The sequence below is a fragment of the Streptomyces niveus genome, assembly GCF_001723055.1.
In the GTDB taxonomy this organism is placed as follows: Bacteria; Actinomycetota; Actinomycetes; order Streptomycetales; family Streptomycetaceae; genus Streptomyces; species Streptomyces niveus.
Genome location: NZ_MDCR01000111.1, coordinates 1 through 47,388, shown reverse-complemented (window position 1 = coordinate 47,388; position 47,388 = coordinate 1). Strand labels below are relative to the sequence as shown.

General features: G+C 70.3%; 42 protein-coding genes and 1 tRNA gene. 15 read left to right on the top strand and 28 right to left on the bottom strand.

Annotation, left to right across the window (positions count from 1 at the left end):
• From BHU15_RS14825 to BHU15_RS14815, 3 genes are all read left to right on the top strand, one after another.
• On the top strand, nucleotides 1-1,118 hold a 1,118-nt coding region (locus tag BHU15_RS14825), incomplete at its 5' end, for a sensor histidine kinase (RefSeq protein WP_069627619.1).
• Nucleotides 1,115-1,765: a response regulator gene (locus tag BHU15_RS14820; protein ID WP_069627618.1), complete on the top strand. Its 651-nt coding sequence runs from the start codon at nucleotides 1,115-1,117 to the stop codon at nucleotides 1,763-1,765. The genes BHU15_RS14825 and BHU15_RS14820, both read left to right, overlap by 4 nt.
• 160 nt (nucleotides 1,766-1,925) lie before the next feature.
• Complete coding sequence (locus tag BHU15_RS14815; RefSeq protein ID WP_171908370.1) at nucleotides 1,926-3,788, top strand: glycosyl hydrolase family 18 protein; 1,863 nt, start codon at nucleotides 1,926-1,928, stop codon at nucleotides 3,786-3,788.
• 73 nt (nucleotides 3,789-3,861) lie between these two features.
• Here BHU15_RS14815 and BHU15_RS14810 read toward each other — a convergent pair whose 3' ends face one another.
• From BHU15_RS14810 to BHU15_RS14690, 25 genes are all read right to left on the bottom strand, one after another.
• Nucleotides 3,862-4,308, bottom strand: coding sequence for a DUF2550 domain-containing protein (locus BHU15_RS14810; RefSeq protein WP_023538634.1), 447 nt, complete (start codon nucleotides 4,306-4,308; stop codon nucleotides 3,862-3,864).
• Between the two features lie 134 nt (nucleotides 4,309-4,442).
• Nucleotides 4,443-4,817: a F0F1 ATP synthase subunit epsilon gene (locus BHU15_RS14805; protein WP_023538635.1), complete on the bottom strand. Its 375-nt coding sequence runs from the start codon at nucleotides 4,815-4,817 to the stop codon at nucleotides 4,443-4,445.
• Between the two features lie 141 nt (nucleotides 4,818-4,958).
• Entirely contained in the window at nucleotides 4,959-6,398 is a 1,440-nt protein-coding gene (gene atpD / locus BHU15_RS14800) for a F0F1 ATP synthase subunit beta (RefSeq protein WP_023538636.1), read from the bottom strand.
• Nucleotides 6,398-7,324 (bottom strand): F0F1 ATP synthase subunit gamma, encoded by a 927-nt coding sequence (locus BHU15_RS14795; protein ID WP_069627616.1) that lies wholly within the window; start codon nucleotides 7,322-7,324, stop codon nucleotides 6,398-6,400. The genes atpD and BHU15_RS14795 overlap by 1 nt, the downstream gene beginning before the upstream one ends.
• 20 nt (nucleotides 7,325-7,344) lie before the next feature.
• The gene (atpA, locus tag BHU15_RS14790) at nucleotides 7,345-8,943 is read right to left on the bottom strand and encodes a F0F1 ATP synthase subunit alpha (RefSeq protein ID WP_023538638.1); all 1,599 of its coding nucleotides are present in this window, start codon (nucleotides 8,941-8,943) and stop codon (nucleotides 7,345-7,347) included.
• 151 nt (nucleotides 8,944-9,094) lie between these two features.
• Nucleotides 9,095-9,910, bottom strand: a complete 816-nt coding sequence (locus tag BHU15_RS14785; RefSeq protein ID WP_023538639.1) for a F0F1 ATP synthase subunit delta — start codon at nucleotides 9,908-9,910, stop codon at nucleotides 9,095-9,097.
• On the bottom strand, nucleotides 9,907-10,461 hold the full coding sequence (locus BHU15_RS14780) for a F0F1 ATP synthase subunit B (RefSeq protein WP_023538640.1): 555 nt from the start codon (nucleotides 10,459-10,461) through the stop codon (nucleotides 9,907-9,909). The genes BHU15_RS14785 and BHU15_RS14780 overlap by 4 nt, the downstream gene beginning before the upstream one ends.
• A 41-nt stretch (nucleotides 10,462-10,502) precedes the next feature.
• A complete protein-coding gene (atpE, locus tag BHU15_RS14775) occupies nucleotides 10,503-10,757 on the bottom strand; it encodes an ATP synthase F0 subunit C (protein WP_031229516.1) in 255 nt (84 codons plus the stop codon).
• A gap of 91 nt (nucleotides 10,758-10,848) precedes the next feature.
• Nucleotides 10,849-11,661 (bottom strand): F0F1 ATP synthase subunit A, encoded by an 813-nt coding sequence (atpB, locus tag BHU15_RS14770; protein WP_031229518.1) that lies wholly within the window; start codon nucleotides 11,659-11,661, stop codon nucleotides 10,849-10,851.
• A 225-nt stretch (nucleotides 11,662-11,886) separates the two neighbouring features.
• Complete coding sequence (locus BHU15_RS14765; protein ID WP_069627615.1) at nucleotides 11,887-12,324, bottom strand: Cg1360 family ATP-synthase-associated protein; 438 nt, start codon at nucleotides 12,322-12,324, stop codon at nucleotides 11,887-11,889.
• Between the two features lie 265 nt (nucleotides 12,325-12,589).
• Nucleotides 12,590-14,005 (bottom strand): MraY family glycosyltransferase, encoded by a 1,416-nt coding sequence (locus tag BHU15_RS14760; protein WP_171908369.1) that lies wholly within the window; start codon nucleotides 14,003-14,005, stop codon nucleotides 12,590-12,592.
• A gap of 187 nt (nucleotides 14,006-14,192) precedes the next feature.
• Nucleotides 14,193-14,834, bottom strand: a complete 642-nt coding sequence (locus tag BHU15_RS14755) for an arsenate reductase/protein-tyrosine-phosphatase family protein (RefSeq protein WP_023538645.1) — start codon at nucleotides 14,832-14,834, stop codon at nucleotides 14,193-14,195.
• Complete coding sequence (locus tag BHU15_RS14750; RefSeq protein ID WP_023538646.1) at nucleotides 14,831-15,478, bottom strand: L-threonylcarbamoyladenylate synthase; 648 nt, start codon at nucleotides 15,476-15,478, stop codon at nucleotides 14,831-14,833. Before BHU15_RS14750 ends, BHU15_RS14755 begins: the two co-directional genes overlap by 4 nt.
• A gap of 55 nt (nucleotides 15,479-15,533) precedes the next feature.
• Complete coding sequence (prmC, locus tag BHU15_RS14745; RefSeq protein ID WP_031229521.1) at nucleotides 15,534-16,373, bottom strand: peptide chain release factor N(5)-glutamine methyltransferase; 840 nt, start codon at nucleotides 16,371-16,373, stop codon at nucleotides 15,534-15,536.
• A 132-nt stretch (nucleotides 16,374-16,505) separates the two neighbouring features.
• Nucleotides 16,506-17,597 (bottom strand): peptide chain release factor 1, encoded by a 1,092-nt coding sequence (gene prfA / locus BHU15_RS14740; RefSeq protein ID WP_069627613.1) that lies wholly within the window; start codon nucleotides 17,595-17,597, stop codon nucleotides 16,506-16,508.
• 125 nt (nucleotides 17,598-17,722) lie between these two features.
• The gene (gene rpmE / locus BHU15_RS14735; RefSeq protein ID WP_023538649.1) at nucleotides 17,723-17,950 is read right to left on the bottom strand and encodes a 50S ribosomal protein L31; all 228 of its coding nucleotides are present in this window, start codon (nucleotides 17,948-17,950) and stop codon (nucleotides 17,723-17,725) included.
• Nucleotides 17,951-18,138: 188 nt separating this feature from the next.
• Nucleotides 18,139-19,239, bottom strand: a complete 1,101-nt coding sequence (locus tag BHU15_RS14730) for an LCP family protein (RefSeq protein WP_069627612.1) — start codon at nucleotides 19,237-19,239, stop codon at nucleotides 18,139-18,141.
• Between the two features lie 180 nt (nucleotides 19,240-19,419).
• The gene (locus BHU15_RS14725) at nucleotides 19,420-21,105 is read right to left on the bottom strand and encodes a trypsin-like serine protease (protein WP_069627611.1); all 1,686 of its coding nucleotides are present in this window, start codon (nucleotides 21,103-21,105) and stop codon (nucleotides 19,420-19,422) included.
• Nucleotides 21,106-21,291: 186 nt separating this feature from the next.
• Nucleotides 21,292-23,352 carry a transcription termination factor Rho gene (gene rho, locus BHU15_RS14720; protein ID WP_069627610.1) on the bottom strand — a complete coding sequence of 687 codons (2,061 nt, stop codon included), beginning with the start codon at nucleotides 23,350-23,352 and terminating at the stop codon, nucleotides 21,292-21,294.
• 392 nt (nucleotides 23,353-23,744) lie between these two features.
• Nucleotides 23,745-24,665 (bottom strand): homoserine kinase, encoded by a 921-nt coding sequence (thrB, locus tag BHU15_RS14715; RefSeq protein ID WP_023538653.1) that lies wholly within the window; start codon nucleotides 24,663-24,665, stop codon nucleotides 23,745-23,747.
• 331 nt (nucleotides 24,666-24,996) lie between these two features.
• Complete coding sequence (gene thrC, locus BHU15_RS14710) at nucleotides 24,997-26,067, bottom strand: threonine synthase (protein ID WP_069627609.1); 1,071 nt, start codon at nucleotides 26,065-26,067, stop codon at nucleotides 24,997-24,999.
• A 7-nt stretch (nucleotides 26,068-26,074) separates the two neighbouring features.
• Nucleotides 26,075-27,385 carry a homoserine dehydrogenase gene (locus BHU15_RS14705; protein ID WP_171908368.1) on the bottom strand — a complete coding sequence of 437 codons (1,311 nt, stop codon included), beginning with the start codon at nucleotides 27,383-27,385 and terminating at the stop codon, nucleotides 26,075-26,077.
• 134 nt (nucleotides 27,386-27,519) lie between these two features.
• Nucleotides 27,520-28,911: a diaminopimelate decarboxylase gene (gene lysA / locus BHU15_RS14700; protein ID WP_069627608.1), complete on the bottom strand. Its 1,392-nt coding sequence runs from the start codon at nucleotides 28,909-28,911 to the stop codon at nucleotides 27,520-27,522.
• A 16-nt stretch (nucleotides 28,912-28,927) separates the two neighbouring features.
• Nucleotides 28,928-29,926: an ArgS-related anticodon-binding protein NrtL gene (gene nrtL, locus BHU15_RS14695; protein ID WP_069627607.1), complete on the bottom strand. Its 999-nt coding sequence runs from the start codon at nucleotides 29,924-29,926 to the stop codon at nucleotides 28,928-28,930.
• A 73-nt stretch (nucleotides 29,927-29,999) separates the two neighbouring features.
• The gene (locus BHU15_RS14690; protein WP_079128144.1) at nucleotides 30,000-30,494 is read right to left on the bottom strand and encodes a response regulator; all 495 of its coding nucleotides are present in this window, start codon (nucleotides 30,492-30,494) and stop codon (nucleotides 30,000-30,002) included.
• A gap of 125 nt (nucleotides 30,495-30,619) precedes the next feature.
• Between BHU15_RS14690 and BHU15_RS14685 the strand changes: the two genes are divergently transcribed.
• The 7 genes from BHU15_RS14685 to BHU15_RS14655 all read left to right on the top strand — a co-directional run bounded on the left by BHU15_RS14685 (nucleotide 30,620) and on the right by BHU15_RS14655 (nucleotide 39,133).
• A tRNA-Arg gene (locus tag BHU15_RS14685) sits at nucleotides 30,620-30,691 on the top strand.
• 631 nt (nucleotides 30,692-31,322) lie between these two features.
• Nucleotides 31,323-33,809 carry a sensor histidine kinase gene (locus BHU15_RS14680; protein WP_079128143.1) on the top strand — a complete coding sequence of 829 codons (2,487 nt, stop codon included), beginning with the start codon at nucleotides 31,323-31,325 and terminating at the stop codon, nucleotides 33,807-33,809.
• Nucleotides 33,806-34,210, top strand: a complete 405-nt coding sequence (locus tag BHU15_RS14675) for a roadblock/LC7 domain-containing protein (RefSeq protein ID WP_023538660.1) — start codon at nucleotides 33,806-33,808, stop codon at nucleotides 34,208-34,210. The genes BHU15_RS14680 and BHU15_RS14675 overlap by 4 nt, the downstream gene beginning before the upstream one ends.
• Nucleotides 34,211-34,322: 112 nt before the next feature.
• Nucleotides 34,323-35,528 (top strand): ABC transporter substrate-binding protein, encoded by a 1,206-nt coding sequence (locus tag BHU15_RS14670; protein ID WP_069627605.1) that lies wholly within the window; start codon nucleotides 34,323-34,325, stop codon nucleotides 35,526-35,528.
• A gap of 2 nt (nucleotides 35,529-35,530) precedes the next feature.
• The gene (locus tag BHU15_RS14665) at nucleotides 35,531-37,585 is read left to right on the top strand and encodes a branched-chain amino acid ABC transporter permease (protein WP_069627604.1); all 2,055 of its coding nucleotides are present in this window, start codon (nucleotides 35,531-35,533) and stop codon (nucleotides 37,583-37,585) included.
• Nucleotides 37,582-38,385, top strand: a complete 804-nt coding sequence (locus BHU15_RS14660; RefSeq protein ID WP_069627603.1) for an ABC transporter ATP-binding protein — start codon at nucleotides 37,582-37,584, stop codon at nucleotides 38,383-38,385. The genes BHU15_RS14665 and BHU15_RS14660 overlap by 4 nt, the downstream gene beginning before the upstream one ends.
• Nucleotides 38,386-38,395: 10 nt before the next feature.
• Nucleotides 38,396-39,133 carry an ABC transporter ATP-binding protein gene (locus tag BHU15_RS14655; RefSeq protein WP_069627602.1) on the top strand — a complete coding sequence of 246 codons (738 nt, stop codon included), beginning with the start codon at nucleotides 38,396-38,398 and terminating at the stop codon, nucleotides 39,131-39,133.
• 43 nt (nucleotides 39,134-39,176) lie between these two features.
• Here BHU15_RS14655 and BHU15_RS14650 read toward each other — a convergent pair whose 3' ends face one another.
• Nucleotides 39,177-40,394 (bottom strand): FAD-dependent monooxygenase, encoded by a 1,218-nt coding sequence (locus BHU15_RS14650; protein WP_069627601.1) that lies wholly within the window; start codon nucleotides 40,392-40,394, stop codon nucleotides 39,177-39,179.
• A 123-nt stretch (nucleotides 40,395-40,517) separates the two neighbouring features.
• Between BHU15_RS14650 and BHU15_RS14645 the strand changes: the two genes are divergently transcribed.
• On the top strand, nucleotides 40,518-40,769 hold the full coding sequence (locus BHU15_RS14645; RefSeq protein WP_069627600.1) for a hypothetical protein: 252 nt from the start codon (nucleotides 40,518-40,520) through the stop codon (nucleotides 40,767-40,769).
• 64 nt (nucleotides 40,770-40,833) lie between these two features.
• On the opposite strand, the gene BHU15_RS14640 is transcribed toward BHU15_RS14645, so the two are convergent.
• Nucleotides 40,834-43,509 carry an NPCBM/NEW2 domain-containing protein gene (locus BHU15_RS14640; protein ID WP_069627599.1) on the bottom strand — a complete coding sequence of 892 codons (2,676 nt, stop codon included), beginning with the start codon at nucleotides 43,507-43,509 and terminating at the stop codon, nucleotides 40,834-40,836.
• Nucleotides 43,510-43,798: 289 nt separating this feature from the next.
• Here BHU15_RS14640 and BHU15_RS14635 point away from each other — a divergent pair, with 289 nt between their 5' ends.
• Complete coding sequence (locus BHU15_RS14635) at nucleotides 43,799-44,233, top strand: VOC family protein (RefSeq protein WP_069627598.1); 435 nt, start codon at nucleotides 43,799-43,801, stop codon at nucleotides 44,231-44,233.
• A 42-nt stretch (nucleotides 44,234-44,275) separates the two neighbouring features.
• Here BHU15_RS14635 and ku read toward each other — a convergent pair whose 3' ends face one another.
• Nucleotides 44,276-45,292, bottom strand: a complete 1,017-nt coding sequence (ku, locus tag BHU15_RS14630; RefSeq protein ID WP_069627597.1) for a non-homologous end joining protein Ku — start codon at nucleotides 45,290-45,292, stop codon at nucleotides 44,276-44,278.
• Between the two features lie 40 nt (nucleotides 45,293-45,332).
• On the opposite strand from ku, the gene ligD reads away from it, so the two are divergent.
• The 3 genes from ligD (at nucleotide 45,333) to BHU15_RS14615 (ending at nucleotide 47,351) form a co-directional block, all read left to right on the top strand.
• Entirely contained in the window at nucleotides 45,333-46,217 is an 885-nt protein-coding gene (gene ligD / locus BHU15_RS14625) for a non-homologous end-joining DNA ligase (protein WP_069627596.1), read from the top strand.
• A gap of 92 nt (nucleotides 46,218-46,309) precedes the next feature.
• A complete protein-coding gene (locus BHU15_RS14620; RefSeq protein WP_069627595.1) occupies nucleotides 46,310-46,693 on the top strand; it encodes a zinc-ribbon domain-containing protein in 384 nt (127 codons plus the stop codon).
• 133 nt (nucleotides 46,694-46,826) lie between these two features.
• Nucleotides 46,827-47,351, top strand: coding sequence for an SH3 domain-containing protein (locus BHU15_RS14615; protein WP_069627594.1), 525 nt, complete (start codon nucleotides 46,827-46,829; stop codon nucleotides 47,349-47,351).
• The last annotated feature ends 37 nt before the right edge of the window (nucleotides 47,352-47,388 follow it).

Sequence of the window (47,388 nt, the reverse complement as noted above, 5' to 3'; positions counted from 1 at the left end):
TGCTCGGGCTGCACACCCAGGGCGGGCGGGGGCTGCCCGGCGCCTGGGTGCTCGTGGCGCTCGTCGCCGTCTCCCTCGCGGAGTTGATCCGCCGGAGCGCGCCCCGCACGGCCCTCCTTGTCGGCACACTGGCGCTGGTCGCCGATCAGTTCACCGTGGGCAGTGTGGCGACGATCGCCATGTTCACGGACATCGTGTACGCGGCGGTGCTGTACGGGAGCCCGTCCGCCGCCCGCCGCATCCCCTGGGGCACGGCGGTGGTCACGGTCACCGTCACCGTCGCCGCCCTGAGCTGGCTCCGCTCGCCCGAGGCGCTGCTGCTCGGGGTGGTCGCCGGCGCGATCAGCATCGCCCCGGCCACCACCGGCGTACTGGTGCGCAACCATCGCGACGCCGCCGAGGCCGCCCGGCTGCGGGCCGAACAGACCGCGCTGCTGGCCGAGATCGACCGTACGCAGGCCGTGATGGCCGAACGCGCGCGGATGGCACGGGAGTTGCACGACATGGTCGCCAACCATCTGTCCGCCATCGCGATCCACTCCACCGCCGCGCTCTCCCTCGACGACGCGCGTACCACGAAGGACGCGCTGGCGGTGATCCGTGAGAACAGCGTCGCCGGGCTGACCGAGATGCGGCGGCTGATCGGGCTGCTCCGGGACGCCGGGGCCGACCAGGAACCGGCCCCGGCGCCGACGCTGCGGGCGCTCGACTCGCTGGTGGAGCGGGCCCGTACCAACGGCGCGTCCAGCGGGCTCACATTCACGCTGGCGGACCGGCGGGACGAGGGGGCGGCGCTGCCCGCGCCGGTGGAGATGGCGGCGTACCGCATCGTCCAGGAGTCGCTGACCAACGCGCTCAAGCACGCGCCACGGGGGCCGGTGACCGTGTCCCTGGACCGCTCACGGCGGGCGCTGTGCGTCGAGGTCGTCAGCCCGTACGGGGAGCGGTCAGGACCCCGGGTGCCGGGGTCCGGCGCCGGGCTGGTCGGAATGCGCGAGCGGGTGGCCCTGCTGGAGGGCGAGTTCGAGGCGGGGCCGGTGACGGACGACGTCGACGGCGGCAGGATCTGGCGGGTACGGGCGGAGCTGCCCGTCGACGAGGGGAACGGCGCGTCATGACGATCCGGGTTCTGGTGGCCGAGGACCAGTCGGCGGTGCGCGCGGGGCTGGTGCTGATCCTGCGCAGCTCGCCGGAGATCGAGGTGGTGGGCGAGGCGGGGGACGGCGAGGAGGCCGTGCGGCTGGCCCGTGAACTGCGCCCGGACCAGGTGCTGATGGACATCCAGATGCCCCGGCTCGACGGGGTGTCGGCGACCCGGCAGGTGGTCGCCGAGAACCTGGCCGACGTCCTCGTACTGACGACGTTCGATCTCGACGAGTACGTCTTCGGGGCGCTGCGCGCCGGCGCGTCCGGGTTCCTGCTGAAGAACACCGAGGCGCGCGACCTGATCGAGGCGGTCCGGACCGTGGCGCGCGGCGAGGGCCTGATCGCGCCGGCCGTGACGCGCCGGCTGATCGCGGAGTTCGCCTCTCCGGCGGCCGGGCGCTCCGCCGGCGCGCCGGACCTCACGGTGCTCGACTCGCTCACGCGGCGCGAGCGCGAGGTGCTGTCGTGTCTGGGCGGCGGGCTGTCGAACGCCGAGATCGCGGTACGGCTGGACATGGCCGAGGCGACGGTCAAAACGCATATGAGCAGGCTGCTGGGCAAGCTGGAGCTGCGCAGCCGGGTGCAAGCGGCGGTCCTGGCGCAGGAGTTGGGGATCTGAACCACCTGGTGCGCCTTTGGTCTGGACCTATTGACGATTGGTCCAGACCTCCTTACTCTCACGCCACTGACTCGTACGCGAGCTGTCGCGGGAGTCGGCTCTCACGGACCACCCCGGACCATCCCCGAACTGCTCCGCACCCACTCCGAGGAGTACCGCCTTGAGCACAGAGACGTCCGTCCGAAGAAGCAGATTCAGATCCAGATCCGTCGCGGCGCTGACCGCACTGCTCCTCCCCCTCGCCGCCATGGTCGGCCTCGCCTCCCCCGCCGAGGCAGCCACATCGGCGACCGCCACGTACACCAAGAAGTCCGACTGGGGCACCGGCTTCGAAGGCTCGTGGACGGTGAAGAACACCGGCACCACGACCCTCAGCTCCTGGACCGTCGAGTGGGACTTCCCCGTCGGCACCGGCGTCGGCTCCGCCTGGGACGCCACCGTCACCAAGAGCGGCACCAACCACTTCACCGCCAAGAACGTCGGCTGGAACGGCACCCTGAACCCGGGCGCCTCCGTCACCTTCGGTTTCAACGGCACCGGTCCCGGCGGCGGCTCCGCCACCGGCTGCAAGCTCAACGGCGCCTCCTGCGACGGCGGCAGCGTCCCCGGCGACACGGCCCCCAGTGCCCCGGGCACCCCCACCGCCAGCGAGATCACCAACACGTCGGCGAAGCTCAGCTGGAGCGCGGCCACCGACGACAAGGGCATCAAGAACTACGACGTCCTGCGGGACGGCGCGAAGATCGCCACGGTCACCGGTACGACGTACACCAACACCGGCCTGACCGCGGGCACCAGCTACTCCTACAGCGTCCAGGCCCGTGACACGGCCGACCAGACCGGCCCGGTCAGCGGCTCGGTCGCCGTCAAGACCACCGGCGGCGGCACGGACCCGGGCACCCCGCCCGGTGACCAGGTCAAGCTCGGCTACTTCACCGAGTGGGGCGTCTACGACCGCAACTACCACGTCAAGAACCTGGTGACGTCCGGCAGCGCGTCCAAGATCACCCACATCAACTACTCGTTCGGCAACGTCCAGGGCGGCAAGTGCACCATCGGTGACGCCTACGCCGCGACGGACAAGGCGTACACCGCCGACCAGGCCGTCGACGGGGTCGCCGACACCTGGGACCAGCCGCTGCGCGGCAACTTCAACCAGCTGCGCAAGCTCAAGGCCGCCAACCCGCACATCAAGGTCCTCTGGTCCTTCGGCGGCTGGACCTGGTCCGGCGGCTTCGGCGACGCGGTGAAGAACCCGGCCGCGTTCGCGCAGTCCTGCTACGACCTGGTCGAGGACCCGCGCTGGGCCGATGTCTTCGACGGCATCGACCTGGACTGGGAGTACCCGAACGCCTGCGGTCTGAGCTGTGACACCAGCGGCCCGGCCGCCATGAAGAACATGATGCAGGCCATGCGCGCCAAGTTCGGTGCCAACTACCTGGTCACCGCGGCCGTCACCGCCGACGCGTCCAGCGGCGGCAAGATCGACGCCACCGACTACGCCGGCGCCTCGCAGTACATGAACTGGCTCAACGTCATGACGTACGACTTCTTCGGCGCCTTCGCCGCGCAGGGCCCCACGGCCCCGCACTCCCCGCTCACCTCGTACCCGGGCATCCCGCAGGCCGGCTTCAACTCCGCCGACGCGATCGCCAAGTACAAGGCGCAGGGCGTCCCGGCGAAGAAGCTGCTGCTCGGCATCGGCTTCTACGGGCGCGGCTGGACCGGCGTCACGCAGGCCACGCCGGGCGGTACGGCGACGGGCGCGGCGCCCGGCACGTATGAGGCGGGCATCGAGGACTACAAGGTCCTGAAGAACACCTGCCCGCCCACCGGCACCGTCGGCGGCACCTCGTACGCCAAGTGCGGCAGCAACTGGTGGAGTTACGACACCCCGGCGACGATCACGTCGAAGATGACCTGGGCCAAGGGCCAGGGTCTGGGCGGCGCGTTCTTCTGGGACTTCACCGGTGACACCGCGAACGGCGAACTCGTCACCGCGATCAGCAACGGTCTGAAGTAACACGATCTGAGCAGCGCACGGCGAGGGGGACGGCGCCCACGGGCACCGTCCCCCTCGTCATGTCATCGGTCACTCAGGCGACGTTCACCCGCTGGCCGGGCGGCGCCGCCTCCAGCCAGGCGAGGAAGCCGGTCAGCGCGTCCTCGCTCATCGCCAGCTCCAGCCGCGTCCCCTTGTGGTCGCAGCCGAGCACGACGGAGTCGGACAGCAGCGCCAGCTCCTCCTCGCCCTCGGGCGCGCGCCGGGCGCGTACCTCGATGGCGGAGCGCTCAAGGCTGCGGCGGGGCCGCGGCGAGTACGAGAACACCCGGAACCAGTTGATCCGGTCGCCGCTGTAGCGGGCCACGCCGTACACCCAGCCCTTGCCGGACGTGTCGGGCTCCTCGGGCACGTTCCACCGCAGCGAACAGTCGAAGGTCCCTCCGGACCGCTGGATCAGCCGTCGGCGCAGCCCGAAGACGAAGAGCCCCACCGCAACCAGTACGACGACCAGTCCGCAGACAAGCAGAGCGAGGACCATCAATACCGACCTCCTCGCCTCATCGAGTAACCCGTACGTACGAACTAAAACAGCTGCCGCATCGCCTCAGCCGCGACACGGTCTGGATGACTCCAGAACGGGCCGCGGCTGAGGGTAATTCCAGGAGCGGTGCGTCAACGCACCGCCACAGCGCGCAGTCGGACATCGGCGCGACGCTCGGCGGCGTCGTCCTCACCCGACTTCGCACGCTCCAGCGCGCGCTCGGCGCGCTGGGCATCGATCTCGTCCGCCAGCTCGGCGATCTCCGCGAGCAGCGAAAGCTTGTTGTCCGCGAACGAGAGGAAACCGCCGTGCACAGCGGCGACGACCGTGCCGCCCTCGCTCGTACGGATGGTCACGGGGCCCGACTCCAGCACACCGAGCAGCGGCTGGTGACCGGGCATGACGCCGATGTCGCCGGACGTGGTGCGCGCGACGACCAGGGTGGCCTCGCCGGACCAGACACTGCGGTCCGCGGCGACCAGCTCGACGTGCAGCTCAGCAGCCAAGGGTGGCTCCTCGGGTCACCACCCGGCTCTGTCGCCGGGTGTTGGTCTTGATTCTATGGGGTTCACGATCGGCGCTTCGGCAGGGGGCGGTACGTGCCCGCCCCCCACCGAACGAACCGGGGACTCAGCGGAGTCGACGGCTCAGGAGACGCCGAGCTCCTTGGCGTTGGCCTTCAGGTCCTCGATACCACCGCACATGAAGAACGCCTGCTCGGGGAAGTGGTCGTAGTCCCCGTCGCAGATCGCGTTGAACGCGGAGATCGACTCGTCGAGCGGCACGTCGGAGCCGTCCAGGCCGGTGAACTGCTTGGCGGCGTGGGTGTTCTGCGACAGGAAGCGCTCGACGCGACGGGCACGGTGGACAACGAGCTTGTCCTCCTCGCCCAGCTCGTCGATACCGAGGATCGCGATGATGTCCTGGAGGTCCTTGTTCTTCTGCAGGATTCCCTTGACGCGGCTGGCCGCGTCGTAGTGCGCCTGCGAGATGTAACGCGGGTCCAGGATGCGGGACGTCGAGTCCAGCGGGTCGACCGCCGGGTAGATGCCCTTCTCCGAGATCGGACGCGACAGCACGGTCGTCGCGTCGAGGTGCGCGAAGGTCGTGGCCGGGGCCGGGTCGGTCAGGTCGTCCGCCGGCACGTAGATCGCCTGCATCGAGGTGATCGAGTGGCCACGGGTCGAGGTGATGCGCTCCTGGAGCACACCCATCTCGTCCGCCAGGGTCGGCTGGTAACCCACCGCGGACGGCATACGGCCGAGCAGCGTGGAGACCTCGGAACCGGCCTGGGTGAAGCGGAAGATGTTGTCGATGAAGAGCAGCACGTCCTGCTTCTGCACATCGCGGAAGTACTCCGCCATGGTCAGGGCGGACAGGGCGACCCGCAGACGGGTGCCCGGCGGCTCGTCCATCTGGCCGAAGACCAGCGCGGTCTTGTCCAGAACGCCCGACTCGGTCATCTCGTCGATGAGGTCGTTGCCCTCACGGGTGCGCTCACCGACACCGGCGAACACGGAAACACCGTCGTGCAGCTTCGCCACACGCATGATCATTTCCTGGATGAGGACCGTCTTGCCGACGCCCGCACCACCGAACAGACCGATCTTGCCGCCCTTGACGTACGGGGTCAGCAGGTCGACGACCTTCAGTCCGGTCTCGAACATCTCGGTCTTCGACTCGAGCTGGTCGAAGGCCGGGGCCTTGCGGTGGATCGGCCAGCGCTCGGTGATCTGAGCGTTGCCCTCCGGGTCGTTCAGGATCTCGCCGAGGGTGTTGAACACCTTGCCCTTGGTGACATCGCCGACGGGCACCGAGATGCCCGAGCCGGTGTCGGTCACCACGGCCTGACGGATCAGACCGTCGGTCGGCTGCATCGAGACGGCGCGGACGACTCCGTCACCCAGGTGCTGGGCGACTTCGAGCGTCAGCGTCTTCTTCTTGCCGTCCTCGGCGGGGTCAGCCACCTCGACGTGCAGTGCGTTGTAGATCTCCGGCATCGCGTCGACGGGGAACTCCACGTCGACGACCGGGCCGATGACCCGGGACACGCGGCCCGTGGCCGTGGCCTCAACAGTGGTCGTCATTACTTTTCACTCCCCGCGGTCGCGTCGGCCAGGGCGCTGGCGCCACCGACGATCTCGCTGATTTCCTGGGTGATTTCGGCCTGGCGGGCCGCGTTGGCAAGCCGGGAGAGGCTCTTGATGAGATCCCCGGCGTTGTCGGTCGCCGACTTCATCGCGCGCCGGGTCGCCGCGTGCTTGGAAGCGGCGGCCTGGAGCAGCGCGTTGTAGATACGGCTCTCGACGTAGCGCGGCAGCAGGGCGTCGAGGACGTCCTCCGCCGACGGCTCGAAGTCGAACAGCGGAAGGATCTCGTGCTTTGCCGCCGAGTCCTCCTCCTCCGCCGCCGAAGCGTCGAGGGAGAGAGGCAGCAGCCGGTTCTGCACCGGCGTCTGCGTCAGCATCGAGACGAACTCGGTGAAGACGATGTGGAGTTCGTCCACGCCGCCCTCGGCCGTCTCCCGCTGGACCGACTCGATCAGCGGTCCGGCGACCTTCTTGGCGTCCGCGTAGGTCGGACTGTCGGTGAAGCCGGTCCACGACTCCGCGACCTCGCGCTCACGGAAACCGTAGTAGGCGACACCCTTGCGGCCGACGATGTACGTGTCGACCTCCTTGCCCTCACTCCTGAGCCGCTCGGTGAGCCGCTCCGCCGCCTTGATGGCGTTGGAGGAGTAGCCGCCGGCCAGTCCGCGGTCGCTCGTGATGAGCAGGACCGCGGCCCGGACCGGAGACTCGACCTCCGTGGTCAGGGGGTGCTTGGTGTTGGATCCGGTCGCCACCGCCGTGACCGCGCGGGTGAGCTCGGTCGCGTACGGCGTGGACGCCGTCACCTGGCGCTGCGCCTTGACGATGCGCGAGGCGGCGATCATCTCCATCGCCTTGGTGATCTTCTTGGTCGCGGTGACGGATTTGATGCGACGCTTGTAGACCCGGAGCTGAGCTCCCATGAGTCAGGTCCCTTCCGTCGTCACTTGGAGACGTTGACGCCGGCCGGGGCGTCGTCGCCCAGAAGCTTGCCGTCCGAGGTCTCGAACTGCTTCTTGAAGGCGGCGATGGCGTCGCTGATGGACTCAAGAGTGTCGTCCGACATCTTCGCGCCCTCGGCGATGCTGGTCAGCAGCTCCTTGCGCTCGCGGCGCAGGTGCTCCAGCAGTTCGCTCTCGAAGCGGCTGATGTCCTCGACCGGGACGTCGTCCATCTTGCCGGTGGTGCCGGCGTAGATGGAGACGACCTGCTCCTCGACCGGGTACGGCGCGTACTGCGGCTGCTTCAGCAGCTCGACCATGCGCTGACCACGCTGGAGCGAGGCCTTCGACGCGGCGTCCAGGTCGGAACCGAAGGCGGCGAACGCCTCCAGCTCGCGGTACTGGGCGAGGTCCACGCGGAGGCGACCCGACACCTGGCGCATGGCCTTGTGCTGGGCGGAGCCGCCGACTCGGGAGACCGAGATACCGACGTTCAGCGCGGGCCGCTGGCCGGCGTTGAACAGGTCGGACTCCAGGAAGCACTGGCCGTCGGTGATGGAGATGACGTTGGTCGGAATGAACGCCGACACGTCGTTCGCCTTGGTCTCGACGATGGGCAGGCCCGTCATCGAACCGGCGCCCATGTCGTCGGAGAGCTTGGCGCAGCGCTCCAGCAGACGCGAGTGCAGGTAGAAGACGTCGCCCGGGTAGGCCTCGCGGCCCGGCGGACGGCGCAGCAGCAGCGACACGGCGCGGTAGGCGTCGGCCTGCTTCGACAGGTCGTCGAAGATGATCAGGACGTGCTTGCCCTGGTACATCCAGTGCTGACCGATGGCCGAACCGGTGTACGGGGCCAGGTACTTGAAGCCCGCCGGGTCGGACGCCGGGGCGGCGACGATCGTCGTGTACTCGAGAGCGCCGGCCTCCTCCAGGGCACCGCGTACGGACGCGATGGTGGAGCCCTTCTGGCCGATGGCGACGTAGATGCAGCGAACCTGCTTGTTCACGTCGCCCGAGCGCCAGTTGTCGCGCTGGTTGATGATGGTGTCGACGGCCAGGGCGGTCTTGCCGGTCTGGCGGTCGCCGATGATCAGCTGACGCTGGCCACGGCCGATCGGCACCATCGAGTCGACGGCCTTGTAGCCGGTCTGCATCGGCTCGTGCACCGACTTACGGACCATGACACCCGGAGCCTGGAGCTCCAGGGCGCGGCGGCCGTCGGTCGCGATCTCGCCGAGACCGTCGATCGGGGTGCCGAGCGGGTCGACGACACGGCCGAGGTAACCCTCGCCGACGCCGACGGAGAGGACCTCGCCGGTACGGGTGACCGACTGTCCCTCCTCGATACCGCTGAACTCACCGAGGACGACCGCGCCGATCTCGCGCTCCTCCAGGTTCAGGGCGAGACCGAGGGTCCCGTCCTCGAACTTCAGCAGTTCGTTCGCCATGGCCGAGGGCAGACCCTCGACCTTCGCGATGCCGTCACCGGCAACGCTGACCGTCCCGACCTCCTCGCGCGAGGCCGCGTCCGGCTTGTACGACTGGACAAAGTTCTCCAGCGCATCCCGGATCTCCTCCGGCCGGATCGTGAGCTCCGCCATCTGGATTCCCTGCTCTCCTTGTTGGGCCCGAAGTTCTATGGGGGTCTGGGGGCGACCCCCAGGAATCTTCTGCAATTTCTGCACGGCCCAACCGGGCCGCAGTTCTGATCTCTGTATGTGTGTCTGTAATCGGGCTATCACGTACCGGCCGTCAGCCGGCCAGCCGCCGTGCCGCCTCGTCGAGACGCTCCGCGACCGTGCCGTCGACAACCTCGTCCCCGACGCGTACCGAGACTCCGCCGAGGACCTCGGGGTCCACGTCGAGGTTCAGATGCATCGGGTGGCCGTACAGCCTGGCCAGGGCCGCGCCGAGGCGCTGCTTCTGGCCGTCGGTGAGGGGGACCGCCGTCGTGACGACCGCCACCATCCGCTCCCGGCGCGCCGCCGCGAGCCGGGACAGGGTCTGGAGACCCGCTTCCAGGCTACGTCCACGGGGCTGGGTGACGAGGCGGACGACCAGACGCTCGGTGCTCGGGTTGGCCCGGCCGCCCAGCAGGCTGGTCAGCAGCGCCGTCTTCGACTGCGCCGACGCCGCCTGGTCGGTCAGCGCGGCCCGCAGGCCGGTGCTGGACTCGACGATCCGGCCGAACCGGAACAGCTCGTCCTCGACGTCGTCGAGGCCACCGGCCCGCTGCGCGGCGGTGAGCTCGGCGAGAGCCGCCAGCTCCTCCACCGCGTCGACCAGGTCACGCGGCTGCGACCAGCGGGACCGGACCATGCCGGTGATCAGGTCGGCACTCTCGCCGCCGACCTGCCCGCCGAGCAGTCCGCCGACCAGGTCGGCCTTGGACTCGCCCGACCGCGCCGGGTCGGTCAGGACCCGGCGCAGCGACACCTCGCGGTGGAGCAGCGCGGTGACGGCGGTCAGCTCATCGGCGAGCTTCGAAGCGTCGACCGAGGTGTTGTCGGTCAGCGCGTCGAGACGCTCGCGTGCGGCGGCCAGCGCCGCGCGGCTCGCGCCATTCATCGGGCCGCCTCGGCCTTCGACGCGCCGTCTTCGAGCTCGTCGAGGAAGCGGTCGATGGTGCGGCTCTGCCGGGCGGTGTCCTCAAGGGACTCACCCACGAGCTTGCCGGCGAGGTCGGTGGCGAGCTTGCCCACGTCCTGGCGCAGCGCCGAGGCCGCGGCCTTGCGGTCGGCCTCGATCTGGGCGTGACCGGCGGCGACGATCTCCTCGCGCTGCCGCTGCCCCTCCGCCTTCATCTCCTGGATGATGGCGGCGCCCTGCTCGGTCGCCTCCTGGCGGAGACGAGCCGCCTCGTGACGCGCTTCGGCGAGCTGTGCCTTGTACTGCTCCAGGACGCTCTGCGCCTCGGTCTTGGCCTCCTCCGCCTTCTCGATGCCGCCTTCGATGGCCTCACGGCGCTGCTCCAGAACCTTGTTGATGTTCGGGAGGAGCTTCTTGGCGAGGAAGCCGAAGACGATGGCGAAGGCGATCAGGCCGATGACGAGCTCGTCAAGGTGCGGGATCAGCGGATTCTGAGGCTCCGCCGCTGCCGCAACATAGAGAGCGTTCACATCAATGCCTTCCGTGAAAGGGGTAGGGCTGTCGGTCCGGCTTACTGGTAGACGAAGCCCATGACGATGCCGATGAGGGCGAGCGCCTCACAGAAGGCGAAACCCATGATCTGGTTGGTGCGGATCAGGCCGGCCGCTTCGGGCTGACGGGCGAGGGCCTGGGTGCCGTTACCGAAGATGATGCCGACGCCGACGCCGGGGCCGATCGCGGCGAGACCGTAGCCGATGGACGCGACGTTGCCGACGACGGTCGTCTTGGCGGAGGCGAGGTTGACCATTTCGAGAGCAGCGGACATGCCGTTACTTCCTTCTCTTTCACGGACCGGGTGGGGGTTGGCCACCGGACGTCTGTTGGTTCTTGTGTTGGCTCTGGATTACGGGCCGGGCTCAGTGGCTCTTGGCGAGCGCGCCCTGGATGTAGCTACAGGCCAGGAGCACGAAGACGTACGCCTGGACGGCCTGGATGAAGAGTTCGAAGATGGTCATGATGAGCACCATCGCGAACGAGGCACCGGCGTAGACGAAGCCCAGTCCGTTCAGCAGGTAGTACGTGGCCAGCGTGAACATCACGATGAGCAGGTGACCCGCGAACATGTTGGCGAACAGTCGGACCGCGTGGGTGAAGGGCCGGATCAGCAGGTTCGAGAAGAACTCGATCACCACGACGAGCGGCAGGACCCAGCCGAGCGACTTGTCGTAGCCGGTGATGTTCTTCCAGCCACCGCCCCATCCGTGCGTCTTGAAGGTCAGGCCGACCCAGAGGATGTAGACGATGATCGCCAGGGCCGCGGGGTACGCGATCAGCGAGGTGACCGGGAACTGGGCGATCGGGATGATCGACCAGAGGTTCATCAGCCAGACGAAGAAGAAGATCGACACCATCAAGGGGACGTACTTCTCACCGTCCTTCTTGCCGATGATCTCGTAGACGATCCCGCGGCGGACGAAGTCGTAACCGGCCTCGCCGATCATCTGGACCTTGCCCGGCACCAGCTTCGGCTTGTTGAAGGCCATCCAGAAGAATCCGACAACCAGGATGGTGCTCAGCAGTGCGAGCAGCATCGGCTTGTTGAATTCGAACCCGCCCACCTCGAAAATGGGCTTGTACATGAACGTATGGAGGCCCGGAGCCGGGAACCCGCAGCCGGAAAAGATATGGCAGCTCGCATCGAAGGCGAGGGTCTGGGGATCAGCACTCACCGCGGGCTCCTTCAGCGTGGCGCATAGGTACGGCAACCTCGTTGTGTCGGCGCGGCACGAAGCCGCGGTTCGGCACTGGACTGGTGTGACAGATGTGGGGGCGGCTCTCAGGCATGGAGCCTCGCGATGGAACAGGCGTCAGCTCGGATGCCCGCGCCCGCAATGCCGCAGTTGGAACCGGACGATAGCAGGATCCCGAACGGGCACTTATCCCGGCCCTACCCTTCACGCCGAGGACCCCGTCTTCTCCGCTTTCCCGGCCGTCGAGGACTCCGGTTCCACGTAGAGGATCTTGGCCTTCATGTACGCGCGGGCCTGCGCGGCGATCCAGACGAGGGTGGCCGCGAGGAGCGTGAAGCCGAAGGCCTTGGGGTTGAACAGCGTGGTGTCCTTGAAGACCGCGAGGAAGACCAGCAGCAACAGCAACTGGGCGGTGTAGAGCATCAGCCCCATCGCCTGGAAGAGATGCGGGAGCGACCTCGCGGTGCGCTGGAGGACGGTGAGCCCGACACCCATGAAGAGAATGACCACCAGCACACCGACAGCGGCTCCCAGAGCGCCCTTGCCACCACTGACCACACCGCTGATCACCGCGGCGATGACGCCGGCGGCGGCGGTGGGTACGGCGGAATTGAGCAGGATCCGGACGTCGTTGGTCGGCATGGCGGCAGCTCCGCTTGCTGGGTGGGGCAGATGGTGTCGTCATGGACGAGCGTAGGCCCGGTCCGAGAGTTGGATTCTCGGGCCAACGGACCGTCGCACTACGGTCCTTCGGCTCTGGCGCCGGGTCTCGTGAACGGTATCACAAACTATTTGATGAGGTCTTTACCATGAACGTGTGCTTACCGTCACACATGAGGCGTAATTCGCGCGCCTGAGCCGGACATCGGGCCGTCTTGTCTGGTAATGGGGGCCGTTGAGGCAATTCTCAGTGCGACGAATCCGCCTTGCGTCGGTCGGGGAAATGAGATCGGCGTCCGATCGCCGTCGCTCCGTTGACGCCCGCCGGGACCGGGGCCGGTCCGTCCGCCGGTACGGCGTCGGCCGTGAGTGAATCGTGAGGCACCTGTGATCCGGCGCCCCGGGGGCTCTCCCGCGGCTCGGGCGCCTCGTGGGCCACGTCCGCCAACTCCCCCTGGCCGCGCCGCCGGCGGCGCCGGTAGCGGGGCGGTACGACGGCCTCGGCCCAGCGCGGGGCGCGCGGTGTGAAGCGGGGCAGCAGCAGGAGCAGCAGGCCCAGGGCGCTCAGTACGACGACCGCGAAGACGATCCACATCGTGGACATGGTGGACGAGGAGTGGACCGAGTACAGCACCACACCGAAGGCGATCAGCGCCGACCAGAAGTACATGATCAGCACGGCCCTGCTGTGCGAGTGCCCGATCTCCAGCAGCCGGTGGTGGAGATGGCCGCGGTCGGCGGCGAACGGCGACTGGCCGTTCCAGGTACGGCGCACGATCGCCAGGACCAGGTCGGCGACCGGGATCGCGATGATCGTCAACGGCAGCAGCAGCGGGATGAAGACCGGCAGCGCGGCGTGCGTCGCCTCACGCGTCGAGCCGTCCGCGTAGATCTTCAGGGCGTCCGGATCGACCTGCCCCGTCACGGAGATGGCGCCCGTCGCGAGGACCAGACCGATCAGCATCGAGCCCGAGTCGCCCATGAAGATCCGCGCCGGATGCATGTTGTGCGGCAGGAAGCCGATGCCCATGCCCATCAGGATCGCGGCGAACAGGGTCGCGGGGGCGGCGGCCTCGATGCCGTAGCCGTACCAGATGCGGTACGCGTAGAGGAAGAACGCCGCCGCGGCGATGCAGACCATGCCGGAGGCCAGGCCGTCGAGCCCGTCGACGAAGTTGACCGCGTTGATGGTGATCACGACGAGCGCGACGGTCAGCAGCGTGCCCTGCCAGGAGGTCAGCGCGACGGTGCCGACGCCGGGCACCGGGATCCACAGGATCGTCAGACCCTGCATCACCATCACGCCGGCGGCGATCATCTGGCCGCCGAGCTTGATCAGGGCGTCGATCTCGAACTTGTCGTCCAGGACACCGATCAGCCAGATCAGGGCGGCCCCGGAGAGCAGCGCGCGGGGCTCGTTGGACTGCTCGAAGACCCCGCTGAGGTTCTGCAGGTTGCTCGCGACCAGCAGTCCGGCGCACAGGCCGAAGAACATCGCGATACCGCCGAGACGCGGTGTCGGTTCGCGGTGGACGTCGCGGGCGCGGATCGCGGGCATCGCGCCGATCGCGATGGCGAACTTCCGCACCGGACCGGTCAGCAAATAAGTCACCGCGGCCGTCACGCAGAGCGTCAGCAGGTAATCACGCACAGGCTGCCCCACAGGAATCGCCGACCATCTGAGCCACACACACTAACGCGGGGAAGGACGGCTGTTGGAATGCGCGTTGCCACATGAGGTAAGGACATACACGGCGGCGCGATGGTTGCACAAACTCGTCACACCCTATGCCCCGCCGCGTTTCTCACCGTACGTCGCCGCAGGTCGACGGTGTGCGAGCGGCCCGCTGTCAGTGCCGGGTCGGTACGCCCGTGAGCGCCGTCACCACCGGGTCCAGCGCCTGGTGGATCTCGTCGCCGATGGACCGGAAGAAAGTGATCGGGGCGCCGTACGGGTCGTAGACCTCGTCCGCCTCCGCGTTCGGGGCGAGCAGCCATCCGCGCAGCGCGGCGGCGGCACGCACCAGCGCACGGGCCCGCTCGACCACACCCTCGTCGAGGGGGTCGGGCAGCGTCGCGGGGTCTATGGCCCGTACGAGACGCGTGAACTCCTTCAGCGTGAAGGTCCGCAGCCCCGCCGAGTGCCCCATCGAGATGACCTGCGCCCGGTGGTCACGCGTCGCGGTGAGCACCAGATCGGCGCGGATGACGTGCTCGTCCAGCAGTTCCCGCCCGACGAAGCCGGACGGGTCCGCGCCGAAATCCGCCAGGACGGCCTCCGCGTTGGCCTCCATCGAAGCCCCCTCGTGCCCCCAGGTGCCCGCGCTCTCCACGATGAGCCCGCCCGTCAGGCGCTCGCCGAGGCGGTCGCTGAGGGCATGGCGGTTCAGCCGCTCGGTGATGGGCGAGCGGCACACGTTGCCGGTACTGACGTGGAGGATGCGGAAGGTGTCGGGGAGTCCCGCTATGCCACGCCCCTCAGGGGCGGTCAATTGGCCACCTCGAGGTCGGGTACGACCTTGCGCAGCTCGTCGGCGTCGACGGCGCCCGCGCGCAGCAGCAGCGGGACCTTGCCGGTCACGTCCACGATCGACGACGGGACGATGCCGGGGGTCTTCCCGCCGTCGAGGTAGACCGAGACGGCGTCCGCCAGCATCTCCTGCGCCGCGTCACAGTCCTCCGGCGCGGGGTGTCCGGTCAGGTTGGCGGAGGAGACGGCCATCGGGCCGACCTCGGTCAGCAGCTCGATCGCGACGGGGTGCAGCGGCATCCGGATCGCGACGGTGCCGCGAGTGTCACCGAGGTCCCACTGGAGCGAGGGCTGGTGCTTGGCGACGAGCGTGAGGGCGCCGGGCCAGAAGGCGTCGACGAGCTCCCAGGCCTGCTCCGAGAAGTCCGTGACCAGGCCGTGCAGGGTGTTCGGGGAGCCGATGAGCACGGGCGTGGGCATGTTACGGCCCCGGCCCTTGGCGTCGAGGAGGTCGGCGACGGCCTCGGAGCTGAACGCGTCGGCGCCGAGCCCGTAGACGGTGTCGGTGGGCAGGACGACGAGCTCGCCGCGACGGACGGCGGACGCGGCTTCACGCAGACCGGTCGTACGGTCGGTCGCGTCGTTGCAGTCGTATCGCCGTGCCATATCTAACGATCCCCTCTGGATGTGTTGCGGTGTACGGGACTACTCGTGGTGGCCCTCACGGCAGTGCCTTGCGGGCCGTCGCGAAGCGGGGGCGTTTGTTCAGGTCCGGGTGGTCCGCCGCGTCCGCCCAGCCGGCCTCCTCGCTGAAGATCCACGGGACCTGGCCGCCCTGGGTGTCCGCGTGCTCGACGACGACGAGGCCGCCGGGCCGCAGCAGCCGGTGCGCGGTGCGTTCGATGCCGCGGATCGTGTCGAGGCCGTCCTCGCCCGAGAAGAGCGCCATCTGCGGGTCGTGGTCACGGGCCTCGGGCGCCACGTACTCCCACTCGGTGAGCGGGATGTACGGCGGGTTGGAGATCACCAGGTCGACCTGGCCGTCGAAGTCCGGGAGGGCCGTCAGAGCGTCTCCGCGGTGCACGGTGACCCTGGACCCCTCGGCGTTCCTCCGCGTCCAGGTGAGGGCGTCCTCGGACAGCTCCACGGCGTGCACACGCGAGCGCGGCACCTCCTGGGCCATGGCGAGCGCGATGGCGCCCGATCCCGAGCAGAGATCGACGATCAGCGGCTCCACGACATCCATCGCGCGGACCGCGTCTATGGCCCAGCCGACGACGGACTCGGTCTCCGGCCTGGGCACGAACACCCCTGGCCCGACCTGGAGTTCCAGATAGCGGAAGAACACGCGCCCGGTGATGTGCTGGAGCGGCTCGCGGGCCTCGCGGCGCGCGACGGTCTCCCAGTAGCGGGCGTCGAACTCCTCGTCCACGACGCTGTGCAGCTCTCCGCGCTTGACGCCGTGCACGAACGCGGCGAGTTCCTCCGCGTCGAACCGCGGCGACGGCACGCCCGCGTCGGCCAGCCGCTGGGTGGCCTGGGCCACCTCGGCAAGCAGCAGACTGCGGGGGGCGGGCCCGCGGCGGAGCCGCTGGGGGTCGCTGGGCCCCCCAGAAGGTGGCTGCACGCTGGTTCCTCCTGAGACGTAGACGGGGAGGGGGACGTGATCGGGTACGGGCGGGGCGGAGGCGCGTCAGGCGGCTGCGAGCTTCGCCGCCGAGTCGGCGTCGACGCAGGCCTGGATCACTGCCGCCAGCTCACCGTCGAGCACCTGGTCCAAGTTGTACGCCTTGAAGCCGACGCGGTGGTCCGAGATCCGGTTTTCCGGGAAGTTGTACGTACGGATCTTCTCGGACCGGTCGACGGTACGCACCTGGCTGCGCCGGACGTCCGCCGCGTTCTTCTCCGCCTCCTCCTGTGCCGCGGCGAGCAGCCGCGAGCGCAGGATACGCATGGCCTGCTCCTTGTTCTGGAGCTGGCTCTTCTCGTTCTGGCAGGAGGCGACGACGCCGGTGGGCAGATGCGTGATCCGGACGGCGGAGTCGGTCGTGTTGACGGACTGGCCGCCGGGGCCCGACGAGCGGTAGACGTCGATCCGCAGGTCGTTGGCGAGGATCTCCACCTCGACCTCCTCCGCCTCCGGCGTCACGAGGACACCGGCCGCCGAGGTGTGGATCCGGCCCTGCGACTCGGTGGAGGGCACGCGCTGCACGCGGTGCACCCCGCCCTCGTACTTCAGCCGCGCCCAGACGCCCTGTCCGGGCTCGGTGGCCCCGTTGCCGCCCTTGGTCTTCACGGCGACCTGGACGTCCTTGTAGCCGCCCAGCTCGGACTCGGTGGCGTCGATGATCTCGGTCTTCCAGCCGACGCGCTCCGCGTAGCGCAGATACATCCGCAGGAGGTCGCCGGCGAAGAGCGCCGACTCGTCGCCGCCCGCGCCCGCCTTGATCTCCAGGATGACGTCCTTGTCGTCGCTGGGGTCGCGCGGGACGAGCAGCAGACGCAGCTTCTCGGTCAGTTCCTCGCGCTGCTTCTCCAGCAGCTTGACCTCGGCGGCGAACTCGCCCGCCGACGGGTCGGTGGGGTCCGCCGCGAACTCACGGGCCGTCTCGATGTCGTCGCCGGTCTGCTTCCAGGCGCGGAACGTCCCGATGATCGGGGTGAGTTCGGCGTACCGCTTGTTCAGCTTGCGGGCGTGCGCCTGGTCCGAGTGGACCGACGGGTCGGCGAGCTTCTTCTCCAGGTCGGCGTGCTCGCCGACCAGTTCCTCGACCGCCTCGAACATTCGGGGGCTCCTGGGTTGCGTACGGAAGTGCTGCGCGAAGGTGCTTGGGAAGGTGCTGCGGGACGGCAAAGCGCCGGTCCCGACGCCCCAGGGCTGGGGCGCCGAGAACCGGCGCAGTTGGCTCGCTACTTGTTGGCGGAGCCGGCGGCAGCCTTGCCGAAGCGGGCCTCGAAGCGGGCCACACGGCCACCGGTGTCGAGGATCTTCTGCTTGCCCGTGTAGAACGGGTGGCACTCGGAGCAGATTTCGGCACGGACGGAGCCCGATTCGATCGTGCTGCGAGTGGTGAACGACGCACCACAGGTACAGCTGACCTGGGTCTCGACGTACGTGGGGTGGATGTCGCGCTTCAAGGTGTCTCCTAGGGAACATCCTCGCCAGGCGAGGAAGGCGCCGGGTCGCACGCGCGGATGCTCGTACGTGAACCGGGGCCGACGATCCAGTCTGCCAGGACCGGCCGTATCTCCAAAACCGGGGTGGCCGCGGATCTATTCCGCCGCCACGGGGCGCGTCCGCCCGGCCACGGACTGCTCGTCCGCGCTCATCCGCCGGTGACCACGTCGGCCGCGCCGCCCTTGTCACCGGCGGAGTCCTCGGTCGCCGACGCCGGGATCGGCTTGTCCGCCCGCAGCGCGTCCCACACCTGCTGGGACGCCTTCTCCAGCGGTACGACGCGGTTCGGGTCCGCCGGGTCGTACTGGACGGGGAGCGTGATCATGTTGACGTCCGAGGCCCCGAGGCTCTTGAGGCCGCCGGCGAAGCTGACGAGTTCCCTGACCGAGTCGAGCTCGGAGTCGGGGGTGATCGCGCGGGTCGCGGTGTCGCCGATCGCGTACAGCTTCTTGGGGCTGCTGAGCAGGCCGATCTCCTTGACCTGGTTGATCAGGGCCTTGATGAAGGCCTGCTGGAGCTGGATCCGGCCGAGGTCGCTGCCGTCGCCGACGCTGTGGCGGGTGCGGACGAGGCCGAGCGCCTGCTCGCCGTTCAGCGTGTGGGGGCCGGGTTCGAGCTTCAGATGGCTGTCGGGGTCGTCGATCGCCTCCTTGGTGGTGATCCTCACCCCGCCGAGATCGTCGATGAGCTGCTTGAACCCGGTGAAGTCGACCTCGATGTAGTGGTCCATGCGGATGCCGGACATCTTCTCGACGGTCTTCACCGCGCAGGCCGGGCCGCCGACCTCGTACGCCGTGTTGAACATGGCCCGCCGGGCGCCCGCGGCGGTGCCGTTGTCGGTCTCGCAGTCGGGGCGCTCGACGAGCGTGTCCCTCGGTACGGAGACGACGCTGGCGCTCTTGTGGCCCTCGTCGACGTGCACGATCATCGCGGTGTCGGAGCGGGCTCCGCCCTGGTCGGCGCCGTACTCGGAGTTGGCGCCGGAGCGCGAGTCGGAGCCGAGTACGAGGATGTCCATCGAGCCGTTGTCGACGTCCACGGGGCGGTCGGTGCCGAGTCTGGCGTTGATGTCGACGCCCTGGATGTTGCCGTTGAGCTTGAAGTACACGTAGCCGAGACCGGATCCGCCGACCAGGACCAGTGCGGCGGCCGACCAGGCCGCCAGGGTCGTGGCGCGTCGGCGCGTGCTGGGCTTCTTGCGGCGCGATCCGGTCGCCCGTATTCGGCCGCCCCTGCTCTGCTCGCTCATGTGCTCCTCGGCTCTCGTCGGCCTCGTCGGCTCCCGCGGCGCTTACGTGGCACGGTTCGTCCGTCGTTCAGACGCACGGGGAAGCTGGCAGGGTTGCACAACAAGCTGTGGCCCCCGCCGGGGCGGGGGCCACAGAGACATACCGGTCGGTGACCGGTCAGCCGGTTCTCACCTGCGGTTTCACGCGATGGTGTGGTAGCCGGTCCAGCCGGATCCGATCTTCACACCTGTGGCGAAGATCTCGGAGGTGGCCTTGCCGGTGCCCTTGAGCAGGTACAGGCTGCCGGCCGCGTTACGGACCACGACGTCGGGCTTGGCGTCGCCGGTCACGTCGCCCGGGGTGGCGATGGTGGTGTACGCGGACCAGTTGGTGCGGACCACGACGGGCGTCTCGAACGGGGCGGCGGCGTTGCCGGTGCCCTTGGCGAGAAGCAGGTCACCGGTGCTGCCCCGGCGGACCAGCAGGTCGGGCTTGCCGTCGTTGGTGAAGTCACCGTGACCGCGCACCTGGTTGTAGAGCTGGTAGCCGGTGCCGACCGCGGTGGAGGCGCTGAACTTGCCGTTGCCCAGGCCCGGGTAGAGCCGGAGCTGGCCGGTGGAGGCGACCGCGAGCAGGTCGGGGTGGCCGTCGCCGGTGACGTCACCGGGGGTGACGATCGCGCGGAAGGTGTTCCAGGCGCTGAAGATCTTGGTCTTCGTGTACGTGGAACTGGTCGCGGAGCGGTGCAGCCAGTACACGTCGCCCGAGTTGCCGCGCGCGACGAGGTCCTCGTAACCGTCCCGGTTCAGGTCGGTCTGGACGACCAGGTTGTACGCGCTGAAGGAGCCCGTGAACGCCTTGCGGGAGGCGAACGTGGAGCCGGTGGAGGTGAAGGTGTAGGCCTTCCCGTCCGAGCTCGTACGGGCCCACAGGTCGGCCTTGGTGTCCCGGCTGAAGTTGGTGTCCTCGATGCGCGGCTGGAGGGCCGGCATGTAGGTCGACACCTTGGTGTACACGTCGTACGTGCCACCGAAGTTGCACAGCTCGGACTGTGTGGCGACACCCCAGGAGGTGACGCCGATGATCCGGCCGTTCACCATCATCGGGCTGCCGGAGTCACCGGGGCAGGTCGCCTTGCCGGTGGCGTCGTTCCCCGTACCGCCGTTGCCCGCGCAGATCATGTGCCCGGCCTTGTACGCGCCGGGCAGACCGAGCGAGGTGTCGAGGTTCTCCGAGCACTCGGCGTCCGAGCGCAGCGGCTGCGTCACCCGCTGGAGGGTGTCGGCCAGCCGGTCGTCCGGGGACGAGCCGGTCATGCCCCAGCCGTAGGTGGTGGCGGTGGTGCCCGGCGCGTAGCGGGTGGTCTCGCGGTACGGCGCGGGCTGCGCCGGGGTGCCCGTGAGGGGCTTGGCGAGCGTCAGCAGCGCGACGTCGTTGTCGATGGTGTCCGCGTTGTACGAGCCGGCGTGGTACGAGCGGCTGATGGAGACCGCGGTGCCCTCGTCGTTCGGACCGCCGGCGAGCTTGGCCGTGTTGGCGAGAATCATGCCGCGCCCGACCATGTCGAGCGCTTTCCCGTTCTCGTCGGTGACGCAGTGCGCCGCCGTAAGAACCTTGTTGGGCGCGACGAGCGTTCCACCACAGGTGAAGTAGAAGTATCCGTCGTTGTCGAACTCGAAAAGCAGCTGCACCATCCAGGGCGCGCTGCTGATGGAGGTGTTCGTTCCGCCGATGATGCGCGTGGAGACGTCCTTGGTACTGACGACCTCGGAGTTCTTGGGCGGCAGGAACTTCTCGCCGCCGTTGTCATCGGCCTGGGCCGTGCTCGCCAGTCCGCCGGAGAGGACGGCGACTACCGCCGTACCGCAGGCAATGAGTCTTCCCATTTTCGATACAGGTCTGCCATGAGGCGACACACGCACGCAAATCTCCCACTAATCAAGGGAATTGGTTTGGCGCCGTGTGGGGGGATGGAACGGCTAAACGAATGTTACATGCAGAAATCCGCCCCGTCACCGGAGTAACGGGGCGGATCCATAAGGAAGTTGAGCAAACGGACGTCAGTGGGTACGTCAGTCGTTGCCGTTTCCGGGGGACGGAGTCGTCTTCTGAATCTGAAGCAGGAACTCGGCGTTCGACTTCGTCTTCTTCATTTTGTCCAGCAGCAACTCGATGGCCTGCTGCTGGTCGAGCGCGTGCAGCACCCGGCGCAGCTTCCAGACGACGGCCAGCTCGTCGCTGCCGAGCAGGATCTCTTCCTTACGGGTGGAGGACGCGTCCACGTCGACCGCCGGGAAGATGCGCTTGTCCGAGAGCTTGCGGTCGAGCTTGAGCTCCATGTTGCCGGTGCCCTTGAACTCCTCGAAGATCACCTCGTCCATGCGCGAGCCGGTCTCGACGAGCGCGGTGGCCAGGATGGTCAGCGAACCGCCGTCCTCGATGTTGCGCGCCGCGCCGAAGAAGCGCTTCGGCGGGTAGAGCGCGGTCGAGTCGACACCACCGGACAGGATGCGTCCGGAGGCCGGGGCCGCGAGGTTGTACGCGCGGCCCAGGCGGGTGATGGAGTCCAGCAGGACGACCACGTCGTGACCCAGCTCCACGAGGCGCTTGGCGCGCTCGATGGCCAGCTCGGCGACGGTGGTGTGGTCCTCGGCGGGGCGGTCGAAGGTCGAGGAGATGACCTCGCCCTTCACCGACCGCTGCATGTCGGTGACCTCTTCCGGACGCTCGTCGACGAGGACGACCATCAGGTGGCACTCGGGGCTGTTGACCGTGATCGCGTTGGCGATGGCCTGCAGGATCATGGTCTTGCCGGTCTTCGGCGGGGCCACGATCAGACCGCGCTGGCCCTTGCCGATCGGTGCGACGAGGTCGATGATCCGCGTCGTCAGCACACCCGGGTCGGTCTCCAGGCGGAGCCGGTCCTGCGGGTAGAGCGGGGTGAGCTTCTGGAACTCCGGCCGCCCGCGGCCCGATTCGGCCGCCATGCCGTTCGCCGAGTCCAGGCGCACGAGCGCGTTGAACTTCTCGCGGCGCTCGCCGTCCTTGGGCTGGCGCACCGCGCCGGTGACGTGGTCACCCTTGCGCAGGCCGTTCTTACGGACCTGGGCGAGCGACACGTACACGTCGTTCGGACCCGGCAGATAGCCGGAGGTCCGGATGAACGCGTAGTTGTCGAGGATGTCGAGGATGCCCGCGACGGGGATCAGCACGTCGTCGTCGGCGACCTGCGGCTCGCCGCCGCCACCGAACTCCTCGCGGCCACGACGGCCCCGGCGGTCGCGGTACCGGCCGCGCCTGCCGCGCCGGCCGCCCGCCTCGTCGTCGAAGTCGTCCTGCGGGCCGTTGCCCTGGTTCTGACCGCCCTGGCTCTGGCCCTGGCGCTGCTGGCGCTGGCCGCCGGCCTGCTGGCCGCCGCCCTGCTGGTCGTCGCCCTTGCCGCGGCGGTCACGCTGGCGGCTCTGGCGGTCGCCACGCTCACCGCGCTCGCCCCGCTGGCCGCGCTCCTGGCGGTCGCCGCGGCGGCCGTCGGCCTCGGCGCGGTCGGACGCGGAGACGGCGGCCTCGGCCTTGGCGTCGGGCCGCTCGTCCACGACGGTGTCGGTGCCCGACTCGCGGGTCTCGGTCTTGGTGTCCGGGCTGCCCGCCTGCGCGGTGGCCCTGCGCCGACGACGCTCGCCCGCGGGCTGGTCGTCACTGGCCGGCTGGCCCGGGATGTCGATCGAGGAGTCGGCCTTGCCGTCCTTCTCCGTCTTCGCCGCCTTGGCCGGGGCCTGGTCGGCGGGGGCGTCGGCGGCCGGGGCCGCGTCGCCCGTACGGGCCTTGGAGGTGGCGCGCCGCTTGGGCTTCGCCTCGGCGTCGCCGCCGGCCGTCCCGTCGGTCTTCGGCGCGGGCGAACCGCCGCCCTGCGCCTCCTTGATGACCTCGATCAACTGGCTCTTGCGCATCCGCGCGGTGCCCCTGATGCCGAGGCCTGACGCGACCTGCTGGAGCTCGGCCAGGACCATGCCGTCGAGGCCGGTGCCGGAGCGGCGGCGCCGTGAGGTGGTGCCGGTGGCAGCACCTTCGGCGGGCGCGGCGGTGTCGACGCTGTTGTCGGCGCTCACGCCCATCAGATCGGTGGTGTCGCTCACGAAGGGTCCTTCCCTGGAGCGGACGTCGGCCTTCTGGCTCGGCGACCGGTTGTGCTGTCCGACCGCGGGTTGTGATCGTGTCGATCACCGGCCGAAGTCGGGGCGATGGTCCCGCCGGGTACGGCGGAAGACTTGCGTACATGCAATGGGTCCGGCCCGAGGTCCCCCTGCTCGGCCCACTCCTGGACATAGCGAGGGGTGTCGTGCCGGTTCCGGGGCGTGCTCAAGACTGCTCAGGCAGGCTGCGCAGGCAGTCGGGGAGGCTCCCGGAAGAATGGTGGTCCCGAATGGGGACGCGAAGCACCGAGCCACAAAGACTTCGGGTGCAGACTTGAGGTTAACACTACCGGCTCCAACAAACATTCCCCCTCTCACTCACCGGCAATCCACCGTCACTGAGATCCCAGCGGCAGAACGGTCGCGCCCGTGCCGTCGAGGCCGAGCCTGTTCGCCGCCCAGCCCTCGCCGGCCAGCCGTGCGACCTTGTCGGCCGCACTGTCCTCGGTCAGCGCCAGGACCGTGGGGCCCGCGCCGGAGATGACCGCGGGGACGCCGTCCGCCCGCAGTCGGTTGACCAGTTCCACGCTCTGCGGCATCGCCGGGGCGCGGTACTCCTGGTGGAGCCGGTCCTCGGTGGCGGCGAGCAGCAGGTCGGGACGCCTGGTCAGCGCCTCGACGAGCAGCGCGGCGCGGCCCGCGTTGAAGCTCGCGTCCACATGGGGGACGGCGCGCGGGAGCAGTCCCCGCGCGGTCTCGGTCAGGACGGGCCGGTCGGGTACGAACACCACGGGGACCACGGAATCGGCGGCCTCCATACGGATGGCGCGTGCCGCTCCCCCGTCGGTCCAGGCGAGGGTGAATCCGCCGAGCAGACAGGCGGCGACGTTGTCGGGGTGGCCCTCGATCTCGGTGGCCAGCTCCAGCAGCGCCGTGTCGTCGAGCCGGGCGTCGCCGCCTATCGTCACGGCGCGCGCGGCGACGATCCCGGCGCAGATGGCGGCGGACGAGGAGCCGAGGCCCCGGCCGTGCGGGATGCGGTTGGCGCAGACGACCTCCAGGCCGCGCGGCTGGCCGCCGAGCAGGTCGAACGCGGTGCGCAGGGACCGTACGAGGAGGTGGTTCTCGTCGCGGGGCAACGTTCCGGCGCCCTCGCCGGCGATGTCGACGTGCAGCCCGGAGTCGGCGACTCGGACCACCACGTCGTCGTAGAGCCCCAACGACAGGCCGAGGGCGTCGAATCCCGGCCCGAGGTTGGCGCTGGTGGCGGGGACGCGCACCCGTACGGCGGCGGCGCGGAAAGCTGGACCGGCCATCGCTTAGACGACTCTCCTTGTGTGACGGCGAGGAAGGCTGGACGGAGACGGGGCGAGCAGAGGCGGGGCGAACGGAGACGAGGCTGCGAGACTGCGGGATTTCGGCGAGATACGTCAGACACCCGACGACCACGAGGGCGACAACACCGCGGCATATGCGGCGGGGCGGGTCAGGCACACCTTATCGAAGGAAGGTTCTGTGGCGACATAGGGCGCACAGGAGGCGCACGATGCGTGTCGCGTGGCTTCCTGTGCGCCTATGAAGCGTCTTGGTGTGCTTTGTGCGGCCGCGGGGCCGGTTTCCGTGACCACGGGCCGCACCGGGGGCGCGTTACGCGAGTCCGAGCCGCTCCGCCGCCGTCACCGCGTCCACCGGCACGGTGACCGGCTGCGGCGCTCCCGCGACCGCCCAGTCCGGGTCCTTGAGCCCGTTCCCGGTGACGGTGCAGACGATCCGCTGCCCGCGATCGACCTTGCCGTCCTCGGCCGCCTTGAGCAGACCGGCGACGGACGCGGCCGACGCGGGCTCGACGAAGACGCCCTCCTGTGCGGCCAACAGCCGGTAGGCACGCAGGATCTGTCGGTCCGTCACCTCGTCGATGAACCCGCCCGACTCGTCGCGGGCGGCGAGCGCCTGCTGCCAGGACGCCGGGTTGCCGATCCGGATCGCGGTGGCCACGGTGTGCGGGTCCTTGACGACCTCGCCGCGCACGATCGGCGCCGAACCGGACGCCTGGAAGCCCCACATGCGCGGGCGACGGGTGGCCGGGCCGTCGTTGGTGTACTCCGTGTAGCCCTTCCAGTACGCCGTGATGTTGCCGGCGTTGCCGACGGGCAGCACATGGATGTCGGGGGCGTCACCGAGCGCGTCCACGATCTCGAAGGCCGCCGTCTTCTGGCCCTCGATACGGGACGGATTGACCGAATTGACCAGCGCCACCGGGTAGTTGTCGGACAGTCCGCGCGCCAGCGTCAGACAGTCGTCGAAGTTCCCGTCGACCTGGAGGATCTTCGCGCCGTGCACCAGCGCCTGGCCCATCTTGCCCAGCGCGATCTTGCCCTGCGGCACCAGGACGGCGCAGACCATGCCGGCCCGTACCGCGTACGCGGCGGCCGACGCCGAGGTGTTGCCGGTGGAGGCGCAGATGACGGCCTGGGCGCCCGCCTCCTTGGCGTGCGTGATGGCCATCGTCATGCCGCGGTCCTTGAACGACCCGGTCGGGTTGGCGCCCTCGACCTTGAGGTGCACCTCGCAGCCCGTGAGTTCGGAGAGGACCTGGGCGGGGACGAGCGGTGTACCGCCCTCGCGGAGCGTGACCACCGCCGTCGTTTCGGTGACCGGCAGCCGGTCCCGGTACTCCTCGATGATGCCGCGCCACTGGTGGGTGCCGATGCTCGTCATGGGTCCCTTACTCCCCTTCAACACGCATGATGCTGGCGACACCGCGCACGGTGTCGAGCTTGCGCAGCGCTTCGACGGTGCCCGAGAGGGCGGCGTCGGGCGCGCGGTGGGTGACGACGACGAGAGATGCCTCGCCGCCGAGTCCTTCACTGTCCAGCCGGCCCTGCTGGCGCACGGTGTCGATCGACACGTCGTGCTCGGCGAAGACCGTCGCGACCTGGGCCAGTACACCCGGTTTGTCGGCCACGTCGAGGCTGATGTGGTAGCGCGTGACGACCTCGGCCATCGAGCTGACGGGCAGCCGGGTGTACGCGGACTCGCCGGGCCCCGTGGACTCGCCGAGCCGGTTGCGGCACACCGCGACGAGGTCGCCGAGCACGGCGGACGCGGTGGGCGCGCCGCCCGCCCCGGGGCCGTAGAACATCAGTTGGCCGGCCGCCTCGGCCTCCACGAAGACCGCGTTGTACGCCTCGCGCACCGAGGCGAGCGGGTGGCTGAGCGGGATCATCGCCGGGTGCACGCGGGCGGTGACCGACTTCCCGTCGACGGCGCGCTCGCAGATGGCGAGGAGCTTGACGGTGCAGCCCATGCGCCGCGCGGAGGCGATGTCGGCGGAGGTGACCTCGGTCAGGCCCTCGCGGTGGACGTCGTCGAGGCGTACGCGGGTGTGGAAGGCGATCCCGGCGAGGATCGCGGCCTTGGCTGCGGCGTCGAAGCCCTCGACGTCGGCGGTCGGGTCGGCCTCCGCGTAACCGAGCGCCGTCGCCTCGTCCAGCGCCTCGGAGTAGCCGGCGCCCGAGGAGTCCATCCGGTCGAGGATGAAGTTCGTGGTGCCGTTGACGATGCCCAGCACGCGGTTGACCTTGTCGCCCGCGAGGGATTCGCGCAGCGGGCGCAGCAGCGGGATGGCGCCGGCGACGGCGGCCTCGTAGTAGAGGTCCTTGCCGTGCTTCTCGGCCGCCGCGAAGAGCGTCGCGCCGTCCTCGGCGAGCAGCGCCTTGTTGGCCGAGACGACGGACGCGCCGTGCTCGAAGGCGGTGGTGATCAGTGTGCGGGCGGGCTCGACACCGCCGATGACCTCGACCACGACGTCGATGTCGCCGCGTTTGACCAGCGCCGTCGCGTCCGTGGTGATCAGCGCGGGGTCGATGCCCTCGCGCACCTTGGAGGGACGGCGGACGGCGACCCCGGCGAGTTCCAGGGGGGCGCCGATCCGCGCGGCCAGGTCGTCGGCGTGCGTCGTCATGATGCGCGCCACCTCTGAGCCGACCACTCCACAGCCCAGCAGCGCCACCTTCAGCGGACGCGTACGCATCATGCGACCTCGATTCCCTCTCACAGCGATGTGGACCAGTCTCACGCACCGGACGGAAGTTTCACCCCTCCGTCCGTCATGCGAGACATCTATCTCAGCCTTCGGGGCACCGGGCCCTGTCCGGCCTTGCGTGCCGGCTAGCCGACGTCGAGCCGCAGGAGATCTTCCTCCGTCTCACGCCGGACGATGACCCGCGCCGCGCCGTCCTTGACGGCGACGACCGGCGGGCGCAGCGCGTGGTTGTAGTTGCTCGCCATCGAGCGGCAGTACGCGCCGGTGGCGGGGACCGCGATGAGGTCGCCCGGCGCCAGGTCGGCGGGCAGGAACGCGTCGCGTACGACGATGTCACCGCTCTCGCAGTGCTTGCCGACGACGCGGGAGAGCATCGGCTCGGCGTCGGAGCGGCGGGAGACGAGGGCGACGCTGTACTCGGCGTCGTACAGCGCGGTGCGGATGTTGTCCGACATGCCGCCGTCGACGCTCACGTACGTGCGCAGCCCCGGGAGGGGCTTGACGGTGCCGACCTCGTAGAGCGTGAAGGCGGTCGGGCCGACGATCGCGCGGCCGGGCTCGACGGAGATCCGGGGGGTGCGCAGCCCGGCGGACTCGCACTCGCGGGTGACGATCGCGGTCAGCGACTTGGCGATCTCGTGCGGCTCGCGGGGGTCGTCCTCGGGGGTGTACGCGATGCCGAGGCCGCCGCCGAGGTCGATCTCGGGGAGTTCGACGCCGTGTTCGTCGCGGACGGCGGCCAGCAGCTCGACGACGCGGCGCGCGGAGACCTCGAAGCCCGCCATGTCGAAGATCTGCGAGCCGATGTGCGAGTGGATGCCGATGAGTTCGATGCCGTCGAGCCGCAGTGCCCGGCGGACGGCCTCGGCGGCCTGTCCGTCGGCCAGCGCGATGCCGAACTTCTGGTCCTCGTGGGCGGTGGCGATGAACTCGTGGGTGTGGGCCTCGACGCCGACGGTGACGCGGATCTGCACGGGCTGGACGCGGCCGAGGCGCTGCGCGATGTGCGCGACGCGCACCATCTCCTGGAACGAGTCGAGGACGATGCGGCCGACGCCCGCGGAGACGGCGCGCTCGATCTCGTGCACGGACTTGTTGTTGCCGTGCAGCGCGATGCGCTCGGGGGGCATGCCCGCGTCGAGCGCGGTGGCCAGCTCGCCGCCGGAGCAGACGTCGAGGTTGAGCCCCTCCTCCTTGAGCCAGTGGACGACGGCGCGGGACAGGAACGCCTTGCCCGCGTAGAAGACGTCGGCGTCCTTGCCGAAGGCGTCGGTCCAGGCGCGGCAGCGGGCCCGGAAGTCGGCCTCGTCGAGGAAGTACGCGGGGGTGCCGAACTCCTCGGCGAGGCGGGTGACCGGCAGTCCGGCGACGGTGGCGACACCGTCCTCGTCCCGGCGGACCGTACGCGACCAGATCTTCTCGTCCAGGGCGTTGAGGTCGGCGGGCGGCGGGGAGTAGTGGCCCTCGGTGTGCACGTCGGCGTAGCGGGGCCCGGCGGGGTGGGCGGAACGGCTCATGGTCTTCGTGGCTCTCTCAGAGATGTTCGGGCGCGTCGACGCCGAGGAGGGTGAGGCCACCGGCCAGCACCGTCCCGGCGGCTTCGGCGAGTGCGAGCCGGGAACGGTGGGCGGCCGAGGGTTTCTCGTCGCCGGCGGGCAGCGGGCGGCAGGTCTCCTGGAAGTGCAGGAACGCCTCCGCGGTGCGTTCGAGATGGCGGGCGACCCGGTCGGGGGCGCGATGGCGGGCGGCGGCGGCGAGTACGCCGGGGTGGTCGCCGATGGTGTCGAGAAGCGGGCGGGCCCCGGAGTCGCGGGGGTCGCCGCCGCCTGACGGGATGCCGAGACCGGCGGCGTTGCGCAGGAGCGCGCGGGTACGGGCGTGGGCGTAGCGCACCGTGAACAGGGGGTTGGTCTCGTGCTGTACGAGGAGGTCGTCGCCCGTCGCGGGCCGGTCGTGCGCGGCGGGCCGCAGCAGGCCCCAGCGGGCGGCGTCGGGCCCGAGGCGGGCGAAGAGGTCACCCGCGAGGCGGGCGGGCACCGGGCGTACGGTCAGCCGCTCCGTGGCGTCCCCGCCGGTGCGGGCGTCGGCGCCCTGGGCGCGCAGCAGCCGTACGACGGTCTCGGCCCAGACGGCGGCGCGCGGCTCGTCGGCGGGGGCGAGGACCACGGTGGTGCCGGCGAGGGCGTCCCCGTGCCCGTACCGGATCCCGGCGTCGGTGACGGCCCGGACGAGGCCGGCGCGGCTGCCGGGGGCGAGGGTGAAGTTCAGGAAGCCGGGTCCGGTGACGTCGACGCGGCTCAGTCCGGGGCCGGCCCGCAGGATCTCGGTGCGCAGGATGTGCGCGACGTCGTGGGGGCTGCGGCGGGCGGGGCCCGCGAGCCGCAGGGCGACGGAGGTCGCGTAGTCGCCGCTGCCGCCGGGGCCTGGGCGCCCCACCTGGACGCTGTCCGGTACGGGCCCGGTCAGCACACCCTCGTCGACCGCGCGGCGCACGGCGCGCAGCACGGTTCGGGAGAGGTCGGCGGGGGTCACGGGACAAGCGTATGGGAGGAGGGGGACCTCTTCGCGAACCGGTTTCGCGATGCGGGCACCCGGAGGGGCGTCGTCAGCCTCGCGCGCTTCCGGGCGTGCTTCCCGCACGCCCGGCCCCATGCCAGCCGTCCAAGGACGGCGGGCCCTCCCGGCGTATCAGCTGGCGTACGACACTGACGAGCTCGGTCGGCTCGAAGGGCTTGGCGAGGAAGGCGTCCACGCCGGCGGCCGTGCCGGTCTCCACCTCGTACCGCGTACAGGCACTGATGATCGCCACGGGCAGGTGCGAGGTCGCCGGATCGGCCCGCAGCCGGGCGGCGGTGCGGATGCCGTCGAGGCGCGGCATGACGACGTCGAGGGTGATCACATCGGGCCTGACCTGGTGAACGACGTCCAGGCACTCGGCACCATCGGCCGCGGTCACGACCTCGAAGCCCTCCAGCTCCAGGTTGACCCTGATCAACTGCCTGATGACCCTGTTGTCATCGACAACGAGCACCCGGCCTGACGCGCCTGACACAGCTTGAGAGTAGGGCGGCGTCCCGGGCCGCGTCCGGGTTTTCCCCACTTCTCCCCCCGCCCGGGGGACCCCCGGGCGGGGGCCCGGCCGCGCGGCGCTCGCCAAATACCTGTTCACGACGACCCTGTCGGGGCTGGTAAGGTTTCACCCGTCGCCAAGATTCACGGCGATACGCCCCCGTAGCTCAGGGGATAGAGCATCGGCCTCCGGAGCCGGGTGCGCAGGTTCGAATCCTGCCGGGGGCACTTCCGGAACAAAGGCTCTGACCGCGATACGCCGGTCAGAGCCTTTTCTCATGCCCGGACTTCCCTCCTGCGGACGCGGCGCCGTGGATGTCACCGTTGTCCCGGAGTGTCGGGCACTCCGCGTGAGGCCTCGCAGGTTCCGTGATCCGCGCGATGTGTGCGGTGGTGACCGAAATGCCGTTCGTGGCAGGCCTGTTCAGCTCGGCGACTTCTCATGTCCTGACGACATTCTGACAGTTGTTGTTCCAGTCAAGCCGACACGCCGAAGCACCGCCCGGGACATTCCGCTGGCCAGCCGGTCGGAGGCCCAACAGGCCTCGCTGGGCTGGTCAGTTATGGTGAGGATGCAACGATTCGGTGATTCCGCTTACGGATTCGTGGGGACTTCTGCCGCCGGAAATGGCCGAGTTGGATCGTTCGTGGCTGGTTGGACACCTGCATTTTTCGAGGATGTACGCATCCGTAACGAGGTGCTACGGCATAGGATCAAGCCGCGCCACGGGGGCCTCGCCAGTCCCTTGCTCAACGTTGCACACGATCTACTCGCGATCCCCACCGACCCCCCCAACCCGTTAATAGGTATCTGCGTGTCACCGATACTCAGCACCGGTTCCGGCGATGGAGCCGCGCAGTGAAAATCAATCGTCGCCTCGTCCTGCTGGTCACCGTGCCGCTCGTAGTGGCCGTCACCTTCGCGGTACTGGCCCTCGCCCCCGCGACCCAACAGGCGCTCCAGGCCAACCGGTTGACGGCCATGGTCGATGTCGCCTCGTCCGCCAGCCAGTTGACGCACCATCTGCAACGTGAACGGGCGGCGGCCACCGCGCTCGTCTCCACCCAGGGAGACCCCGAAGCGTTCCGTGAGACCTCCAGCGCCACCGACAAGAGTGTCGCGCGATTCCGTTCCGAACTCGGTCAGTTGTCGTCCGTGCCGGGCAACGCGCAGAGCGCGCTCGACCGGATCGACCGGTTCATCGACGAGATGCCCTCGCTGCGCGCCCAGGTGCGCTCCGGTGGAAGCACCGTCACCGCGCTGACGTTCGGCTACCGGATCGTGATCGCCGACCTCATCGACTACCGCGACGGCATCGCCCAGGCCGACGGCGTCGACGCCGACGTCGCCGACCGGATCCGCGCCGCCGCCGCCATCTCGCGGGCCTCCGAGCATATGGGCCAGCAGCAGGTCGCGGTGATGAAGGCCCAGGCCACAGGTGGTTTCACCGAGGCGTCCAAGCGGACCTTCGACGCCACCAGGATCGGCTACACCGAAGCCACCGGCTCCCTCTTCGACCTCGGCCCGCAGCAGTGGCGGACCTGGCTGGAGCGCACCCTCTCCGGCCCGAAGGCCCTGGAGGCGCGCCGGCTGGAGGACACGGTGAGCCGTACCGCGCCGGACCAGGAACTCACCGTCGACCCCGAGGAGTGGCAGAAGGCGTCGGCCGACCGGCTGACCCTGCTGCGCTCGGTCGAGAGCCGGATCGACGACTCCGTACTCAAGACCGTCACCGAGACACGTACCTCGCTCGCCTGGCTCGCCGGCGCCGAGGTCGCGCTCGTGCTGCTCACGCTCATCGGCGCGGTCGTCGTCGCCATCCGGCTCGGCCGCGTGATGATCCGCCGGCTGCGGGATCTGCGCAACGCCGCCCACGAGGTGGCGCACACGGGTCTGCCGCGGGTGATGACCGAGCTGTCCCAGCCCGGCGCGCTCAGCGGTGCCACCCCCGAGCAGGTCGCCGAGCGGTCGGGCAACCCGGTGAAGACCACCGGTCTGGACGAGATCGGCGAGGTCGGTGAGGCGTTCAACGCCGTCCACCACGAGGCCGTACGACTGGCCGCGCAACAGGCGCACATCCACGAGCAGTTCGCCGAGACGCTGGTCGGTGTCGCCCGCAGGGGCGCCCAGTTGACCACCGTCATGGTGTCCGAGCTGGACATGGTGCAGCGCGACGAGGCCGACCCCGAGCGTATGAAGACGCTGTTCGCGCTCGACCACCTCGCGATCCGCATGGAGCGCAACACCAACAACCTGCTGGTGCTCGGTGGTTACGGGCACGGCCGGGTGCGGTCCGCGGACATCTCCTGCTCGACGGTGATCGTGGCCGCCGCGCAGCAGATCGAGCGGTTCGACCGGGTCTCCCTCGGAGTCATCGAATCGGGCATCGGCATAGCCGCGCGCGTCGTCCACGACGTCGCGCACATCCTGGCCGAACTCCTCGACAACGCGACGCGTTTCTCGCCCCCGGACAAGCAGGTCGGGGTCGCGGTCTGGCGGCTGTGGGACCGGGCCGTCGTACAGATAGTCGACGAGGGCGTGGGCATCACCGCCGAGCGGCGCGCCAACCTCAACAAGGGTCTGCTGGAGCCGAAGTCCGGTATCGGCGACGTGCGTTCCATGGGTCTGCACGTGGTCGCGCGGCTCGCCGCCCGGCACGGCATCGTGGTCGAACTGCGGGACTCCTCGGGACCGGGCACGATCGCCGAGGTCACCCTCCCGGCGAACGTACTGGCCGCCGCTCCGCAGGAGACCACGCCGCGTCCGCAGGGCTCGCTGAGCGGGGAGCGTCCCGGCGTACGGTACGAGACACCGCGCCCGATCACCGGGCCCGGCCAGTTCAGCCGCAGGACGAACGCGGGTGCGGGCACCCCGGGCGGCCGGAACGGCATCGGCAGGAACGGCGACGCCGTCGAGTCGGGCGACTACAACCCGGCGGGCGCCGGAGCCCAGGGGTCCAACGGATCCCAGGGTTCCAACGGGTCCGCGGGATCCAACGGCTCCACGGCCACGCAGGAAAACCCCAGCCCCCAGGGCGACGACCGCGCGGGCGCCACCGCGCCCTCCCAGCACCCCGTCCACGCCGAGCCCGTCTCCCGCATCGCCGGAGTCAGCTCCTCGGGACTGCCGCTGCGGCAGCGCAACACGCCCAAGCAGTGGCCCACCTTGGGCAAACGCGACGGCGCCGACCAGCGATCCGGCGCCGCCCCCAAACCGTCGCCCCGCCGCAGGGACTCCCGTCAGGTCTCTGACGTCCTGGCGGCCTACGCACAGGGGATCAACAGGAGCACGAGCCACCGCGGGCGCTCCGCCACCGACGACGACACCCAACGGAGCAAGAAATGACGTCACCCAACGACCTCAGCTGGATCCTGAGCGGCTTCGCCGGACGTATTCCGGAGGTCACCCAGGCCATAGCCGTGTCCGTGGACGGACTGGCACTGGCCTACACGGGGGTGGAGCGGGACGACGCCGACCGGCTGGCCGCCATCGCGTCGGGTGTCGTCAACCTGCTCTCCGCGGCTGCCCAGTTGACCAACACCGACCCGGTCGAGCACAGCCTGACGGCCATGGAGGGCGGCTACATGTTCTCGATGGCCGTGTCCAGCGGCGCCTCGCTGCTGGTGACGACCACCAGGGACGCGGACATCGGCGAGGTCAGCTACATGATGTCCGAGCTGATCAACCAGGTCGGCGACTCCCTGACTCCCCAGGTCCGCGACGCGAACGCGCAGCCCTCGCGCTGACGTCCGGGTCGCCACTCGCCCCCACCGTTCGGTTTCTCGTTCGCCGTTCGCGCAGTTCCCGCTCGTTTCGTCTGTTCCGTCCGTATTTCACTCCCTCCTGATGAGAGCCCTCATGTTCTTCGACATATCCCTCCCGCGAGGCCGCCGTAGAGTCCGGCCGGTCGGCGCAGCCGCCCTCGCACTCGGCCTGGCAGCCGTCACCGGGTGCAGCAGCGACAGCGGCGCCGGCGACGACACCGTGAAGGTCGGTCTGGTGGCCTCGCTGTCAGGCACGTACGAGCCGGTCGGCACGGAGCTGCGGAAGGGCTTCGAGCTGTACCTGGCGACCCACGACAACAAGCTGGGCGGCCGGAAGGTCGAGCTGGTCGTGGCGGACGAGGGCGACGGTCCGCCGACCGCGGTCCCCGCGGCCACCAAGCTGATCAAGAAGGACAAGGTCGACGCGCTGACCGGTCTCGTCGGCGGTGGTTCGGTCAACGCGGTGCTGCCGCTGATCAACCAGGCCAAGATTCCGCTGCTCGGCTCGAACGCCCGCCCGCCGGTCAAGGATATGAAGTACGTCTGGACGACGAGCTTCCTCTCCGACGAGCCGGGCAAGGCCATCGCCCCGTACATCAAGGAGAAGGTGGACGGCCCGGTCTACGCGATCGGCCCGGACTACCAGGGTGGTTACGACGAACTGCGCGGTTTCACCGACGAGTTCAAGAAGGTCGGCGGCAAGCTCGCCAACCCGGACGGCAAGACCAAGTGGACGCCGTTCCCGAAGACGACGAACTTCATGCCGTACTTCGCCGACATCGCCAAGACGGACGCCAAGGCGGTGTACTGCTTCTACGCCGGCAAGGCCGCGATCGACTTCGCCAAGCAGTACGCGCAGTCCGACGTCGCCGACATCCCGCTGTACACGGCCTTCGTGACCGAGGGCAGCGTGCTCCAGGCGCAGGGCGACGCGGCGAAGGACGTCTACTCGGTCCTGAACTACGCGGCCGACCTCGACAACGAGGCCAACCGTAAGTTCGCCGCCGACTGGACCGCCAAGCACGACACCCAGCCGACGACCTACGCGATGGCCTCGTACGACGCCGCCGCCGTGCTGGACCAGGCGATCGCCGACGCCGCCGAGAAGGGCGAGGTCACGCCGGAGACCATCAACACCGCCATCGGCGGTCTCGGCCAGATCGACAGCCCGCGCGGCAACTGGGAGTTCGGCGACAAGGCGCACTCACCGGTGCAGCAGTGGTACCTGCGCCAGGTGCGCAAGGACGGTGACCAGTTGGCCAACGTCATGGTCCAGGACCTGGCGACTCTCGGCAGCTGAGCATGAATCTCCTCGATGCCCACCTCGTGCCGGCGGTCGACGGAGTGGCCTACGGGCTGCTGCTGTTCGTCGTCGCCGCCGGCCTGAGTCTCGCCTTCGGCACCGCGGGCGTGCTGAACCTTTCGCACGGCATGCTGTACGCGATCGGTGCCTACACCGGCGCCGAGTTGAGTGACGGGACCTGGGGCGGACTCGCCGTCGGACTCGCGGCCGGCACCGCCGCGGCAGCCGCCGCCGGCGCCGGTCTGTCCGCGGCGACGGTCCCCCTGGCCCGTCGTGGGCATCTCGCACAAGCACTGCTCACGTTCGGACTGGCCCTGATCGGTGGCAATCTGCTCATCGAGTTCTTCGGGGCCGACGAACTACCGGTACGCGTCCCCGAGGCGCTCGACTCCTCGGTGACGCTGCTGGGCCACCGGTACCCCGCGTACCGGCTCTGCTTCATCCTGATGGCCGTGCTGCTCGCGGCGTTCGGTACGTGGGTGCTCACCCGCACCCGGGTGGGGGCGGCCGTACGCGCCTCCGCCGACGACCCGCAGATGCTGGCCACCACCGGGCACAGCCCGCGCGCCGTGCACACCGGGGTCCTGGCCGCCGCGGGTGCGCTGGCCGGGGCCGCCGGGGTGCTCGGGGCGCCCATCATCGGGCCGGGGGCCGGCACCGCCGACACCGTGCTGATGCTCTCGCTCGTGGTGGTCGTCCTCGGCGGGCTGCGGTCGCTGTGGATGACGTTCTTCGCGGCGATCGCCGTCGGTGAGGTGCAGACGCTGGGCGTCTCGCTGGCGCCGGACTGGGCGCCGTACCTGCTGTTCGCGGCCATGGCCGCCGTACTGATCCTGCGGTCCCAGTTCACCGAGCCGGCGACGGCGGGGCACGGGGGCGGCGACGCGGGCTCGGACCCGGTGGAGTGGCTGCGGCGCCGGCTCTCCGCGTCGTTCAAGGAGCGGGGGCGCGGGCGCGGTACGGCTGAGGCCGACGGCGCCGTACGGTCATCCGGGCGCGGCGGGCCGCTGTCACGGCTGCCGCGCGGCGGCCCCGACGACAGCACCCTCGCCTCGCGGGGGCGCCAGGCCGCGCCGCTGCTCATCCTCCTCGTCGTGCTCATCGCCCTGCCGGCGCTGCTCGACGCGTACTCCCTCTCGCTGGCAGGCTCCGCACTGGCCCTCGGGCTGCTCGCGGTCAGCGTCACGATCCTGACCGGCTACGCCGGGCTGCCGACCCTGGGCCAGACCGCGCCGTTCGCCGTCGGCGCGTACGCCACCGCGAACCTCGCCGACGCGGGCTGGACGGTCGGCCCCGTGCAGATCGTCGTCGCGGCGATCGCCGCCGCGCTGTTCTCCGTGGTGACGGGGCCCGCGGTGATCCGGGCGCGGGGGACCACGGTCCTGATGATCACGCTCGCCATCGGCGAGCTGGCCAGCGCCGCCATCAACCAGATGAAGTCGGTCACCGGCGGCGCCGACGGTCTCGTCGGCTTCCCGCCCACGCAGGCGCTGTGGGGCGGGGAGGGGATGATCGAGGAAGACCAGGTCTACAACTACGCGCTCGTCGTCGCGGTCGTCGCCGTCGTCGCGACGATCGCCGTGCTGCGCTCGCCCGCCGGAAAGCTGCTGACCGGCAGCCGTAACGCCGAGGCGCGGATGCGGGCGTCCGGCCACCCGGTGGGGCGCTATCTGTTCATGGCGCACATCGGCGCCGGTGCGCTGGCCGGGATCGGCGGTTCGCTGATGGTCACGGTCCAGCAGTACCTCTCCCCCGCCGACGTCGGCTTCGAGATCGCGGCCTTCGCGCTGCTGGCGGCCGTCATCGGGGGCAGCACGTCCGTCATCGGCGGTCTGCTCGGTGCCGGTCTCATCGTCTTCACCCGTGACTGGGTGGCCAGTTCCTGGCCGGGTCACGGGCCGCTGCTGCTCGGCGCGCTGTTCGTCGCCGCCGTCTATCTGCTGCCGCGCGGTCTGGCCGGGCTGCGCCTGGGGACCGGTGCGCGGGGTCCCGCCAAGGGTGCGGAACTCCCGCCCGGCCACGACAGCGTTCCGGCCGGGAAGGTCGCCCCATGACAGCCGTACCCGACGTCCCGGACGCACCGCGCGTACTGGATCTCAAGAACCTCACCCGGCGCTACGGGAGTCTCACCGCCGTCGACGACGTCAGCCTCCAGCTGGCCGCCGGGGCGCGGCACGCCGTCATCGGGCCCAACGGGGCGGGCAAGACCACCCTGTTGAACCTGATCGCGGGCACCGACCGCCCCGACCACGGCACCATCGCCCTGGGCGGCGCGGACATCACCCGTACGGCCACGGCGAAACGCAGCCGTCTCGGTATCGCCCGCAGCTTCCAACAGCCTTCCGTCATCGGTGAGTTGTCGGTCCTGGACAACATCGTGCTGGCCGGCTGGCGGCACCATCCGCTGCGCCGGGGCGCGTGGCGGCGGCCGTCCCGCTACCGGCAGCACGAGGAGTCCGCCGCCCGCCATCTGGAGGCCGTCGGCCTCGCCGGCTCCGCCCGCAGGCCGGCCGCCGACCTGTCGCACGGGCAGCGCCGCATGCTCGACCTCGCGGCGGCCCTCGCGGGCGACCCGCGTCTGCTGCTGCTGGACGAGCCCGCGGCCGGTCTGACGGACGGTGACATCGGCCGGCTGCTGTCGATCCTGGGCGGCCTCCCGGAGAGCGTCGCGATCATCCTGGTGGAGCACCATGTCGAGGTCGTCGCCGAACTCGCGGAAACGGTGACCGTGTTGGCGGCGGGCAAGGTCCTGATCACCGGACCGACGGCGGAGGCGCTCGCCCATCCGGAGGTCCGCGACGCGTACCACGCCACGAGCGGCGCCTCACGTGACGCCGTAGAAGCGAGAGGGTGACCGACCACCGATGCTGGAACTCACCGGCCTGACGGCGGGCTACCACGGCGGCACCGTCCTGCACGACCTCGACCTGACCGTTCCCGCCGGCTCCGTCCACGCGATCGTGGGCCACAACGGGGCGGGCAAGACCACACTCGTCCACACCGTGGCGGGCTTCATCCGGCCCTCCGCCGGGTCGGTACGGCTGGGCGGCCGGGACATCACCGGGCAGCCCGCGCACACGGTGGCGCGCGCCGGTATCGGTCTCGTACCGCAGGGCCGCCGCGTCTTCGCCGGGCTCACCGTCGCGGAGCATCTGCGGCTCTCCCACCGCCCGCCGGGCCGCGGCGACGCGACGCGCCCCAGCGAGTGGACCCCCGCGCGGGTGCTGGAGCTGCTGCCCCGGCTGGGCGAGCGCCGGGGCAACCGGGGCACCGATCTGTCCGGCGGCGAGCAGCAGATGCTCGCCCTGGCGCGGGCGCTGCTCGGCTCGCCGAGTGTGCTGCTGCTCGACGAGCCCACGGAGGGGCTGGCGCCCGGACTGGCCAAGCAGATCTACGCGTTGGTCGGCACGCTGGCCGAGGAGGGCATCGCTGTGCTGCTGGTGTCGCCGAGCCCGGCGCAGGCGGCCGAGTGCGCCCGTACGGTCACGGTCCTCACGTCGGGGCGCGTCACGCTCCAGGTGGACGGCGCGGACGCCCGCGAGGATCCGACGGCGCTGCACGAGGCGCTGGAGCTGGCGCCGGTGCGGTCCGCCGCGCGCTGAGCCGTGTCTTCGGCGGGGGCGCCGGGCGCCCCCGCCACGACGGCTACGGGCGCTTCATGCTGTGCCCGCCGAAGCCGCTGTTGCGGTCGGAGCCGCTGTTCTGGTCCTGCCACCACCCGTCGAACCGCGCCTTGTCCATGGTGCTCCAGTCCGGGGTGTTCTCCACCTGCGCGGCGCCCATCCTGCGGGCCAGCGCGACCATGGCCGCGCCGACGGGGCCACGGCTGATGTCGTACGCCTCCAGGATCTCCTTCCAGCTGCCCCCGGCCACCGCGGCGGTCTCCAGGGCACTGGCGTCCTGGAGCGCCTTCACGCTGCCGCCGCCGATGTGCGGGCGGGCGACACTGGCGGCGTCGCCGACGAGCAGCATCCGGCCCGAGGTGTAGTGCGGCACCTCCAGGTCGTAGATGGGCTGGATGAACGTGGTCTCGGGGGGCGTACGGAGCACCTTGGCCGCCCAGTAGGGCGGGAAGTTGTCGGCGACGAGGGCCCGGAGGTGGTCGGTGAGCGCCGCGTTGAGCCGGCCGGGCGGCAGCGAGGTGGGGGTCTTGAGGTCCGGGTGCAGGCCCTCGGACTCGGGCGGGGCGGTGTAGAGGACCCAGTTGAGCCGGTGGCCGCCGAAGCCGTCGGGGATGCGGTAGATCATGCAGTGGCCGCCGGGGAAGGCCACGTTGTGCGCTTCCTTGCCGTCCTGGGGCAGGTCGGCGACGTCGGCGGAGGTGCCGCGCCAGCCGATGTAGCCGGCGTAGGTGGCGTCGAGGCCGGGGAACATGGCGTCGCGTACGACGGAGCGGTACCCGTCGGCGCCGACGACGGCGTCGAAGCGCTCCCGCTGTCCGTCGGCGAGCTGGACGGTGACGCCGTCGGAGTCGGGCTCCACGGCGCTGACGAGCGCTCCGGAGCGGTAGGTGACCTCTTCGGGGACCCGGCGCCGCAACTCGCTCCACAGGGAGCCCCAGTTGTAGGCGCGGAAGGGGAAGTACTGCTCGGCGATGCCGCGGCCGTACTCGGACTCCCCGTCCCGCACGGTCCACACCCGGTGGGTCAGCGGCGCCCACGGCATCTCGGCGGCCACGTATCCGGCACTCTCCAGCTCGGCGTACCGGTCACCGTGGAGGGCGATTCCGACGCCCCTGTCGCGGAGTTCGGCGTCGGCCCGTTCGAAGACGGTGACCTTCTCGGCTCCGCCTCGGGACACTGCCAGGGCTGCGGCACACCCCGCGATGCTGCCGCCGACGACGGCGACGCTGCCTCCACGCATACCGGACTCTCCACTCGGTCGAAGTTGTTGGTGCTGCTGGTGGTGACCCTGGTGTGGAATCCTATTCGAGTGACATACGCCTCTACGATCGCCGGTGGGGCACGAGTTGGCGGTGGTGGGCACGTGCCGGGGCAGCGGAAGCGCAAACGGGGCGCCGAACGGCGCGCCTCGGCGGCCGAGTTGGGGCCGGGCCACTGGACGGTCCTCTACGAGACCACCGACGGGGCACGGTGGCGGACCGAGGCCCGGCGTCTGATGGCCGAACACGAGGTGCGGGACCCGTCCATGTTCCGTCTGGACACGCTCTGCGGCCGGACGGTGCTGCCGACGACGTATCGGCTGAGCGTCTTCGTACCGGACGCGCCGGGCCGCTAGCTGTTCTGTCCGGCGTTTCCGGCGGGCCGCCGCGCGGCGGCCCGCCGGAGTCGGTGACGGGCCGTTACTTCTCCAGCAGGCGCGCGTCCGCCCAGTCCGCGTGGTCCGAGTCGATGCCGTCGCCGCCGTCCGTCACGCGCAGCGTCAGCTGGCCGACGCCGCTCACGTCGACGTCGAAGGCGTACGGCTCGTCCGCCGGGCCCAGGACGCCGCTGCGGGCCAGTACCTGACCGTCGCCCAGCACCTCGAAGAGCACCGAGCCCTTGTCCGCCTTCTCCTCGTCGATGCCGGTCTCGGCCGCGAAGCGGTCGTACGCGCCGTTCAGGGCCACCGTCACCTCGGAGCGGGCATGGACGCCGAGTCCCTTGTCGTACGTCGTGCCGCCGAGCCGCAGGGGGCCGCCGTCGGCCGGGCCGTTCTCGCCGTTGGACCGGTCGCGTTCGACCGGGCCCCAGCCGTTCGACTCGGCGGTGAACGGCAACGAGCTGACGTACACGGTGCCTTCGCGTGCGACGAAGACGCGCACCGTGCGCTCGACCGTCAGCGGCGGCGCGCCCCGTGGGGCGTCCGGGTCGCGGTAGGTCAGCGTGACCGGGATCTCCGTCGTTCCGTACGCCGGGTCGGCGGGGACCGTGACGCGCCAGGACGCGTCGAGCGCGGCGCCGTCGGCCAGTTCGTCCACCGTGGCGTCCGCGCCGTCGACCGCCCAGCCCTCGGGGGTACGGGCGCGCAGCGTCACGTCCTCGGCGGGGCCCGCCTCGTCCAGTACGAAGCGCGCCGCGACATCGACCGTCGTCCCCGGCCGGGCGTCGGTCCTCTCGGGGGTGACGGACAGCGTGCCGGCCGGCACCGTGTCCACCGGGCGGTCGCAGCTGTCCCGGCCCGGGACCGCGCGGCAGATCTGCGCGACGAAGCCGCCGTCCGCCAACACGGGCACCATGATCGCGTCCTGACGGTCCGTCACACGACTGTCCCTGACCAGTCCGGCCGCGCCGTCCCGTACCGTGTCGACCCGCCACGGCCCGGAGCCAAGGAACGTCAGCGGCACCCGCTCCGTACCCCCGTCGCCCGCCCGCACCGAGCCGACGAACCACCGGTCGCCGTTCCTGCGCGCGAAGGTCGCCCCCTCGCCCGGTGAACCGGCGACGAGCCGGCTCTCGTCCCACACGGTCGGCACCTGCTCCAGGAAGCGGGCGACCTCGGGGCGGGAGCGGTACGCCTCGACGCTGCCCGCGTAGTTCTGGAACCCGGACTCGTACACGACGGACAGCGCCAGTTCGGCGGCCTCGGTGTTGTTGCGCCGCCCGAACTGGAAGCCCATGGGTGTGAAGTCCATGGAGCCCACCACGTTGCGGGTGTAGGGCAGGGTGGCCATGTCGTCGGCCTGGACGTCGCCCTGCTCGGCGCCGTGCACGCCCTCCATCGTCATGACATGGGGCCAGGTGCGCTGAATGCCGTGCGGCAGGGTCGACCCGTGGAAGTTGACCATCAGCTCACGGTCGGCGGTCTCCCGCAGGATCTCGTCGTACCAGCCCATGCGTACCCGCGAGTCCGAGTCCATGAAGTCGATCTTCAGCCCGGCGGCGCCCCACTTCTTGACCTTGTCGAGCTGGGCCGTGCGCTCGGCGGCGGTGTCGAGATCGGTCCAGTGCATCCACAACAGGACGCCCACGCCGCGTCGTTCGGCGTACTCCATCAGCTGCGGCATCCAGTCGGTGGTGTTCCAGCCGTCGTCCACCAGGGAGTACTCCCAGCCGTGCGCCGCCGCGTAGTCCACGAACCGCTGCTGGGTCTCCAGGCTGCGCTGCGCCGCCCCGAATCCGGCGAGCCAGGACCACGCGACCGCGCCGGGGCGGATCCAGGAGGTGTCGGCGATCCGGGAGGGCGGGGCCAGGTCGTCCACGAGCGTGGACTCGGTCACCGTCGCCAGATCACCCGCGATCACCGTCCGCCAGGGCGTCGCGAGCGGCCCGTCGGGGGGCACGGGCACGGCGGGGTCGGCGAGCGCGACGTCGTAACGGCCGCTGCCCGCCGTGTGCGTGAGACGGCTCGCGGGATAGCGGCCGTCGACGTCCGCCTCGGAGAGCAGGACGTGGTCGTCGCCGACCTGGAAGAGCGCGGGGTAGGCGTACTGTCCGCTCGAAGCCCCGGCGGCGGTCGAACCGTCGTACGGCTGCTCGTAGTTGACCGAGTAGTCGCTCAGCCGGGCGGGCGCGTCGCCCGGCAGCACGAAGCCGGACGCCTCGCGCAGCACGTCCCCCGAACCGGCGGGGAGCACATAGCGGTACGCGACCCCGTCGGCCGCCGCGCGCACGACCAGGTCGATCCGGGCCCCGCCCGCCCCCTCCAGGGCGAAGCGCGACTGCGCCATGTCCACGGTGCGGCGCCGCTCCTTGCCGACGACGGTGGTGTACCGCTCGGCGATCCGGCGGTCGTGGCGGTCCACCAGGCGCAGCCCGCGCGTCAGGTCGGCGTCCTCGGTGACGACGCCGAGCGGCGAGGGCTCCACGAGGGTGCGGGCCCCGTCGCGTACGGCGAGGGTGAGCGTGCCGTCGGCGGGGTCGAGCGTCACGTCGGCGGCGGGCCCGCCGCGGGACACGGTCCAGGCGGCGCCGGCGGGCCGGGGGTCGCCCGCGCCGTCCTGGGCCGCGGCAGGGGTCCCGAGGCAGAGCACCCCCGCGAGTGCGGTCGCCCAGGCGGCGCGCCATCGGTTCGCTGATCCTGGTCTGCTGTGCGTCATCGCTTGTCCCTCTCACTCGGAGCCGGGCTCAACGGGCAACAACGGGGCGCGAGTCGGTGACGACAGGGCTCTGCCTGACGGGGCACCCGCGCCCCGGATTGTCCACCGGAATTCCCCGGAACCGCCAGGGTCTGTCGCACAGAATCCAACAGAATCCATAACGCGCATACGGCGCGGGCCTTCGTGACCGGGGCACGGCCGACGTGCCCGGCCGACGGGTCCGGCCCACGCACCCGGCCGGCTCCAAAACCGCTCGATCACGGCCGCGCCCCGCCCCTACGATGGCCCGATGGCGTCGATCAAGCAGTTCCAGGTCACCTTCGACTGCGCGGACCCCGAACGGGTCGCCCGCTTCTGGTGCGAGGTGTTGGGATACGTCGTACCGCCCCCGCCGACAGGGTTCGCCACGTGGGACGAGTACACGCGCTCACTACCGCCCGAGCGGCAGGGCGCGGGGTTCGCCTGCGGCGATCCCTCGGGCGTGGGCCCGCGCCTCTATTTCCAGCGCGTCCCCGAGGGCAAGGTCGTCAAGAACCGGGTGCACCTCGACGTGCGGGTCGGCACCGGGCTCGTGGGTGAGGAGCGCCTGGCCGCGCTTGAGGCCGAATGCGCCCGACTGGTCGCGCTCGGCGCCGTACGCGGGCAGCTGCTGCCGGCCGACGACGAGAACGAGTCGTGCCAGCCGATGCAGGACGTCGAGGGCAACGAGTTCTGTCTCGACTGAGGGCCCGCCGCCGACTCGGCGGAACGCGGGACACACCGGGTCTCAGGAGGCGCGCTTCTTCGCCGGGGCCTTCTTCGCCGTCGTCTTCGTGGTCGTCTTCTTCGCCGCCGTCTTCTTCGCGGCGGTCTTGCCCGTCGTCGTCTTCTTGGCCGCCGCCTTCTTCGCGGGCGTCTTCGCCGGGGCCTGCTTCGCCGTGGTCTTCGACGCCGCCTTCTTCGTGCCCGTCGGCTTCGTGCGCGTCGGCAGGTGCGTCACCTCGGCGTGTTCGGCGTCGCCCTCGCCCCGCGACTCCTTCGCCGCCCGCACACTGCCCTCCAGCGCCGCCATCAGGTCCAGCACCTTCCCCCCGCGCCGCTCCCCCGCCTCGGGCGCCGGCAGCGCCGCGCCGCCCGCCTTGGAGGCGATCAGCTCCTCGACGGCCTCCCGGTAGTCGTCGTGCAGCGAGTCCAGTTCGACCTCGCCGAGCGTGTCCATCAGGGCGTCGGCCAGGTCGAGTTCGGCGTCGCGGATGCTGACCTCGGTCTCCGGCGCCACCCCCTCCGGCTGCCGGATCTCGTCCGGCCAGAGCAGCCCGTGCAGGGCGATCACGTCGCCGAGGACCCGCACCATGCCCAGCCGCTCGCGGCCCCGGAGGGCGAATTTCGCGATCGCGACCTTCTCGCTGCGCTTCAGCGCCTCACGCAGCAGCGTGTACGGCTTCGCGGCGGGTACGCCGTTCGCCGCGATGTAGTACGCCGCACCCACCTGGAGCGGGTCGATGGACGACTCCGGCACGAACCCCACGATGTCGATCGTCTTCGCCGTCGGCAGCGGGAGCTGGGCCAGGTCGTCGTCCGTGATCGGGATCATCGAGCCGTCCGCGTCCTCGTACGCCTTGCCGATCTCGGCGGAGGTGACCTCCTCCTCGTCCAGCTCGCAGACCTTCCGGTAACGAATCCGGCCGCCGTCCGCCAAATGGATCTGCCGGAAGGAGATCGAGTGGCTCTCGGTGGCGTTCACCAGCTTGATCGGGATGCTGACCAGACCGAAGGAGATTGCGCCGTTCCATATGGATCGCACGGTTAATCCCTTACATCCGAATTCGTGGGATTCTCATCGTATGACGCCAATCGCGGAGGTGGAGGGGCGACGGATCGCCCTCAGCAATCTCGACAAGGTCCTCTATCCGGCCACCGGGACCACCAAGGGCGAGCTGCTGCACTACTGCGCGACGTCGGCCGGCGCCCTGCTCGCCCATCTGGCGGGCCGCCCCGTCTCCTTCCTCCGCTTCCCGGACGGCCCCGCGGGCCAGCGTTTCTTCACCAAGAATCCGCCGCCCGGAGCGCCCTCCTGGGTGCGTACGGCGGCGGTGCCGCGTTCGGCGGGCCAGCTCGCCAAGCAGGTGCTGGTGGAGGATCTGGCGACGCTGATGTGGGCGGCGAACCTGGTGGTGGAGTTCCACACCCCGCAGTGGCAGGTCGACAACCCGGCGCGCGCCGACCGCATCGTCTTCGACCTGGACCCCGGCGAGCCCGCCACCGTGGTGGAGTGCTGCGCCGCCGCGCTGTGGCTGCGCGAGCGGCTGGCGGCGGACGGGCTGAGCGCGTACGCCAAGACGTCCGGCTCGAAGGGTCTGCATCTGCTCGTACCGCTGGAGCCGACGCCGTCGCCGGAGGTCTCCGCGTACGCCAAGTCGCTCGCCGTCGAGGCGGAGGCCGAACTGCCACGGCTGGTGGTCCACCGGATGACCCGGGCGCTGCGCCCCGGCAAGGTCTTCGTCGACCACAGCCAGAACTCGGCGGCGAAGACGACGGCGGCGCCGTACACGGTGCGCGCGCGGACGGAACCGACCGTCTCCACCCCGGTGTCCTGGGAAGAGGTCGCGGGATGCGCGGCGCCGGAGGACCTGGTCTTCCGCGTCGGCGACATCGCGGGGCGGCTGGAGCGGTACGGGGACCTCCTCGGCCCGCTCATCAATCTCAACCGGGCCGGACGCCTGCCCTGACAGCCGCCGCCGGCGGCAGGCACCATAGGGGCACGCCAGTCATGAGCGTGATGAGGCGTCGTGAAGCGCCATGAGCAGAGAAGGAACCACGCATGATCATCTTCGGCACCAAGGGCTACATCTACCAACTGGCGATACTGACGCTCGTGTGCGGCCAGTGCGGCAATCCGTCGGCGCACACGCTGCGCAAGCGCGTCTCCAAGTTCACGCTGTTCTTCGTGCCGCTGTTCCCGTACTCGACGAAGCACTACACGCAGTGCACCTTCTGCGGCGTGGAGCACCAGGTGCCGAACGAGCAGGCCGAGCAGCTGCTCGCGCAGAGCGCGACGCAGGCCCAGCAGGGTGTCGGCCAGCAGCACGGCGCCAACCCGTTCGCGCAGGGCGGTCAGGGCGGTCAGCAGGGTGGCGGGAACCCGTTCAGCCAGGGCGGCCAGGGGCAGCAGCCGGGCCAGGGCGGCAACCCGTACCAGCGCTGACGCGCACGCGGGGGCGTGGGCGACGCAGAGTTACGGTTGCGGACAGAATGTGACGAACCTAGGGTAAATCGGGCGAGGACCGAGCAGTTTTCCGTCGGCTTCCCGCCCCGTTCCCGAACATCAGGAGTCACGCATGTCCCAGCGTTCCCTGCGTTCCTCTGCCCCGCGCCTCCGGGGTTCCTTCGGCCCGTACGCCGCCGCCCTCGCCGTCGCCGCGGCGGCCCTCACCGCGACTCCCGCGCTGGCGGCGGTTCCGACCCCGCCGCCGGTCAGCTGGAACGGCCACGTCGACACCCCCACCGAGGGCCCGGCGCCCACCGATGCCGACGAAGCCGCCGCCGAAGCCAACGAGGCCGCCGAGACCACCGGGGCCCCCGAAGTCACCGAGGCCGCCGAGAACGAGGCCGAGGCCGCCGCCGCCCGCGAGTACAAGGGCCGCGTCATCGCCAGGAGCGGGCTCCTGCTGCGCGACAGGCCCACCCGCAGCAGCCGGGTCATCGGCACCGCCGCGTACGGCCAGATCGTGCACATCTTCTGCAAGACGCGGGGCGACAACGTGAACGGCAACGACCGCTGGTACCTGCTCACCGACGGCAACTGGGCCTGGGGTTCGGCCGCGTACATCGAGAACATCGGCCAGGCGCCCCGCTGGTGCTGACCTTGTCCACCGCCTGGCAACCCGACATGCCTTATGT

What these genes read in the sequence shown, in the direction of transcription:
- thrC (WP_069627609.1), bottom strand. Translation starts at nt 26,067, where the DNA reads ATGACGAGCATCGGCACCCACCAGTGGCGCGGCATCATCGAGGAGTAC.
- BHU15_RS14615 (WP_069627594.1), top strand. Translation starts at nt 46,827, where the DNA reads ATGTCCCAGCGTTCCCTGCGTTCCTCTGCCCCGCGCCTCCGGGGTTCC.
- BHU15_RS14640 (WP_069627599.1), bottom strand. Translation starts at nt 43,509, where the DNA reads ATGACGCACAGCAGACCAGGATCAGCGAACCGATGGCGCGCCGCCTGG.
- BHU15_RS14750 (WP_023538646.1), bottom strand. Translation starts at nt 15,478, where the DNA reads ATGGCACGGCGATACGACTGCAACGACGCGACCGACCGTACGACCGGT.
- BHU15_RS14795 (WP_069627616.1), bottom strand. Translation starts at nt 7,324, where the DNA reads ATGGGAGCTCAGCTCCGGGTCTACAAGCGTCGCATCAAATCCGTCACC.
- BHU15_RS14725 (WP_069627611.1), bottom strand. Translation starts at nt 21,105, where the DNA reads ATGGGAAGACTCATTGCCTGCGGTACGGCGGTAGTCGCCGTCCTCTCC.
- BHU15_RS14765 (WP_069627615.1), bottom strand. Translation starts at nt 12,324, where the DNA reads ATGCCGACCAACGACGTCCGGATCCTGCTCAATTCCGCCGTACCCACC.
- BHU15_RS14665 (WP_069627604.1), top strand. Translation starts at nt 35,531, where the DNA reads ATGAATCTCCTCGATGCCCACCTCGTGCCGGCGGTCGACGGAGTGGCC.
- atpA (WP_023538638.1), bottom strand. Translation starts at nt 8,943, where the DNA reads ATGGCGGAGCTCACGATCCGGCCGGAGGAGATCCGGGATGCGCTGGAG.
- ligD (WP_069627596.1), top strand. Translation starts at nt 45,333, where the DNA reads ATGACGCCAATCGCGGAGGTGGAGGGGCGACGGATCGCCCTCAGCAAT.
- BHU15_RS14675 (WP_023538660.1), top strand. Translation starts at nt 33,806, where the DNA reads ATGACGTCACCCAACGACCTCAGCTGGATCCTGAGCGGCTTCGCCGGA.
- BHU15_RS14620 (WP_069627595.1), top strand. Translation starts at nt 46,310, where the DNA reads ATGATCATCTTCGGCACCAAGGGCTACATCTACCAACTGGCGATACTG.
- atpE (WP_031229516.1), bottom strand. Translation starts at nt 10,757, where the DNA reads ATGTCCGCTGCTCTCGAAATGGTCAACCTCGCCTCCGCCAAGACGACC.
- BHU15_RS14655 (WP_069627602.1), top strand. Translation starts at nt 38,396, where the DNA reads ATGCTGGAACTCACCGGCCTGACGGCGGGCTACCACGGCGGCACCGTC.
- BHU15_RS14730 (WP_069627612.1), bottom strand. Translation starts at nt 19,239, where the DNA reads ATGAGCGAGCAGAGCAGGGGCGGCCGAATACGGGCGACCGGATCGCGC.
- prfA (WP_069627613.1), bottom strand. Translation starts at nt 17,597, where the DNA reads ATGTTCGAGGCGGTCGAGGAACTGGTCGGCGAGCACGCCGACCTGGAG.
- atpD (WP_023538636.1), bottom strand. Translation starts at nt 6,398, where the DNA reads ATGACGACCACTGTTGAGGCCACGGCCACGGGCCGCGTGTCCCGGGTC.
- BHU15_RS14660 (WP_069627603.1), top strand. Translation starts at nt 37,582, where the DNA reads ATGACAGCCGTACCCGACGTCCCGGACGCACCGCGCGTACTGGATCTC.
- BHU15_RS14820 (WP_069627618.1), top strand. Translation starts at nt 1,115, where the DNA reads ATGACGATCCGGGTTCTGGTGGCCGAGGACCAGTCGGCGGTGCGCGCG.
- BHU15_RS14785 (WP_023538639.1), bottom strand. Translation starts at nt 9,910, where the DNA reads ATGAATGGCGCGAGCCGCGCGGCGCTGGCCGCCGCACGCGAGCGTCTC.
- BHU15_RS14635 (WP_069627598.1), top strand. Translation starts at nt 43,799, where the DNA reads ATGGCGTCGATCAAGCAGTTCCAGGTCACCTTCGACTGCGCGGACCCC.
- thrB (WP_023538653.1), bottom strand. Translation starts at nt 24,665, where the DNA reads ATGGCCGGTCCAGCTTTCCGCGCCGCCGCCGTACGGGTGCGCGTCCCC.
- BHU15_RS14810 (WP_023538634.1), bottom strand. Translation starts at nt 4,308, where the DNA reads ATGGTCCTCGCTCTGCTTGTCTGCGGACTGGTCGTCGTACTGGTTGCG.
- BHU15_RS14650 (WP_069627601.1), bottom strand. Translation starts at nt 40,394, where the DNA reads ATGCGTGGAGGCAGCGTCGCCGTCGTCGGCGGCAGCATCGCGGGGTGT.
- BHU15_RS14670 (WP_069627605.1), top strand. Translation starts at nt 34,323, where the DNA reads ATGTTCTTCGACATATCCCTCCCGCGAGGCCGCCGTAGAGTCCGGCCG.
- BHU15_RS14705 (WP_171908368.1), bottom strand. Translation starts at nt 27,385, where the DNA reads ATGATGCGTACGCGTCCGCTGAAGGTGGCGCTGCTGGGCTGTGGAGTG.
- lysA (WP_069627608.1), bottom strand. Translation starts at nt 28,911, where the DNA reads ATGAGCCGTTCCGCCCACCCCGCCGGGCCCCGCTACGCCGACGTGCAC.